The 57,671-nt window shown below is 54.5% G+C and carries 46 protein-coding genes and 1 riboswitch (1 of these 47 running past the window's edge); of the genes, 38 read left to right on the top strand and 8 right to left on the bottom strand.

Annotated features, from left to right (window positions below; all coding sequences use genetic code 11):
- The 7 genes from RSX24_RS25035 to RSX24_RS25005 all read left to right on the top strand — a co-directional run.
- Window positions 1-17: the 3' end of a glycoside hydrolase family 3 N-terminal domain-containing protein gene (locus tag RSX24_RS25035; protein ID WP_343262085.1), read on the top strand. It extends 2,305 nt beyond the left edge of the window; the window shows 17 of its 2,322 coding nt (coding positions 2,306-2,322); the start codon falls outside the window, past its left edge; the stop codon is at window positions 15-17.
- Window positions 14-3,214, top strand: coding sequence for an alpha-mannosidase (locus RSX24_RS25030; protein ID WP_343262084.1), 3,201 nt, complete (start codon window positions 14-16; stop codon window positions 3,212-3,214). The genes RSX24_RS25035 and RSX24_RS25030 overlap by 4 nt, the downstream gene beginning before the upstream one ends.
- 222 nt (window positions 3,215-3,436) lie before the next feature.
- Complete coding sequence (locus tag RSX24_RS25025; RefSeq protein ID WP_339275598.1) at window positions 3,437-4,321, top strand: sugar phosphate isomerase/epimerase family protein; 885 nt, start codon at window positions 3,437-3,439, stop codon at window positions 4,319-4,321.
- Between the two features lie 4 nt (window positions 4,322-4,325).
- Window positions 4,326-5,198, top strand: a complete 873-nt coding sequence (locus RSX24_RS25020; RefSeq protein ID WP_343262083.1) for a sugar phosphate isomerase/epimerase family protein — start codon at window positions 4,326-4,328, stop codon at window positions 5,196-5,198.
- A gap of 257 nt (window positions 5,199-5,455) precedes the next feature.
- Window positions 5,456-6,229, top strand: a complete 774-nt coding sequence (locus RSX24_RS25015; RefSeq protein ID WP_343262082.1) for a HipA domain-containing protein — start codon at window positions 5,456-5,458, stop codon at window positions 6,227-6,229.
- 11 nt (window positions 6,230-6,240) lie between these two features.
- On the top strand, window positions 6,241-6,717 hold the full coding sequence (locus RSX24_RS25010; RefSeq protein WP_343262081.1) for a hypothetical protein: 477 nt from the start codon (window positions 6,241-6,243) through the stop codon (window positions 6,715-6,717).
- A gap of 335 nt (window positions 6,718-7,052) precedes the next feature.
- Window positions 7,053-7,481 carry a VOC family protein gene (locus RSX24_RS25005; protein ID WP_236420321.1) on the top strand — a complete coding sequence of 143 codons (429 nt, stop codon included), beginning with the start codon at window positions 7,053-7,055 and terminating at the stop codon, window positions 7,479-7,481.
- A gap of 163 nt (window positions 7,482-7,644) precedes the next feature.
- Here RSX24_RS25005 and RSX24_RS25000 read toward each other — a convergent pair whose 3' ends face one another.
- Window positions 7,645-8,517, bottom strand: a complete 873-nt coding sequence (locus tag RSX24_RS25000) for a hypothetical protein (RefSeq protein ID WP_343262080.1) — start codon at window positions 8,515-8,517, stop codon at window positions 7,645-7,647.
- A 208-nt stretch (window positions 8,518-8,725) separates the two neighbouring features.
- Between RSX24_RS25000 and ytxJ the strand changes: the two genes are divergently transcribed.
- The 9 genes from ytxJ (at window position 8,726) to RSX24_RS24960 (ending at window position 18,981) form a co-directional block, all read left to right on the top strand.
- On the top strand, window positions 8,726-9,262 hold the full coding sequence (gene ytxJ / locus RSX24_RS24995; RefSeq protein WP_343262079.1) for a bacillithiol system redox-active protein YtxJ: 537 nt from the start codon (window positions 8,726-8,728) through the stop codon (window positions 9,260-9,262).
- A complete protein-coding gene (locus tag RSX24_RS24990; protein WP_343262078.1) occupies window positions 9,259-9,534 on the top strand; it encodes a hypothetical protein in 276 nt (91 codons plus the stop codon). The genes ytxJ and RSX24_RS24990 overlap by 4 nt, the downstream gene beginning before the upstream one ends.
- A gap of 23 nt (window positions 9,535-9,557) precedes the next feature.
- Window positions 9,558-9,635: a potassium-transporting ATPase subunit F gene (locus tag RSX24_RS32365; RefSeq protein WP_356724286.1), complete on the top strand. Its 78-nt coding sequence runs from the start codon at window positions 9,558-9,560 to the stop codon at window positions 9,633-9,635.
- 40 nt (window positions 9,636-9,675) lie between these two features.
- Entirely contained in the window at window positions 9,676-11,358 is a 1,683-nt protein-coding gene (kdpA, locus tag RSX24_RS24985; RefSeq protein ID WP_343262077.1) for a potassium-transporting ATPase subunit KdpA, read from the top strand.
- 193 nt (window positions 11,359-11,551) lie between these two features.
- Entirely contained in the window at window positions 11,552-13,573 is a 2,022-nt protein-coding gene (gene kdpB / locus RSX24_RS24980; RefSeq protein WP_343262124.1) for a potassium-transporting ATPase subunit KdpB, read from the top strand.
- Window positions 13,574-13,615: 42 nt separating this feature from the next.
- Window positions 13,616-14,176, top strand: coding sequence for a potassium-transporting ATPase subunit KdpC (gene kdpC, locus RSX24_RS24975; RefSeq protein WP_343262076.1), 561 nt, complete (start codon window positions 13,616-13,618; stop codon window positions 14,174-14,176).
- A 191-nt stretch (window positions 14,177-14,367) separates the two neighbouring features.
- Window positions 14,368-16,680 carry a histidine kinase gene (locus tag RSX24_RS24970; RefSeq protein WP_343262075.1) on the top strand — a complete coding sequence of 771 codons (2,313 nt, stop codon included), beginning with the start codon at window positions 14,368-14,370 and terminating at the stop codon, window positions 16,678-16,680.
- Window positions 16,667-18,286, top strand: coding sequence for an ATP-binding protein (locus RSX24_RS24965; RefSeq protein ID WP_343262074.1), 1,620 nt, complete (start codon window positions 16,667-16,669; stop codon window positions 18,284-18,286). The genes RSX24_RS24970 and RSX24_RS24965 overlap by 14 nt, the downstream gene beginning before the upstream one ends.
- On the top strand, window positions 18,283-18,981 hold the full coding sequence (locus tag RSX24_RS24960) for a response regulator (protein WP_339275608.1): 699 nt from the start codon (window positions 18,283-18,285) through the stop codon (window positions 18,979-18,981). Before RSX24_RS24965 ends, RSX24_RS24960 begins: the two co-directional genes overlap by 4 nt.
- Before the next feature lie 81 nt (window positions 18,982-19,062).
- On the opposite strand, the gene RSX24_RS24955 is transcribed toward RSX24_RS24960, so the two are convergent.
- Window positions 19,063-20,364 carry an alpha-glucosidase/alpha-galactosidase gene (locus RSX24_RS24955; RefSeq protein WP_236420312.1) on the bottom strand — a complete coding sequence of 434 codons (1,302 nt, stop codon included), beginning with the start codon at window positions 20,362-20,364 and terminating at the stop codon, window positions 19,063-19,065.
- Window positions 20,365-20,586: 222 nt separating this feature from the next.
- Here RSX24_RS24955 and RSX24_RS24950 point away from each other — a divergent pair, with 222 nt between their 5' ends.
- The 6 genes from RSX24_RS24950 to RSX24_RS24925 all read left to right on the top strand — a co-directional run bounded on the left by RSX24_RS24950 (window position 20,587) and on the right by RSX24_RS24925 (window position 26,848).
- Window positions 20,587-21,435: an AraC family ligand binding domain-containing protein gene (locus tag RSX24_RS24950; RefSeq protein WP_339275611.1), complete on the top strand. Its 849-nt coding sequence runs from the start codon at window positions 20,587-20,589 to the stop codon at window positions 21,433-21,435.
- Window positions 21,436-21,506: 71 nt separating this feature from the next.
- Window positions 21,507-21,697, top strand: a riboswitch (cobalamin riboswitch).
- 114 nt (window positions 21,698-21,811) lie between these two features.
- Complete coding sequence (nikB, locus tag RSX24_RS24945) at window positions 21,812-22,801, top strand: nickel ABC transporter permease (RefSeq protein WP_343262073.1); 990 nt, start codon at window positions 21,812-21,814, stop codon at window positions 22,799-22,801.
- Entirely contained in the window at window positions 22,798-23,634 is an 837-nt protein-coding gene (gene nikC / locus RSX24_RS24940; protein ID WP_236420309.1) for a nickel transporter permease, read from the top strand. The genes nikB and nikC overlap by 4 nt, the downstream gene beginning before the upstream one ends.
- Before the next feature lie 15 nt (window positions 23,635-23,649).
- A complete protein-coding gene (locus RSX24_RS24935; RefSeq protein ID WP_343262072.1) occupies window positions 23,650-25,242 on the top strand; it encodes an ABC transporter substrate-binding protein in 1,593 nt (530 codons plus the stop codon).
- Window positions 25,239-26,030, top strand: coding sequence for an ABC transporter ATP-binding protein (locus tag RSX24_RS24930; RefSeq protein ID WP_343262071.1), 792 nt, complete (start codon window positions 25,239-25,241; stop codon window positions 26,028-26,030). The genes RSX24_RS24935 and RSX24_RS24930 overlap by 4 nt, the downstream gene beginning before the upstream one ends.
- A complete protein-coding gene (locus RSX24_RS24925; protein ID WP_343262070.1) occupies window positions 26,027-26,848 on the top strand; it encodes an ABC transporter ATP-binding protein in 822 nt (273 codons plus the stop codon). Before RSX24_RS24930 ends, RSX24_RS24925 begins: the two co-directional genes overlap by 4 nt.
- Before the next feature lie 122 nt (window positions 26,849-26,970).
- Here the strand turns inward: RSX24_RS24925 and RSX24_RS24920 are convergent, their stop codons facing one another.
- The 3 genes from RSX24_RS24920 to udk all read right to left on the bottom strand — a co-directional run bounded on the left by RSX24_RS24920 (window position 26,971) and on the right by udk (window position 29,788).
- Window positions 26,971-28,119: a DUF4179 domain-containing protein gene (locus RSX24_RS24920; protein ID WP_343262069.1), complete on the bottom strand. Its 1,149-nt coding sequence runs from the start codon at window positions 28,117-28,119 to the stop codon at window positions 26,971-26,973.
- On the bottom strand, window positions 28,103-28,636 hold the full coding sequence (locus tag RSX24_RS24915) for a sigma-70 family RNA polymerase sigma factor (protein WP_236420304.1): 534 nt from the start codon (window positions 28,634-28,636) through the stop codon (window positions 28,103-28,105). Before RSX24_RS24915 ends, RSX24_RS24920 begins: the two co-directional genes overlap by 17 nt.
- A gap of 519 nt (window positions 28,637-29,155) precedes the next feature.
- Entirely contained in the window at window positions 29,156-29,788 is a 633-nt protein-coding gene (gene udk, locus RSX24_RS24910; protein WP_236420303.1) for a uridine kinase, read from the bottom strand.
- A 361-nt stretch (window positions 29,789-30,149) separates the two neighbouring features.
- Between udk and RSX24_RS24905 the strand changes: the two genes are divergently transcribed.
- The 5 genes from RSX24_RS24905 to RSX24_RS24885 all read left to right on the top strand — a co-directional run bounded on the left by RSX24_RS24905 (window position 30,150) and on the right by RSX24_RS24885 (window position 36,262).
- Window positions 30,150-30,998, top strand: coding sequence for a PRD domain-containing protein (locus RSX24_RS24905; protein WP_343262068.1), 849 nt, complete (start codon window positions 30,150-30,152; stop codon window positions 30,996-30,998).
- Window positions 30,999-31,118: 120 nt separating this feature from the next.
- The gene (locus RSX24_RS24900) at window positions 31,119-33,041 is read left to right on the top strand and encodes a beta-glucoside-specific PTS transporter subunit IIABC (protein ID WP_343262067.1); all 1,923 of its coding nucleotides are present in this window, start codon (window positions 31,119-31,121) and stop codon (window positions 33,039-33,041) included.
- A gap of 93 nt (window positions 33,042-33,134) precedes the next feature.
- A complete protein-coding gene (locus RSX24_RS24895; RefSeq protein ID WP_343262066.1) occupies window positions 33,135-34,592 on the top strand; it encodes a glycoside hydrolase family 1 protein in 1,458 nt (485 codons plus the stop codon).
- 5 nt (window positions 34,593-34,597) lie between these two features.
- Window positions 34,598-35,548 (top strand): 2-keto-3-deoxygluconate permease, encoded by a 951-nt coding sequence (locus tag RSX24_RS24890; RefSeq protein WP_343262065.1) that lies wholly within the window; start codon window positions 34,598-34,600, stop codon window positions 35,546-35,548.
- Window positions 35,549-35,791: 243 nt separating this feature from the next.
- A complete protein-coding gene (locus tag RSX24_RS24885) occupies window positions 35,792-36,262 on the top strand; it encodes a hypothetical protein (protein ID WP_343262064.1) in 471 nt (156 codons plus the stop codon).
- A 68-nt stretch (window positions 36,263-36,330) separates the two neighbouring features.
- Here RSX24_RS24885 and RSX24_RS24880 read toward each other — a convergent pair whose 3' ends face one another.
- Window positions 36,331-39,342, bottom strand: a complete 3,012-nt coding sequence (locus tag RSX24_RS24880; protein ID WP_343262123.1) for a DEAD/DEAH box helicase — start codon at window positions 39,340-39,342, stop codon at window positions 36,331-36,333.
- 5 nt (window positions 39,343-39,347) lie between these two features.
- Complete coding sequence (locus RSX24_RS24875) at window positions 39,348-41,111, bottom strand: SWIM zinc finger family protein (RefSeq protein ID WP_343262063.1); 1,764 nt, start codon at window positions 41,109-41,111, stop codon at window positions 39,348-39,350.
- Between the two features lie 140 nt (window positions 41,112-41,251).
- Here RSX24_RS24875 and RSX24_RS24870 point away from each other — a divergent pair, with 140 nt between their 5' ends.
- Window positions 41,252-42,070, top strand: coding sequence for an endonuclease/exonuclease/phosphatase family protein (locus tag RSX24_RS24870; RefSeq protein WP_343262062.1), 819 nt, complete (start codon window positions 41,252-41,254; stop codon window positions 42,068-42,070).
- A 137-nt stretch (window positions 42,071-42,207) separates the two neighbouring features.
- Here the strand turns inward: RSX24_RS24870 and RSX24_RS24865 are convergent, their stop codons facing one another.
- Window positions 42,208-43,035: a methyl-accepting chemotaxis protein gene (locus RSX24_RS24865; protein WP_339275631.1), complete on the bottom strand. Its 828-nt coding sequence runs from the start codon at window positions 43,033-43,035 to the stop codon at window positions 42,208-42,210.
- Between the two features lie 478 nt (window positions 43,036-43,513).
- On the opposite strand from RSX24_RS24865, the gene RSX24_RS24860 reads away from it, so the two are divergent.
- The 10 genes from RSX24_RS24860 to iolC all read left to right on the top strand — a co-directional run bounded on the left by RSX24_RS24860 (window position 43,514) and on the right by iolC (window position 57,306).
- On the top strand, window positions 43,514-45,808 hold the full coding sequence (locus RSX24_RS24860; protein WP_343262061.1) for a glycoside hydrolase family 88/105 protein: 2,295 nt from the start codon (window positions 43,514-43,516) through the stop codon (window positions 45,806-45,808).
- A 218-nt stretch (window positions 45,809-46,026) separates the two neighbouring features.
- Window positions 46,027-47,361 (top strand): ABC transporter substrate-binding protein, encoded by a 1,335-nt coding sequence (locus tag RSX24_RS24855; protein WP_343262060.1) that lies wholly within the window; start codon window positions 46,027-46,029, stop codon window positions 47,359-47,361.
- Window positions 47,362-47,404: 43 nt separating this feature from the next.
- A complete protein-coding gene (locus RSX24_RS24850) occupies window positions 47,405-48,355 on the top strand; it encodes a carbohydrate ABC transporter permease (protein ID WP_343262059.1) in 951 nt (316 codons plus the stop codon).
- Entirely contained in the window at window positions 48,352-49,200 is an 849-nt protein-coding gene (locus tag RSX24_RS24845; RefSeq protein ID WP_236420291.1) for a carbohydrate ABC transporter permease, read from the top strand. Before RSX24_RS24850 ends, RSX24_RS24845 begins: the two co-directional genes overlap by 4 nt.
- A 27-nt stretch (window positions 49,201-49,227) precedes the next feature.
- Entirely contained in the window at window positions 49,228-51,084 is a 1,857-nt protein-coding gene (locus RSX24_RS24840; RefSeq protein ID WP_343262058.1) for a sensor histidine kinase, read from the top strand.
- Window positions 51,081-52,688 (top strand): response regulator, encoded by a 1,608-nt coding sequence (locus RSX24_RS24835; RefSeq protein ID WP_236420289.1) that lies wholly within the window; start codon window positions 51,081-51,083, stop codon window positions 52,686-52,688. Before RSX24_RS24840 ends, RSX24_RS24835 begins: the two co-directional genes overlap by 4 nt.
- Before the next feature lie 57 nt (window positions 52,689-52,745).
- A complete protein-coding gene (locus tag RSX24_RS24830) occupies window positions 52,746-53,294 on the top strand; it encodes a GNAT family N-acetyltransferase (protein ID WP_343262057.1) in 549 nt (182 codons plus the stop codon).
- 188 nt (window positions 53,295-53,482) lie between these two features.
- Window positions 53,483-55,348 (top strand): 3D-(3,5/4)-trihydroxycyclohexane-1,2-dione acylhydrolase (decyclizing), encoded by a 1,866-nt coding sequence (gene iolD / locus RSX24_RS24825; protein WP_343262056.1) that lies wholly within the window; start codon window positions 53,483-53,485, stop codon window positions 55,346-55,348.
- Window positions 55,349-55,369: 21 nt separating this feature from the next.
- Complete coding sequence (gene iolE / locus RSX24_RS24820; RefSeq protein WP_343262055.1) at window positions 55,370-56,299, top strand: myo-inosose-2 dehydratase; 930 nt, start codon at window positions 55,370-55,372, stop codon at window positions 56,297-56,299.
- Complete coding sequence (iolC, locus tag RSX24_RS24815) at window positions 56,296-57,306, top strand: 5-dehydro-2-deoxygluconokinase (RefSeq protein WP_343262054.1); 1,011 nt, start codon at window positions 56,296-56,298, stop codon at window positions 57,304-57,306. Before iolE ends, iolC begins: the two co-directional genes overlap by 4 nt.
- Window positions 57,307-57,671: the final 365 nt, after the last annotated feature.

Genomic DNA, 57,671 nt, shown 5'->3' with positions numbered 1-57,671 from the left:
AGGGGGGAGAAGCATGATCCGCATTCATCGTTTCATTCAGGATATGGAGCAGAGCCGCTGGCTTGATTGCATTGAGCTGCCACAGTGGCAGGTGCAGAGGACCAAATACGTTGTTCCAGCCGAATATGAAGACGAGCAAGAGGCGGCTGCCTTGGAGGACATTACGGCGCTGCAAGGCGTTCATGGCACGACGTATCGACTGGGCACTACATTGGATATTCCGCCGGAGTGGGAGGATGGCGCGATTGGCTTAGTTTTTGAAACCCGAGGCGAAGGATTGCTGCGAGTGAACGGCCAGCCGTATCACGGCTTGGACCGGAACCATGGCTTTGTGCCATTGCCAAGAAGCCGGACCGGCATGAATCCGCTGCTTGAGGTGGAGCTTTACGATCCGATTCCGGAGCCCTACGATCCCTTAAACCGGCAAGCCACGATCAACCCGCCGATCCGCGGCATCCGCGCAGCGCTCGTACACGTCAATCGCCCGCTGCAGAGCTTGATGTACAGCGTAAGAGTGCTCGCCGAATCGCTGCGCGAATTGCCGGAAGCCGACCTGAAGAGGGGCCGCTTGATCCAGGCCGTGCATCGGATTATGGATGAGATGTACGACAATCCGGAACGCTGGAGCGACGCAGGCTGGGTCGGCGAGTTCGAGCATACGCTCGCTCTTGCCGTACAGGAGGTGGACCCGGAGCAAGCCCGTTCCGGATTCATGCACCTGATCGGGCAATCGCATATCGACGTCGCTTGGCTGTGGCCGGTACGCGAAACGGTGCGCAAAACCAGCCGCACCTTCTCGACGATGTGCGCCCTGATGGACGAGTATCCGGACTTTGTCTACTCCCAGAGCCAGCCGCAGCTCTATGCCTTTGCGAAAGAGCATTATCCTGAGCTGTACGAACGCGTCAAGGCCCGGATTGCCGAGGGGCGATGGGAGCTTGTCGGCGGCATGTGGGTCGAGCCGGACCTGAACATTCCGAGCGGCGAATCGCTGGTGCGCCAGATGTTGTACGGACAGCGATTCTACGAGGCCGAGTTCGGCAAGCGGTCGAAGATCGAGTGGCTGCCCGATACGTTCGGATATTGTGCGTCCCTGCCGCAGCTGCTGAAGCAGGCAGGCATTTCCTACTTCATGACGACCAAGCTGAATTGGAATGACACGAATGTTTTTCCGCATGACTTGTTCGAGTGGGTAGGAATTGACGGTACGTCCGTGCTCTCCTACTTGAACCACGGCGTGAATGAGCATACGCGCCCGAAAGATGTGGCGGAGCATTGGCAGTCCTACAGGCAGAAGGGCGTCCATCCCGAGCAGATGCTCCTATACGGGCATGGCGACGGCGGCGGCGGGGTCACGAGCGAAATGGTGGAGATGGCTGAAAAAGCCGCCTTTATGGTGGGTCAACCTGTCAGCAGGTTCAGCACGGCCGCTTCATTCTTCGAAGGCATAACAGAGCGGCAGCCGGAATTGCCGCAGTGGCATGGCGATCTTTATTTGGAGCTGCACCGCGGAACGTACACGACGCATGCACGGAACAAACGCAGCAACCGCAAAGCGGAGGTGTTGTACCGGGAAGCGGAAGTGTGGGGCCAACTCGCGGGTCTCTCGAGCGCTGCCACATCAATGGCCATCCCAAAAGAGCGCGTCTCGAGCGCTGCCGTTCACGGAGCAGACCCGGCACAGTTGAAAAGCAAGCTGGATGAAGGATGGAAGCTGATCATGCTGAACCAGTTCCATGACATTATTCCGGGAACATCGATTCCCGAGGTTTATGTGACATCGGCGCAAGAATACGCTCAGGTCTTTGAACTGGGAACGTCGGCCTTGACGGGCGCACTGGATATTATTGCAGGGCAAATCGCCACCGATGGTGCAGAGGGACAGCCGTATATTATTTTCAACAGCATGGGCTGGGAACGAAATGAAGTGATTGAAATCACGCTGGATTCATCGATTCCGGAAATGGCTGCCTATGATCAGGAGGGGCATCGTCTTGAAGGCGAGCTTGTTCGGAGCGAAGGCGTGCATAAGCTGATGATTCACGTGACTGGCATCCCGGCATTTGGATATACAACGTTGTGGCTGCGCCAAGCCGACCGATCTGTAGCATCCGGTGAATCGGACCGTGTGGTCGGCTTGGATCATGCCGGCGATACCGGCAATTCCGTCCCTTCGCGTTGGGAAACGGACGAATATGTGCTCGAATTCAACGAGGCGGGCGAGATTACCCGCTGGTATGACAAATCGCAGCGGCGCGAGTGGCTGAAACCGGGCGAAATGGCGAACGAGCTGCAGCTGTTTCATGACAGGCCCACGTATTGGGATGCATGGGACATCGATCCCCGGTTCGAGTCGCAGCGCGCCGATCGGGCACGTTTGATCTCCAGCGAGGTCGTTCGGCACGGCGGCGTGCAGGATGTGCTGCGCTTCCGATGGGAGCTCGGCGCATCCAAGATCGAGCAGGATATCGTGCTGTGCCGCCATCAGCGCCGCGTCGATTTCAGGACGCGTGTGCAGTGGGCGGAGAGTCATAAGCTGCTGAAGGTAGCTTTTCCCGTAGATTTGGTAGCGACCCGGGCGACCTACGAAATTCCGTTTGGCGCGTTGGAGCGGTCAAGTCATGCCAATACAAGCTGGGAACAGGCGCAATTCGAGGTATGCGGCCATCGCTGGGCAGACCTTTCCGAAGGCAATGGCGGGGTCAGCCTGCTGAATGATTGCAAATACGGCTATGACATTAAAAAGCAGACGCTCCGGTTGTCGCTGCTGAGGGCTCCGAAATGGCCTGACGAACATGCCGATCAAGGGGAGCATGAGTTCACCTACTCCTTGCTGCCACATGTGGGAGATTGGCGTGAGGCGGGCGTGGTGCGCCGCGCCATGGAACTGAACCATCCGGTGCACGTGGTCGCTGCGGAGCAGCATGCAGGTATAATGCCCGGCGTATACGCGTATTTCCGCTTTGACAGCAAACACGTCATTCTGGATACGGTCAAAGCGGCCGAGGACGGCTTGGGAACGATTTTGCGTTTCTATGAATCTTCCGGTGGCAGGGAAACCGTGGAGCTGCGCTTGCCCCAAACATCGATAAGAGCGTGTACAGTCAATCTGCTGGAGGATGAGGGCGAAGAACTCTTTTGTCAGGACGGAGTGCTTCGACTGGCATTCAAGCCGTATGAGGTGAGGTCAGTGAAACTGATGCCAATGCACTAAGCGAAGGGAGCGTTTTTTGGCCGAACATGACATATTCTTTTCGTGAAGGCAGCAGGTAAGCAGCCGGAAAACGACGGGAAAAGTTTATGATGGAAAGCGGGCGTATCGGCAGGAAAAACAGGCAGCTATGGCAAAAGGTAAGCTTGTAAGCCGCACAGCAGCAACACGTCATGAAGAGGGCAGTACCAATCTGGGAAGCGAACATAACAGGGAGGGTAACGCATGAAATTAACCAACAACATCGGCGTCATCGTGGATAGCTTTGGCGTAGGCGTACGCGAGGGACTGGTCAAAGCCAAGTCGGCCGGAGCGGAGGGCGTGCAGATTTATGCGGTCAAAGGCGAGATGGACCCGGCGAACCTCACGCCGGCAGCCCGCAAGGAACTGAAGGATTACATCGCATCCCTCGGGCTGGAGATTTCGGCATTGGTCGGCGATTTGGGCGGGCACGGTTTTCAGGTGAAGGAAGACAATGCATGGAAAGTCGAAAAATCGAAGCGCATCGTCGATCTGGCCCTGGATCTGGGGACCAACATCGTGACCACGCACATCGGCATCGTTCCCCATGATCCGGCATCGGAAGTCTATCATACGCTTCACGCCGCTTGCGAAGAATTGGGGCAATATGCCAAAAGCGTAGGGGCCTATTTCGCCATCGAGACCGGGCCGGAGACGGCAGCCGATTTGAAGGGATTTCTGGACACCCTCTCGACCAACGGCGTATCCGTCAATTTCGACCCGGCCAACATGGTCATGGTCACAGGAGATGATCCGGTCCAAGGAGTGCATCTGTTGAAGGATTACATTGTGCATACGCATGTAAAGGATGGCGTTCGCCTGAAGGAAGTTGATCCGAGGGATGTTTACGGAGCCGTTGGTTATGCGCCGATGGATCATGACAAAATCGCGGAAATGGTATCATCGGGCGTCTTTTTCCGCGAGGTGCCGCTGGGGGAAGGAAGCGTTGACTTCACAGCTTATTTTGCTGCTCTTCAGGACATCGGGTACACCGGTTACCTGACCATCGAGCGCGAGGTCGGCGACCAGCCGGAGCAGGATATTCGCAAAGCGGTGGAGTTTATCCGAAAATACAGAGGAGAGGCGTAAGCATATGAAAATCGGCCTGAGTACCTACAGCCTGCTGAACGAGTTGAACGCAGGGAGCATGACGGTGCTGGACGTGATCGACTGGATTGCCGCAAATGGCGGCGAACACATGGAGATGGTTCCATACGGTTATACCGTGGAGGACAATCCGGAACTGGCTGACGCTATTCGGGAGCGTGCGGCTGCCGCAGGCATTGAGCTGTCCAATTATTCGATGCCCGCCAATTTCGTGCAGGAGACGGAGGAAGCCTTCGAGCAAGAGGTTGCCCGGGTGAAGCGTCACGTCGACGTGGTTCATCGGATGGGCGTGAAGCATATGCGGCACGACGTCACAGCGTTCAAGCTGCCGAAAGAGCACATGACGATTGCCTGGTTCGACCAGCATTTGCCGCTCATGGTGAAGGGCAGCCAGTTGATTGCCGATTATGCTGCAGGCTTCGGCATTACAACGACGATCGAAAACCATGGTTTCAGCGTGCAGGCGAGCGACCGGGTGCAGCGGGTGCTGCATGCCGTGGATCGGCCCAATTTCAAAACGACGCTGGACGTCGGCAACTTCCTGTGTGTGGACGAGGACCCGATTGTTGGAGTCATGAATAATCTTCCGTATGCTTCCCTCGTTCATTTCAAAGATTTCTATGTGCGTCCGTTCGACGAAAATCCGGGCGAAGGCGAATGGTTCACCACATCCCATGGCAATTACATGCGCGGGGCGATCGTGGGACAAGGCGATCTTCCGATCCGCAAAATCGTCAAACTGATCAAGGACTCGGGCTATGACGGAGCCGTTACCGTGGAATTCGAAGGCATGGAGGAGTGCAAAGCCGCGTCCAAAATCGCCATGGACAATTTGCGCCGGTTCTGGAACGAGGCGTGATATACAAATAATATGTATTAAATTGCAATATCGGTGAATTATACAAAAGGACTGCGGTTGCGCAGTTCCTTTTTGTTATTCTGATTGTATAATCAAAATTTCAAATAATGTTTGGTTATCGTCCGAATTAATCAATAATGTAATATAATAAAATGTAGCAAAGGTAGCATTAGTTTGTTCATAAATTCACACTAATTAACAATGAATTTTTCGCACCCGATTTCATATTTGCCTGTAACAGGAGGCGGTGTACCATTTTGGATTTTTCCAATTGGCAAGAAACAGGGGAAGCCGTAACAGGCGTAACCAAAAAGCTCTGGCTTACGGATGGTTCTCAAAAAGGTTTATTTAAATTTGGTGAAGAGTGGACTGAAGTAATCGCCAAGGATATCGCGCAATTGCTTGGCATACCTTGTATGGATTGTGAATATGGGACCTACCATGGCGCTAAGGGAGTTATGTGCTATGATTTGGGCGGTATCGTCGAGTTTGGAGACACGATGACTGTTATGACCAATGCTCTATTTGATACAACGTATTCCATAGATAGCATAGAACAACGTATTAATAGTGGTTTTATATTAGGCAATGCTCGGTTTGATATCATAAAAATGTTTATATTTGATTATGTCATCGGTAATCGTGACAGACATTTCGGTAATTTCGCAATTCACACTTCAACGGGAGAACTCTCTCCTCTCTATGATAATGCTGCATCATTGTGTTACGGAATAAGCGCTGCTCGAGCAAAGGCTTTTTTGACTGATTTGAACAGTCTGCATAATTACGCTTTCGATTTAATGTCTCAAGCCCGAATACCAGTAGAACGCGCTAAATTATTGGAATTGGTATATTATCTAAAGGATCGTTATCCATTGGTATGGGAAAATGTGATACCTGTATTCCTCTCATTACAGATGAGTGATGTGGAAAAAGTGGTAAATCGTTTTAAAGGCATCGTTGATGATGATATATTAAGATGTATTATTTACTGTGTTGGTTGGAGACTTGAAATGCTGAAAATGGTTTAGGAGGTTGTGAAATGACTCAAAAGTTCTACGTAGTCAAGATGGAACAAAATCCTGTTCTATTATCAACGATCTCTTATGATGGAGAGACCTACCACTATAAGCCATACAACTTATCTACTTGTAAGTATCCACGCCTTACAAAAGAGGTTAAATCTAAGACCCCACCTCATTTGTTAGAACGAAGAACATATTCAAGTGGTAGACCGGATATCAAAGAATTATTGAATAAAATGGGTTTGGATAAGTATGATTTATGGAAAATGGTAGAGATTAGTGAAGGCAGAGTGGCTACAGATAATGTGCTGTTTCTCACAGAAAAAGGTCTTGGAAAGTATAAGATCAACCGTAACTCACGTGGTTTTCCTTTTTCTGAAACTAAAATAAAGAAGCCGAAAATAGTGAGAGCAAGTCTCGATAAAAACGATAAGTGTTATCGATCTCAAAATACCCAAATTGTAAAACGAGCTACCTTGTCAAAGGAAGGATAACAAGCTGAAACTAGAGAAGTGCCGCGTCCAAAATCGCCATGGACAATTTGCGCCGGTTCTGGAACGAGGCGTAGACTACCGCCGTAACAGATCATAATCCTTATGCAATGCATGTACTTAGCCAGCCGTACACCCTTTATCAGAACTGCTTCGCTTAACCGGGCGGGCAGTTCTTTTCGTTTTTGACGCGGAGCATAAACGTTAGGAACTTGGAACATCCTACCTTGTGGCCGACTCGAATTTCACTGCTTGTCAGGTGGACAAGCCTTGGTATATACTCTTGACGCAAGTGAATTGAGCCATATAATCCGTGAGTTTAAAGGAGCTGGAAACGAATGTCGATCAGTCTGAATGTGTACCTTGTAACCAATGGAACCGGACGCGAAGCAGTGGAACTGTATAAAGAAGCATTTGGTGCCGAAGTGCTGGATTTGAAAACATTTGGCGATATGCCGCCAAATCCCGAGCATCCGATTCCCGATGAGGCGAAGGACTGGGTCATGCATGCATCCTTGCAGATCGGCAGCTCCCTGCTCATGATTTCTGATACCCTTCCTGGCATGGAGCATACCGTGGGCAACCACATCACGGTCACCGTAAATACGGATACGGCCGAGGAAGCCCGCCGCATTTTCGACAAACTGAAAGAAGGCGGAACGGTCACCATGCCGGTACAGGAAACGTTCTGGAGCCCGGCCTACGGCCAGGTTACGGACAAGTTCGGCGTGGGATTCCAGATCAGCGCAAAGCCTGTCCAAGCTTAATTCGGTCTTTAATGTCCCCCGCTGCTGCTGGGCAGGGAAACAGTGAGGAAACAAATAAGCCTCCAAAGCAGCGCCCTGATAGGCGCTGTTTTCGGAGGCTTATTTGTCTTGTATGAATGTACGTCGATAGACGTTTTATTTCCCATGTTGGCTGCTTTCGACCCTACTGTTTCTGAATTTTGGACGGATTGTTGATCTTGTAGGGCACGGGGTGTTTAGCCAGTTTCTTTTTGATGATTTTGGCGTCAAACGTCAGCGTATCACCGACTTCAAGGTCCAGCTTTTTGATCGTGGCGCTGTGGCTGGACCAAGCCTCGCCCACTTCGAGCATATCCGGTTCCAGAATCGCGACGGCTTCATAGATGATGACTTCGTCGTCATTGTCGGCAAAATGGTTTGGCACCGTCGTAAATTCCTTCACGACCGCGGTCATTTTGACCTTGCCTTCCGGCAAATCGAGTTTGGCTGCCTTGGCTTTGCTCGCGGTTTTGGCCTTCGGTTTGTCCTCCGATGCGGATGCCGATTGGGGAGACACGTATTCTTCGACCAGCCCGTCCGGATCGCCTGGCAGGCTGGCAGTGGATGCGATGGCTCTGTCAGTGGCGGAGGGCTGTTCTTCCGTGGCGGAAGAATTGTTGCCTGCCAAATCAGACGATTCTGCGTCCGAAACAAGTCCGTCATCGGATGAGGATTCGACGGAGCTTGTCTCGCTGCCGTCCACCACGCCTGGCGTGCCCGCTTTTTTGTCCGGCGCTGCAGCGAGCGTGCCTTTAAAGCCCGAGGCCTGCATTTCCTTGAGATAAGCGGGATGAATGCAGTGTTTCTGGTCGTTGTCCAGCTGAATGACTGCGGCCATGTGATCCACGAAACCAACGATGGTGCAAGGCACGTTCAGACCATTCCCTTTATAATAAAATGTTTTGAGCTTGGTCGCCTTGTCCGACAGCAGCCCCCACTCTTGGCACTTTTCGATGCGTTCTTCATCCGTGTGCAGCGGGGTATAAAAATCCGGCTCAATCATGAATGCATATGTCATCAAAAAATCTCCTTTTCCCGTTCAATTCTATCCCTTTTCAGCGTATCCAAATTACAAATAGTGTAACACAAAAACAGGGGGTGAGATGAGTAATTACCTCCGTTATCCATAGGCCTATGATATAATTTCTGGAAAGAGGACGAATGAATGCGGAGGATGCCTTCTAAGAGATCGGCGCTCCGATAACGTTGGGGGAAGGATGATCTTTGTGGATAAACAGGTGAACCATCAGGCGTTATGGCTCAGCATAGGTGTTGCCATCGGGGCCTGTATTGGCGTCGTCACAGATCAGATCGCGCTCGGCGTCGCCTTTGGGGCAGCGCTTGGTATTTTCGTTGGTTCAATCGTAAGCAAACGAGCGCTTGCCGATTCGGAGCGTCTGCTCAGCGGGCAGATTGCGGAGATATATAAAACAGACGATTGGGAGGAGGCACTCCGCCGTTCAGATGACCACCCTGTGCTCATCCTTAAGCATAGTACAACTTGTCCCGTCAGCGCGCGTGCGTATCGGGAATTTGCCGCTTTTGTCAGCGCGAATGGCGCCAATCCGGTACAGAATATGGAGTATCGGATGGTGGATGTGATCGAAAGTCGTCCGTTGTCCCGCCGGATCGCTGAAGAAACGGAGATTCGCCATGAATCGCCGCAGGTATTGCTGCTCAGCGAGGGCAAGGTTCTCCATCACGCTTCCCATTCGAAGATCACCAAGAAGAAGCTGTTGCAATGGGCGCAAGAACCGTTTTGAGCAACGAAAAATCGACCTTAAACATGAACCTGTTCGTTATTCAGCTGGGTTGCAGCTGGAGTGAAGGGTTCTTTTTTTGCATTTTTACGCTTTTTTTACGCGCTGCCGGTCCAATCTTTACCCCATTTTTACACGGTTCCGTATTAAAATTTCAATGCGAGCAGGAGAAAAAGGAGGAAATCCGGATGGTGAACGACGTCACGATGATTGCGTTGACGGTGCTGATGTTTGCACTGTTTTGGGGATTTATGAATTTTTGTGAGAAGGCATAGGGGAAGAAAGGGAGGGACCGGATATGGTCGTTGTAGGTTCGATCGCGCTGGCACTGATGGTGTATCTGGGCTATGTGCTGGCGAAGCCGGAGAAGTTCTGATGGCAGGTGTTGCAAGTGCGAATTGGGGAGGACACATGGAATGAGTACAGGTTGGTTGCAAGTGGCAGTCACGCTGCTGATCATCATCCTGCTGGTGAAACCGATGGGGAGTTATCTGGTAAAGGTGTTTGGCGGGCAAAGGACATGGCTTGACCGGATCTTTGGCGGTCCGGAGCGTTTGTTATACAAGGCGATGGGGGTACGGGAAGATGAAACGATGGGGTGGAAAAAATACCTGTCGGCCGTTCTCCTTTCCAATATGGTTATGCTGATCCTGATGTTTCTGGTGTTGCGGCTGCAAAAGTGGCTGCCGCTCAATCCGGACGGGATCGACAACATGCCTGCGGCACAGGCGTTTAACACGGCAGTTTCTTTTATGACCAACACCAACTGGCAGTCGTATACGGGCGAAAATGCTCTATCGTATCTGTCGCAAATGTTGGCCGTGACGTTTCCGATGTTCACGTCAGCTGCAACCGGCTTTGCCGTGGCGATTGCGTTCATACGCGGCTTGGTAGGCCGCAAGAATGAACTGGGAAACTTTTATGTGGACATGGTGCGTGCCATTACGAGAGTGTTTTTGCCGCTGAGCGTGCTCGTTGCGCTGTTTCTCGTATTTCAGGGTGTCCCGCAGACGTTGGCCGGAGCTGTCCGTGCAGCGACGCTGGACGGGGGCGAACAGACGATTACGCGGGGATTGGTGGCTTCACTGGAATCCATCAAACACCTGGGTACGAACGGGGGAGGATGGTTCGGAACCAATGCGGCTCACCCGTTCGAGACGCCGACAGCTTTGGCCAATCTGGTGCACATCGTCTGTATGATGCTGCTGCCAACGGCACTGGTGTACGCTTTCGGCATCATGGCGAACAACAAGAAGCAAGGATGGGCTTTATTCGCCGCGATGAGCGCACTGTTTCTTGTTATGTTGACGACGGTATTCGTATCCGAATATCGCGGCGTGCCTGCACTTGAGGCAGCGGGCATCCAAGGAAACATGGAGGGCAAGGAAGTGCGGCTCGGCATTTCCGAATCGGCGCTGTTCACCGCAGTTACGACGGCGGCGACGACGGGCTCAGTCAACAATATGCACGAATCGTTGACACCGCTTGGAGGCATGGTCCCCATGGCCCAGATGATGCTGAACAACGTGTTCGGCGGCAAAGGCGTAGGGCTTCTAAACGGTCTGCTGTATGTGATCTTGGCCGTGTTCATCTGCGGTTTGATGGTTGGCCGGACGCCTGAATTTCTCGGCAAAAAGATTGAAGCGAAGGAAATCAAGCTGGCATCCATTGCATTGCTGATTCATCCGCTGATCATTCTGGCTCCTACGGCGCTGGCTTTCCTGAGTCCTGACGCCATGGCGTCCATTTCCAATGGAGGAATGCATGGAATCAGCGAGGTGTTGTACGCATTTGCTTCGGGAGCGGCCAATAACGGTTCCGCGTTTGCCGGGCTGAATGCGAATACGGACTTTTATAATATCGGCATCGGCGTAGTGATGCTGCTGGGAAGATACGTTTCCATGATTGCGCTGCTTGCCATTGCCGGATCGCTTGCCACCAAACGAATTGTTCCGGTAACAACGGGTACACTGCGCACAAATACACCGATGTTTGCCGGCGTTCTGGTGGTCGTCATTGTGGTCATTGGAGCCTTGACGTTTTTCCCGGCATTGGCGCTTGGGCCGATTGCAGAGCATTTGGCTATGTCGGTCGGATAGCGTTCGCCTGCATTAATCAGATGACGCTACGATGGGACAACAAAATAGGAAGTTACGACCTGCGAAGATAGTGAATCCATGAAAGAGGGAGCGCACAATGGAAGGAATGAACAACGAGCTGCTTGCGGCAGGTGCCGTGAGAGGAGAGAACGGCCATCTTCAGCCCGGGAACACCGGGAAGCCGGGGCGGTTAATGAACAAGGAAATTATGCTACGGGCAATGATTGATGCATTCCGGAAACTGAATCCGGTGGCGATGATCAAAAACCCGGTCATGTTCATCGTCGAAGTAGGCACCTTGATTACGCTGCTGTTATGTATCAAGCCCGATTTGTTTGCTGCAGCGGCCGAGGGAGGGCGGGCGTACAACATGGCGGTATTTCTGATCCTGCTGTTTACGCTGTTGTTTGCCAACTTCGCCGAAGCCCTCGCCGAGGGCAGAGGCAAGGCGCAGGCAGATACGCTGCGCAAAACGAAGTCCGATACAACGGCCAGACTGGTGCAGAAAGACGGCACGACGCTTCAGGTTTCCTCGACCCAGTTGAAAAAAGGCGATATCGTCCGCGTAGAAACAGGCGAAATGATACCGACCGACGGCGAGATTATTGAAGGGCTCGCGTCGATCGACGAATCGGCGATCACGGGGGAATCCGCACCTGTTATTAAGGAAGCAGGCGGTGATTTCTCTTCGGTCACGGGCGGCACGAGAGTAGCCTCGGACTACATCGTTATGCGGGTGCAGACCGATCCAGGCGAGTCTTTCCTCGACCGCATGATCTCGCTGGTGGAAGGTGCGCAGCGCCAGAAGACGCCGAATGAGATCGCGTTGACTACCCTGCTTGCGGTGCTGACGATGATTTTCCTGATCGTCATTATGACGATGTTTCCGATGGCCGATTATCTGGGCATCCATCTTGACGTAGCGACGCTGATCGCACTGCTGGTCTGCCTGATTCCAACGACGATTGGCGGGCTGCTCTCGGCTATCGGCATTGCGGGCATGGACCGCGTCACCCAGTACAACGTGCTTGCCATGTCAGGGAAAGCGGTGGAAGCCGCAGGAGACATCGATACGCTGATTCTGGACAAAACGGGAACGATCACCTATGGCAACCGGATGGCATCCGAATTCGTGCCCGTACAGGGCGTAACCGTGCAAGAGATGACCCGAGCGGCGCTGCGGGCTTCCGTGCGGGACGAGACACCGGAGGGGCGCTCTGTGGTCGAGTTGGCGGGCCGCCAGGGCGAACAGTGGAACGAGGCCGAGTATGCTGCGGCCGAAAGCGTAGAGTTCACCGCAGAGACGCGTATGTCGGGGCTCAACATGGCTGATGGACAGCAAATTCGCAAAGGAGCAGTCGATGCTATTAAACGCCATGTCGCGGCTCACGGCGGACGGGTGCCTGGCGATCTGGACGATATCGCAAGCCGGATTGCCAAAGCAGGCGGCACGCCGCTTGCCGTGGCCATCGATGACCGGATTTACGGTGTCATCTATTTGAAAGATACAGTGAAGCCGGGACTTAAGGAGAAGTTCGAGGAAATGCGCTCCATGGGCATCAAAACGATCATGTGCACGGGGGATAACCCGCTGACGGCTGCTACGATTGCGCTGGAAGCCGGTGTTGACGATTTTATCGCCGAAGCGAAACCGGAGGACAAAATCCGTGCCATTCAAAAGGAACAGCAAGAAGGCAAGCTCGTCGCCATGACAGGAGACGGAACCAACGACGCCCCTGCTCTCGCTCAAGCGGATGTGGGCCTGGCGATGAATTCGGGGACGATGGCGGCGAAGGAAGCTGCCAACATGATCGACCTCGACTCCGATCCGACAAAGCTGTTGTCCGTCGTATCCATCGGGAAGCAGCTGCTGATCACCCGGGGGGCGCTGACCACGTTCTCGATTTCGAATGATATTGCCAAGTATTTCGCGATCATTCCGGCGATGTTCATTGCCGCTATGCCTCAGTTGCAGGCGCTGAACATTATGAACCTGGCTTCGCCGCAGTCGGCAATCCTGTCGGCGCTCATATTTAACGCCGTCATTATTCCGCTGCTCATTCCAATCGCCATGCGCGGCGTGAAATATCGCGCCATGTCGGCCGACCGGCTGCTTGGCCGCAACCTTTTGCTCTATGGCATCGGTGGCGTCATCGTACCGTTCATCGGCATCAAGCTGATCGACCTGGTGTTGTCGGGACTGAATTTTGTATAAGAGTAGAGCTGGAACCATTACACGTTTGGGATGTGAAACACGATGAAAATGACAGTGATCGCCCTTCGACTGTCTTTAGTTTTAATGTTGTTATGCGGTGTCATTTACCCACTTGCAACGACAGCCGTTGCACAGCTGCTATTTCCGGCTCAGGCGAACGGCAGCCTGATTACGCAGCAGGGTAAGGTGATCGGTTCCTCGTTGCTGGCACAGAAAGTGGCCTCGCCGGGTTTGTTCCAACCAAGGGCATCCGGTGCCGGATACGACGCTGCCGCTTCAGCTGGCTCCAACCGGGCTGTTGCATCAGAGGAGTATACGGACGAGATGATGACCAAGATTGCGGAGATCAAGCAAGAAAATCCGGCACTCCAAACGGTTCCCGCCGATCTGGTGACCGGTTCAGGTTCAGGACTTGACCCCGATCTTTCTCCGGAAGCGGCCAAAGCCCAAATCCCCCGGATCAGCCAAGCTACCGGACTGGACGAACAGCGGCTGAATCAACTGGTGAACGCGCAAATTCGAGGACGGCAGTGGGGTATGTTCGGGGAGCCGAGGGTCAACGTGACCGAATTGAACCTGGCCCTCTTGGCGGAGATGGAATAATCCGGAATTGAAACGGATTGGAATAGAGCCGCCACAGTCTCTGAACGGGCTGGATATACATGCCTTCCCCTGGCGCGAGCCGGTGGGAGGCTTCTCCGTTTTTTGGCCAAATTGCGTCACAAACTTGAAGGATGGGGGTGAGCCTATTGGACGAAAGCTTCAAGCGTCGATCTCCGGAGGATATTCTAAGGATGATCCACAAGTTACAGCAGGGCACGTTGAAAATTTACATCGGTCCGGTGAGCGGCTCGGGGAAGACGTATCATATGCTCAGGGAAGGCAACATGCTTCGCGAGCAGGGAGTGGATGTCGTCATTTGTGCCGTTTCGACGATGCAGCGCCCAGAGACGGAGGAGCAGCTGGGGGCGCTGGAACGCATCCCGAGCATTCACTGGCTGCGTGAACGGGACGGTGCAGTGATGAAAGATCTCCATTTGGAAGCTTTGCTGGAGCGCAATCCTGAAGTGGTGCTCGTGGACGGACTCGCTCATCGCAATCGGCGCGGTGCTCGACACGCCACGCGGCTGGAGGACATTCGCTGGCTGCTGCAGCATAACATCAGCGTGATTACGACAGTCAATGTATATGAGCTGGAGGGATATACCAAGCTCGCCCGCCAATTGACGGGGGTGTCCGTGGAACATACGGTGCCAGACGACACGCTGGAACTGGCCGATGAGGTGAAGCTGATCGACGTGACGCCAGAGGCGATATTAAACAGGCTTGCCGAAGGGCATCTGAGGGGCCATGAGAACCATGCTGTATTTCACCACGGCAACTTGGGCATTTTGCGTGAATTAGCGCTGCGTCTTATGGCTGAAGAGGTGAACGAATCGCTGCGCGAACATCAGGAGGAGACGGGTACCCCTGTCATGACAGGCAGCATGGAGCGCATTTTGGTATCCAGCCAGTATCACTGGAACGGTTCCATCTATATCCGACGGGGGCAGCAGATTGCCAAGCGGTTGAACGGAGAGTTGTACGCCGTCACATTTCGCATGGGGAAGCAGCCGCTCACCAAGGAGGCCGCGGCCTTTCGGCGGAACATGGTCAAGCTGGTGGAAAAGTTCGGAGGCCGGTTCGAGGAACTGCGCGCTCTGCATCGGAGGCATATTCCGTCCGTGCTGGCGCGTTATGCGACAAGGCATCGCATCACCCGGATCGTGATGGGTCACTCGCGCCAGAGCCGCATGCAGGAGCTCTGGCAGGGATCGTTCGTGAACTCATTGCTGCGCAAGGTGCAAGGCGTCGATCTGTTCCTTCTGGCCGATACTGCCCGAAGGGATGGCGAGCGCGTGCTTCCTGCCCGGCTGGCTGATGCGGATGCCCGAACGTATCGCAGGTTGACCGATACGGAAATGAAGGCACAGATCGGGCAAATCCGTCGCGGCAAGTTTAAGGTGTATATCGGGGCCGCTCCCGGCGTAGGCAAAACCTACATGATGCTGCGGGAAGGCAATGACCTGCTGCGCAAAGGCATCGACGTACGCATCGGTCTGCTGGAGACGCATGGCCGGGCGGAGACGTTGGGGCAGATCGGCCAGCTTCCGCTCATACCACGTTTAAAGCTCAAATATCAAGGTGCCGAGCTGGAAGAAATGGACACGGCCGCAATCCTCCGCCTGTGCCCGGAAGTGGTGCTCGTGGATGAACTGGCGCATACCAACGTGCCTGGCAGCCGAAACAAAAAGCGGTACGAGGACGTGATCCGGCTATTAAACGCAGGTATCTCTGTCATTACGACCGTCAACGTGCAGCATCTGGAAAGCCTGAACGATGCGGTGGAGCATATCACAGGCATCCGGGTGCGGGAGACGGTGCCTGATCGGATCATGCAAATGGCCGATGAGGTACAGCTGATCGACGTTGCGCCCGAGGCCTTGCGGCAGCGCATGCGGGAAGGTAAAATCTATGCAGCAGCCAAGGTGGGACAGGCGCTGAATCATTTTTTTCGCGTGGGCAACCTGATTGCCCTGCGGGAATTGGCTTTGCGCGAGCTGGCCGACGACGTAGACGAACGGCTGGAGTCGGCAGGACGGGGAAATGCCCTGCGGGGCCCTTGGCGGCGGCAGGAAGTCGTTTTTGTATGCGTTAGCGTCGGCGCGCATGCCGAATTGCTGATTCGGCGCGGATTTCGTACGGCATATCGGTTAAAGGCCGCCTGGCACGTACATCATGTACAGGTAGGCCGTACGGCGAAAGAACAGGCGGGCCGGCTTGAAGCGTTGGAGCAGCTGACAGTCAGGCTGGGAGGCCGGTTTCATGTGCATTCGGCAGACCGTCTGCGGGATGTGCCGATGATATTGGCGAACAAGGCTGCCGAGGCCAAGGCAACGCAGCTGGTCGTCGGGCAGGCCCGGCTCGGTTGGCATTTCAACCGGTATCAGGGAACCGGATCGCTGGTTAGCCGGCTTATCCGGTTGTCCAGACACATGGATGTGCTCATTGTGGCCGATTACGATCATGAAGCGGGTGAGGTGTCGGCGAATCGTGCAGGAACATAATAGGGATCACCAGCATGAAGCACGGCTGGAAAAACAAAAGCTGCCCCATACATGGGGCAGCGTGTCGGCATATGCGTGGGTAACGATCGCCATCGCGTTGCTGACCGCGCTGATCGACTGGATCGGGTTAAGCCGGGATATGGTCAACGCCGCGCTAGTCTACCTGTTTCCCGTATTGGTCAGCGCGGTCTATTGGGGACTTGGACCGGCAATATATGCGGCCAGCCTGGGCGCGGCTGCATTCGACCTGTTTTTTATCCCGCCTTATTTCAGCTTCAAGGTGCAAGATTTAAGATACATTCTTTCCTTTGCCGTATATTTGGCGGTTGCCATCCTTACGGCTACCCTGTCGGGCAAGCTCCGGCAGCAGTTGGAGACCGTAAGGCAGCGTGAAGCGACCACCAGTCTTCTCTATGGCTTGAGCCGTCAGATTACTGCCATAACGGATATGAAAACATTGCTATCCAGCATCGCTCGGCAGGTGTCGCAGATGCTGAACGCCCCGGCGGCACTCTATCTTCCCGATGCGGAAGGGGAATTGCAGGCGTCGTCTTCGCCTGCAAGACCTGGAGAACCTGAATGGGGAACCAGTGAATCGGAGCTGGCCATCGCCAGATGGGTGCTTGTTCACGGGCAGATGGCTGGCAGGGGATCTTCGAGCTTGCGGGAAGCCTCCGGAACCTATGTGCCGCTGCGCACGGAAGAACAGGTACATGGCGTGCTTGCGGTGAACATGGAACTGCCCGATCCCGGCAGTTTGCCGGAAAGACGCCGTTTGCTGGAAGCCTGTGCTGATCTGGCAGCAAGCGCGATTGCCCGAGTGAAGCTGGCGGAGGAAGCGCGTTTGGCCCAGATGACGGCCGAGTCGGAGCGCATTCGCACCGCCCTGCTCGATTCGGTGTCGCATGAGCTGCGTACGCCGCTCGCGGCCATTATGGGATCATCCACTGGCCTGCTGGAAAATGAGGAGCTTTTTACTGCCGAAGATCGGCGCGAACTGACGGCCAACATTCGGGATGCGGCGATGCGCATGAACCGGCTGGTGACGAACCTGCTCGAGATGGTCAAGCTGGAAAGCGGCATGCTTCAGCTCAGGCGTAACATGTGCGACGTGGGCGATATGTTAAGCGTAGTGTTGGCGCAAGTGCAGCAGTATAAGCAGCAGCGGATAATCCGATTGGAGCTGCCCGATCAGCCGCCATTCGTTTCCGGCGATGAAGTTTTGCTGGAACAGATGCTGGTCAACGTACTCAGCAATGCGATCAAATACTCGCCGAATCCCAGCGAGATCGTCATCTCGGTCGCGATGGATGCCGGGGAGGGTTGGCTGGTCATTACCGTGGCCGATCAAGGTCCAGGCATTCCGAAAGCGGAACGCGAGCGGGTGTTCGAGAAATTTTACCGTTCGGATTCCACGAAGCACGTCACCGGAAGCGGGCTAGGGCTGGCTATTTGCAGAGGCATCGTCGAGGTGCATGGCGGCACGATTGCGGCGGAAGCCAATCCGGACGGCGGCACGCGCATGGTCATCCGTTTGCCGCTGGATGAGGCAGACACGGGATTTCTCGGGACGGGAAAAGAAGAGGGACAGGAGGAATGCACATGACGGCATCGCAAGGTGCACGCATCTTGGTCGTGGATGACGAACCGCAAATTCGTAAACTGTTAAAGGTGACGCTTCAAGCGCATCAATTCGAAATCCATGAATGCATGGACGGGGAAGAAGCCGTCGCTCAAGCCGGAATCATGCATCCCGACTTGGTTGTGCTTGATCTAGGCTTGCCTGGCATGTCTGGAATGGATGTGCTGAAGCGGATTCGTGAGTGGTCGCAGGTTCCGATCATCGTGCTGACGGCCAAGGACCGGGAGGAAGATAAAATCGCCGCATTGGATGGCGGTGCCGACGATTACGTGACAAAACCCTTCGGCATGGGCGAACTGGTCGCCCGCATCCGGGTTGCGCTTCGCCATGCAGCCAAATCGGCCGACGAACCCGTATTGCGCTGCGGCGCTTTGACCATTGACCTTGCCCAAAGGCAGGTGGAGTTGGAGGGCATGCCCATCAAGCTGACCCCGACCGAGTACGACATGCTGAAGGTGCTTGCCTCCAATGCAGGCAAAATCGTGACCCAGCGCCAATTGCTGCAGCAGGTGTGGGGCAGTCATCACAACGAATCGGACAGCCATTATTTACGGGTATATATAGGACATTTGCGCAAAAAATTAAACGAAGATCCTGCTCAGCCGCGATTCATCCAGACTGAACCAGGCATCGGATATCGATTTTTAATGCAAGACTAATGCCACTGGCAATAAAAAAGAACAAACGCCATTCCCGTACGATCCGAGAATGGCGTTTATCGCGTTACCACTATTGTAATGTTAAGACGTAAATTTCGGCAGCCAGTCGCCGTGAGCTTCGATCAGCTCGTCGCACAGGGAAACGATGTCGTCGATGGAAAGCTCGGCCGACGTATGCGGATCAAGCATCGCTGCATGGTAGATGTGATCCTTTTTGCCTGTGATGGCAGCTTCGATGGTGAGCAGTTGGGTGTTGATGTTGGTGCGGTTCAGCGCAGCCAGCTGCGGTGGCAGGTCGCCGATGTACGTCGGAGTGATGCCCGATCCGTCGACTAGACACGGTACCTCGACACAGGCTTCGCGCGGCAGGTTGGTGATGAGTCCGGTGTTCATGACATTGCCGCCGATTTTATAAGGACGGTTCGTCTCCATGGCCTCCATGATATGGGAGGCGTACTCCCGGCTGCGGGTATGCTCGATGTTTTCGCTGGCGAACAGCTTCTCGCGCATTTCTTTCCAGCCTTCGATCTGATTGACGCAGCGGCGCGGATATTCGTCCAGCGGAATGTTGAAGCGCTCGATCAGTTCGGGGTAATTCTTTTTGATGAAATACGGATGATACTCGGCATTGTGTTCGGAAGATTCAGTCACATAATAGCCGAAGCGATGCATCAACTCGAAGCGCACCATGTCGTCGTGCTTCTCCTGTTGTTTGATGCGGGCAAGGCGTTTGATTTCCGGATACAGATCCTGTCCGTCCCGCGTGACTTCAAGCAGCCAGGCCATATGGTTGATGCCCGCAATTTTGGCGACAACACCGGTCTGATCGATCCCGAGGGCGTCGAAGAGATGCGGTACGCACACTTGCACGCTGTGGCAGAGGCCGACCGTTTTCACGCCGCCATGCACGCTCATGACATTGGTCAGCACCGCCATCGGATTCGTGTAGTTCAGGAACCAGGCATCCGGGCAGACTTCCTGGATATCCCGGGCGAAATCCAGCATGACCGGAATGGTCCGCAAGTTGCGGAAAATGCCGCCGATGCCGAGCGTATCCGCAATCGTCTGGCGCAGGCCGTATTTTTTCGGAATTTCGAAGTCGGTGATCGTGCACGGATCGTATCCGCCCACCTGGATGGCATTAATGACGTATTTGGCTCCGCGCAGCGCTTCCTTGCGATCGGAATAGGTTTGCACCTTGCAGCCGCTGCCAAGCGAACGTGCCATGCTGACCAGCAGCCGTTCGGAATCGCGCAGCCGCTCGGCATCGATATCGAACAGTGCCAGTTCAAAATCTTGCAGCGCTTCGGTCATCATGACGTCGCCGAGGACGTTTTTTACAAACACGGTGCTTCCCGCACCGAGAAACGTAATTTTGTTCATTTCAGGCTCAGCCTCCCTGGTGGATTGGTGTACCTCCACTATAGGGCGATTTGGCACGTTTCACTATGGCGCAACCTCACGTAAACATGGCATAATCCCATTTTTGCATTCGTTTACATTGCGATATGGCCCGGTTTGCCTGTTATAATTTTGATAAAACTCGAAGAAGTGAGTCGTGGGTGCAAACGTTGGCGGCTCTCCAAACAGAAGGAAGGGACAGACGTGAGCAGAATCGAAATGAATGTGGTGCCGATGGATTGGACGCAGATGGAATTGGTCATGCTTTTTTTCGGGTGGGAGGCCTGTGAGCCTTTGCATTACTGGGGGCCGGGCGTCCGTGACAGCTACATTATCCATTACGTTCACAAGGGACGCGGCAAGGTGCTGATGAACGATCGGCAGCATATGTTAACCAAGGGACAAGGTTTTCTCATTCTCCCCGACACGATCGTGCATTATGAAGCCGACGAGGCGGACCCATGGACGTATTCGTGGTTTGGCTTCAAAGGCGTGCAGGCCAAAGCGTTCATGCAGCGCGCGCAGTTGAATTCCGATCATCCGGTGTTTCGGGCAAGGAACGAGGCGGCGCTGGACGGATTGTATCAGGAAATGGTTCAGGTGTCCGGCCGCTCGGGCGCGGACGTGTTTACTCAAAGCTTGTTGTATCGCCTCATAGCCGAGCTGATTGCTTCTTCACCGGAAGAGGAGGGCAAGCGGCAGCCTTCTTCTACCAAAGAAGAGTACATACGGCAGGCGGTGAGATACATGGAGAACCGATACAGCCAAAAAACGAGCGTTCTCGACATCGCGCAAGCCGTAGGACTGGATCGCACGTACCTGTCGGGGCTGTTTAAGGAAAAGTACGGCAAGCCGCTGCAATCTTTTTTTCTGGAATACCGGATGAATCGCGCCGCCGAGCTGCTGCAGAGTCCGATGCTGTCCATTAGCGAGGTGGCACATTCGGTGGGATATACGGACCCGCTATTGTTCTCCAAAATGTTCAAAAAGGTCACCGGCATGTCTCCGAAGGGAGCCAGAACCAAGTCCACTGAAACGAGTGATGCACGATAGAATAAGTCCCTTAAATTTGAAGAAAAAGCTATGATCTTGCCTATCTGCCAGTTATACTGGAACACATACCAATCGAATAGACGGAACTGGGTGCTGTACCCGATCGGGTACAAGCTTAATAGGGAAGCCGGTGAAATGCCGGCGCGGTCCCGCCACTGTAACAGGGGAATCAGGCAGCGATAAGCCACTGGCCATAGCCGGGAAGGCGCTGCAACGATGTTGATCCTGAAGCCAGGAGACCTGCCCGGTTTGACAACACAGCAACAGCCTACGGGAGATAGGAAGGTGTTTTGAATTAGCGCGATTTTTGTATGGGAATCGGTTTATTTGAGGCGTCCTTATCCGGGAATATACGGGAGAGGGATGCCTTTTTTGCATGGCAGAGATCGGGTTTGCTGTGAATCGAAGCAGAGAGGACGGCTGGCTTTTGGGCAAATACATCGGTAAAAGAATACTTCAGCTGGCAGCCGTTCTGTTCGGCATCACCTTCCTGACCTTTCTCCTGACCTACCTGTCGCCGGGAGACCCGGCCAGGCTGATGCTCATGGCTACGGGCGTGACGCCATCCGAGGAGCTGGTTGAGCAGGTGCGGGCAGAATTGGGACTGGACAAGCCCTTTTGGGTGAGGTACGGCCTATGGCTTGGACAAGTCGGGACAGGAGATTTCGGTACGTCGTACAAATACGGACGGCCCGTGTTCGACGTGCTGATGTCACGTTTGCCGGCCACGCTGCGTTTGACAGGCGGTGCCATGCTTCTTGTGGTCGTTGTTTCGTTTCCGCTCGGCATCCTGTCGGCCATCCATAGAAATAAAGTGCTGGATCTCATCATTCGCCTGTTCTCCTTCGCAGGGTTGTCCATGCCAAGCTTCTGGCTGGGCATGCTGCTTATGCTCTGGTTCGGCGTGCATCTGAGGCTGTTTCCCGTCACGGGCAGCTCGGGTCTGCATAGTCTCGTATTGCCTGCATTAACGCTGGCACTGCCTTTGATCGCTCAGTACAGCAGGCAAATCCGCGCCGTCATTCTGGAGGAACATTCCCAGAACTACGTAGACGGAGCCAGAGCCAGAGGCATGAAGGAAGGAACAATCATGATCCGGCATATTCTTCCGAACGCGATGCTTCCAGTCATCACGCTAATGGGCATGTCTACCGGGGCGCTGCTCGGCGGGGCCGCAATCATAGAGAGCTTGTTCGTGTGGCCGGGCGTGGGCCAGATGGCGGTGGAAGCGATCTTTTCACGGGATTATCCGCTCATTCAGGGTTATGTGATCTGGATGGCTACGATGTATGTCGTGTTGAATCTGTTGGTCGATGTATGGACCCATCTGCGAGACCCGCGGATCCGATTGGATGTGGATGTATGATGAGGACATTCCGGCTTACGTTGTCGCAGCATCGTTGGTTCGCCGTGGTGCTCGCGTTGACGGCGTGTTGGATCGTGCTCGCCATGATCGCCCCCCTGTTTGCGCCGCATGATCCGCTGGCCACCAACTTTGGCATGGTGCTGCAACCCGCCAGCCCCGAGTATCCGCTCGGGACCGACCAATTGGGACGATGCATCCTGTCCCGTATCCTGTATGGGGCACGCACGTCGCTGCTGCTGACCTTCATGATGATCGGCATCGTGTTCGGGATCGGCGTAGGCATCGGCATCATTGCCGGTTATGCGCGCGGCATCGTGGATTCGCTGTTGATGCGGCTGGCCGATACGATGATGGCTTTTCCCGGAATCATTTTCGCCATCGCCGTCGTCGGCATGTTGGGTCCGGGTCTGCTTCATACGGTCATCGCGCTGTCGGTGGTCTGGTGGGCCAAATATGCGCGCATGGCGAGAAGTTTGGTCATATCGCTGCGACAAAAGGAATATGTCGCCGCCGCCGCTTTCAGCGGGGCGCGTCGTACCCGAATCGTTTGGGGCACCGTTCTGCCGAACATGCTGTCACCGTTAATCGTGATGGCCATGATGGATGTGGGCGGCATGATGCTCTCCATATCCGGCTTGTCCTTTCTGGGGCTTGGAGCGCAGCCGCCGGAACCGGAGTGGGGAGCCATGCTGAACGAAGGCCGGAGATACCTGCAGACGGCCCCATGGCTATTGCTGTATCCGGGCCTGGCGATATTTTGTACGGTCATGATTTTTAATTTGTTGGGCGACAGCCTCAGGGATGTGCTGGACCCTCGAAAAAACGCAGCTTGACTGGAGGATATAGAAGTGAAAACAACCCGTTTAAAAGCAGTACTGCTTACGTTCGCGTCATTTTTTATTGTATTTGCCCTAACGGCATGCGGAAGTACCAATTCATCCAGCAGGACTGGTACCGGTGGGAAAGAAACAAGCCCGGCAACGAGTGCATCCGCTGCGCCGACGCATTTGAACGTGGCTCTGTTCTGGCTCGGCACCAATCTGGACCCGGCGGTGGAATGGAACGGCTGGACGCTGACACGCGCGGCAATCGGCGAGACGTTGGTCCAGTTTGACGAGAACATGCAGCTTGTGCCCAAAATTGCCGAATCGTGGGAACAAGTCGATGACACCACATGGAAGTTCCAGATTCGCGATGGCGTTACGTTCCATAATGGCAACAAAGTCACGGCAGATGCTGTGAAAAAATCGATTGAGCGTGCCTTGGAGCTGAACGAAAGAGGGCTGTCCACACTGCCGATCGAATCCATGAAGGCGGAAGGGCAAGATTTGACGATCCAAACGACGGAACCTTACGCTTCCCTGCTCGGAAACATTGCGGAACCGCTGTTCGTCATCGTGGACACCAGTGCAGATACATCAAGATTCGAGAGCCAGCCGGTTGCAACGGGTCCGTTCATGGTAACCTCGTATACCCCGGATCAAGAAATTCAGGTGAAAAAGTATGACGGGTATTGGGACGGTGCTCCCGAAACGGATACGATCACGTTCAAATACATTAAGGATGACAGCACGCGAGCACTGGCCTTGCAGTCGGGCGAAATCGACGTGGCGAGCAACGTTGGGCGCAGCAGCCTCTCTTTGTTCGAGGACAAGGGCCAGTATGCCATCGACGAAATTCCAAGCTTGCGCACGCAGTTTGTCTGGTTCAATACAACGCATAAGCTGCTTGAGAATGCCAACGTTCGCCGTGCCATCTCGTATGGCATCGACCGCGAGATGTATGCCGGTACGCTGATCGGCGGCCAGGCGGCAAAAGGACCGTTTACTTCCGCGCTCCCGTTCGGATATGACAAACTCAAAGGGTACGACTATGAACCGGAACAGGCCAAGCAGCTGCTGGACGAAGCGGGATTCAAGGACACGGATGGCGACGGCATTCGGGAGAAAGACGGCCAGAAGCTGACGCTTCAGATGATCCTCAACTCTGCGTACGAGTCGGATGCGACCGTTGCGGCTGCGATGCAGTCCCAGCTCAAGGAGATCGGAGTAAACCTGGAGCTGGCCTCTTACGAGGATTTGACCGACCATCAGAGGAGCGGTAACTATGATCTGGCGCTGACCAGCATTAATACGGGCATTACGGGCGACCCTCAGTACATCCTCGATTTCTATTTCAAAACGGGGGCGGAATGGAACGTTGGCGGATACAGCAATCCGAAGCTGGACGAAATCATCGACCGCCTGCATTCCGAGTTCGACGTTGAAAAAAGATATGAACTGGCCGCAGAGGCGCAGCAAATTATTCTGGACGATGCCGCTTATATGTTCATTACGTATACGCCGATCAACATTGTCAGCAAAAATACCGTTCAGGGTGCAACCATGTATCCGATCGACTTTTATTTGCTGGATCGCAACATCAAGGTTGATCAGCAATGACTCCTTTGCTGCGGGTAAGTGATTTGTCTGTGGCTTACGGGAAGGAACAAGCTGCGTTGAAGCACCTTTCATTCGAAATGCATGCCGGCGAAGTGCTGGGCATCGTCGGCGAGAGCGGCAGTGGGAAATCGACGCTGCTGCGGGCTCTGCTCGGCATGCTGCCCAGCAGAGGGACATATGCGGGAGGCGACATCTTGTTTCAGGGCCAATCCGTGATGGGCCTTGCCCCAAAAGACTGGAGCAGGATTCGCGGCAAAAGGATCGCCATGGTATTTCAGGACAGCGGGTCCCACCTGAATCCGATCCGCAAAATTGGCAGCCAATACGAGGAAGCGATCCGCACGCATATAAAAGTAACGCGCAAATCGGCCCAGCGTATGGCCGTGGATACGTTGTCCGGCATGGGACTGGCTGACCCTGAGCGCGTCATGAAGTCTTATCCAAACCAACTTAGCGGGGGCATGAAGCAACGGGTGGCCATTGCCATGGCCGTGACGATGGAGCCGGAGCTGCTGCTTGCGGACGAACCGACCAGCGCGCTCGACGTATCGACCCAAGCCGAGGTGATGAAGCGGCTGCGCGAACTCAGCGACCATAGAGGAACCGGTGTCATCCTGGTTACCCATAACATTGCCGTTGCAGCGCACATGGCCGACCGAATCGGTGTCATGCAGAGCGGAGAGATGGTTGAATACGGGCGGACCGCCGACATCATCACGTCGCCGCAGGCTCCGTACACCCGCAAACTGCTGAACGCCGTGCCCGAATTGGAGGAACATAGAGGATGAGTGGTCATGAAGCACCTATTTTGGAACTTACGGAACTGAACAAATGCTACGCAGCGCCTGGACATGGTTCCGTGCAGGCACTATGCAACGTTAATCTGCAATTATATCCGGGCGAATGTCTGGGGATCGTAGGCGAAAGCGGCAGCGGAAAAAGCACGTTGGCCAGGTGTATCACACATTTGGAGAAAGTGACGTCCGGACAAATGTTTTATCGGGGGAAGGATATAACGCAGCTCAAAGGAGAACCATTGCGACAGCTGTATAAACAGGTTCAGATGGTCTTTCAGGAACCTTCGTCCATCTTCAATCCGCGGACGAGCATCGGCAAATTCGTGCGGGAGCCTCTCCTGAATTACAAAATGATGCGCCGTTCCGAAGCGGAAACGGCCGTGCTGCGCCTGCTTGAGCGCGTCGGTTTGCCCGCTGAAGCAGCGGATAAGTATCCGCATGAGCTAAGCGGGGGCGAGCAGCAGCGGGCGGTCATAGCCCGGGCGATCGGCGTGCAGCCGGACATCATTCTGTTCGATGAAGCTACTTCCGCTTTGGACGCCCCGATCCAGCAGCAAATGTTGGACCTGCTCGTCCAGCTCCGCCGGGAAACCGGCGTATCCTGCATGTTCATTTCGCATGACCTTGCCGTAGTGCAGAAAGTAAGCGACAGGGTTGCGGTAATGAACAAGGGCGAGATCGTGGAAGTGTTGGAGAGCGCTAAGTTAACCACGGCTGCACGGCATCCGTATACCCGTAGTCTGATGGCATCCGTTTTGTCCGTCAGGAAAATCAGGAATGAAATAAGGGGAAACAAAGAAGTCATATAAAAAACCAAGACTTCCCGAGTGATGTTCTGCCCGGGGAGTCTTGGTTTTTGTTTTGCCGGTTATAACCCGTTTCATCTGTTTCAGGAGGTTAATCTGCAGGCGATGGCTGCTTTGAGGCCAAATTAGTGCTGGCTCGCAGGTGTGGGGAGCTGGATGGTCATCTCCATGCCCTCGATGAATTGGCGTTCTTTCACTTTTTCGTTGAAGTCATCTTCAATGATGAACGGCCGTACGACGAGGTAACGGGTATCCCCGGGAGTTGTGCCATACAAGCGATCGCTGTCCAGCCGGTTATCGGTATACAACCCTTCGCCGCTCAAGGCGGGAAGCTGTCGCCCCTGATCGTCAAATAGGGCAATGCCTACCTTCCTGAGTTTTTCCTCTTCCTTAAGAGTCAAGCTCTTCTTGCCATTCACCAGAATGGACGTGGAGATACGGGTCGTAATCGGCGTGATGTGGATGTTCGATACGGAAGCGGTAAACTGATCGTTGGAGGCGTGGGCCGCATCCGGCTTGAAATCGACAATGTCTTCCGTTGACTTGGTGAAAGGAACGTCCAGTTTGAATTCATGGTCGATACCCTCCAAGGAAATCGAGACTTCTGCGTTAAAGTGGTCGGGCAGAGAGGCACCCTGGCCTGCTTTTTCGAACACATTTTCGAAGACGAGTACGTCAGGCTCAGTCTCTCCTGCAGAGGAGTAGAACAAACCGCCTGTTTGTTGGTAGCCATCGACTTCAAAAAAGACATTGCTGATCCCGCTGCTTAAAGGAATGATATCTTCGCCGGTATCGTACTTCCCATCCTTGAGATTGGGAGCGTTGACCCGTACCAAAAAGGCTGCGCGCGTTCCGTCATACACCGTTTCGAAGACATCCAGCTTGACATCCTGATAAGAAACGGTGCTGTTTGTTTGGGATACCAGCCCGTCTTTTCCAGCTTGTTGCAGTCCGATATCTGCCTGAATGGTGCTGAACAGGCTGCCGACCAAAGGGATTTTTTTGATCGAGTCGGCCATGGCCGGCGATACAAAACCTGAAGCAAATACGGTAACGGCAGCTAAACTGCTGGCCATGGCAATGAACCCTGCGCGGCGCAGCCGGGAGCGTTTCCGGGCACGCGGCTGCGTCTCAATCTCCGGTTGAGTATGTGCATGCGCTGCCGGCAATGAAGCAAGGGTCTCATCGATGCGGCTGCGGACGAGCTCCGATATTTCCGGTTTATTCTCGCCTGTCTCACGTAGTAATTGTTCAATATTAGATGGTTTCAACATTTAATTTTCCCTCCCGAAACAATTTGAATTTACGGTACAACTCATTTCTGGCACGCTGCAGGCGCATTTTAACCGCGCTTTCGGAAATGTTCAGCGTATCCGCGATCTGCTTGGTGGTAAGGTCTTCAAAGTAATGAAGCACAACAACGATCCGCTTTTGTTCATCGAGCCGGTCAACGGCTTCTCTCAAATCCACATGATCGTAATCATGACCGTGATCGGGATTCTCGGGAACTTCTGCATACGATATGGATCGTGATCGACGGGACAATAGGGTGTTGCATTCGTTGATGAGGATGCGGAAGATCCATGTTTTGAAATATTTCGGCTCCCGAAGCGTATGCATGGCCTTGTAAGCCTTCAGTATCGTTTCCTGGACCGCGTCGGCGACATCCTCTTCTTGGCGAAGCATGCTTTTGGCGGTGTTGTACAATGAATGTTCCATATGTCTGATAAGGCTGACGAACGCCTCTCGATTTCCTTGGATGGCTTGTGGAACAAGTTGGGCCCAATCCACAGCGATCACTCCTTTCTTGATGAGCGTGCTATATAAACCGCACGAATCCATCACACAAGGCCACTACGAGTGCAGTACCATCTTCCGATCGCTGTTATCCCCGGATTTTTTGACTCCCCTTTTTCAAGGGAAAATCCGGTGAACAGCCTATGCTTTCGAAGCAGCTTTCTTTCAGAAAGCTCTTAGACCGCTCCGCTTCTTCAGATTGGTTCTGCCTCTCCGTTAACGTGTGTATGTTTTTTTGCGATTTATATATATTTTTTTATTTTTGATACATTAGTTAGACCTGCGTGAGGCATGACATGGTCACAATTATTTTGTGTACATGAAATATGGACGCTAATTCAGGGACGAAGCCCTGATGGAAACACAGATTGGAGAGTGGCATGGAGGTAAGGAAAGACATCGCTAGAGCAGCGTGAAGGAGAGGTATACACAAAAAAACGGATACGCAAAGTGCGTACCCGGTAAATCTTTGAACAAGTATAGTTGGATGGATCCATTCGATCCGGCCAGTCCTTATGCCATATTCCAATTTTCGCCGTTCAGGTATTTCTCGGTGAGAATGGACAGCATCTGAATGCCGACTTCGTTGTGCCCGCCTTCGGGAATAATGATGTCCGCATACTTTTTGGATGGCTCGATAAATGCGTCATGCATCGGTTTGACCGTTTCGAGGTACTGTTTGTACACCGATTGGATCGTGCGCCCGCGTTCCTCGATGTCTCGGAGCACTCTGCGCAAAATCCGCACATCGGAATCGGTATCGACGAATACTTTGATATCCATCAGGCTGCGAAGCTGCTCGTCGATCAACACATGCAGACCTTCCACGATGACGATGTGGTTGGGCTCCAGCTCTACCGTTTCATCGGCGGAGCGATTGTCCAAGGTGAAGTCGTACACCGGCGCGTAAGCCGTCTGTCCGTTTTTCAAAAGGGTAAGATGTTCGATCAACAGATCATTGTCAAAAGCGAAGGGATGATCGTAATTGGTCAATCTGCGCTGCTCGGGCGTGAGGTGGGACTGGTCTTTGTAATAATTGTCCTGGGAGATAAACGTAACTTTGCCTGACCCCAGACGTTGAATGACGGAGCGGGCCACCGTCGTTTTGCCGGAACCGGTCCCTCCGGCGATACCTATAATAAGCATGGTCGTTCCATTAACCTCCTAAAAGTGGCTGCTTTGTCGTTTTGTATATGGAATTGAAGGCCGACTGATTCATAGCCTCTCAGTGAATGCACAATTCCTTTATTGTATCACAGTGCAGCGCATTTTTCATCTGAACGGAGGGCGCCAGATTTGGGGAATTGCTCGCCCTAGAGTAAACCGACTAGTGCTGGGGCACCATATTCCTGATAATGGATGGTTGACAATTTGGCGCTTCAGACTATAATAAGGGTATATTCCTAACACGGACTGTTACTGGGCGAACCAGGCATGACCGAATTCGATTGCATAATCTGTAATCGCTTTCGGTCATTTTTTATTTTTTGCAGGGGGGTGAGCGTGCATGAAGGTGATCAAGAAAGTGAACAACAACGTGGCGATTGCCATTAATGACAAAAACGAAGAAGTGTTTGTGGTTGGCAAGGGAGTAGGTTTTCTGAAGACGCCATACGAGTTGACCGAAACAGATATGGTAGAGAAAATTCTCGTAGCTCCCAAAAACATCCGCATGTACGACTTGTTGAACAGCATTCCGATCGAGGATATTTACCTCGCGGAGGAAGTCATTAAGCTGGGCAGCGACATTTTGGGCAAAACGTTCAATCCCAATCTGCTGCTCACCCTGTCTGACCATATCAGTTTCGCCCTGGTTCGTACCCGTGAAGGCGTCTCCATCAACAATCCGCTGGAATGGGAAGTGCGCACCCTGTACCCGGATGAGACCCGTGTAGGAGAAGCAGCAGTCCGATTGATTGAAGAAAAATCGGGGGTCAAGCTCCCGGCAGCCGAAACTACCTTGATCGCTTTGCATTTCGTGAATGCCCAGGTAGGTTCGGGCGAAATGAGCGATACGACCAAAATCATGACCGTGACCGGCGAGATTTTGTCCATCATCAAATACGCACTGAAAATCGACTTTCAGGAGGAGTCCATTCATTTCATGCGTTTTGCCACCCATATTCGCTACTTCATCATGCGGCAGATGAGCGGCAAGTCGCTGAAAGATGAGAATGAATCCTTGTACGAGATGGTGAAGGAGAAATTTCCGCGTGAACTGCAGTGCGTGGAGAAGATTGCGGCGTTTCTGCACAACAATTACGGCTGGACCTGTACCAATGACGAGAAATTGTATCTCATTCTTCATATCCAAAGGCTGATCTCCAATGACCAGCCCAATCCATTCGACAACTGAATGTAACCATATGGACTGTTACTGATTCGATCAGGCATGACCAAGCATAGGGGAATGACGATTCCCTGGCTTGGTCATTTTTTTTTGAAATCTTCTACTACTTTGTTAAGGAGAATGGTCATGAACAACAAGGAATTGGCCCAAAACGTGCTGGAGCTCGTCGGCGGCGAGCGTAACATTTCCTCTTTGACGCATTGCGCCACGCGGCTCAGATTTGTATTGAAAGAAGACGGAAAGGCAGACCTGAAGGCGCTGGACAGCCTGGAAGGCGTACTGAAAGCGCAAAATGCCGGAGGGCAGGTTCAGGTGGTCGTGGGGAACAAGGTTGACGCCGTTTACGGCGAGATTCGCAATCTTACCTCCGGCAACCTGCAAACGGAAGAAGGAGAAGCGGCACCGAAAAAGAAACAAAATCCGATCAATGCGGTGCTCGAAACGATCGCGGGCATTTTTACGCCCGTGCTTCCGGCCTTGGTCGGCTGCGGTATGATCAAGTGCGTGGCCACCGTTATGGCGGCCCTTGGATGGTTGGAGGGCTCCGGCTTCCTGTCGATCATCAACATGATCGGCGATTTGATCTTCTATTTCCTGCCTTTCTTCCTGGCCGTAAGTGCGGCCCACAAATTCAAAACCAATCCGTATCTGGCCGTGGCGCTTGCCGCAGGCCTGATGCACCCGGTCATTCTTGATGCGGCGGCCAAAATTGCCGATACCGGTGTGAAAACCATTGATTTTCTCGGTATGCCGATCCTGCTCATGAAATACTCTTCGTCTGTCATTCCCATTATTCTAGGCGTATGGATTATGAGTTACGTGTACCCGGTCGTCGACAAAGTCATTCCCAAGTTTTTGCGCGTCCTGCTGACGCCGATGATTGTGTTGTTCATCATGATCCCGCTCGAATTGATCGTGCTTGGGCCGATCGGTTCTTATATCGGTACCTGGTTGACGGATGGCATCAACTATTTGTACGCAACGGCTGGCGTGCTGGCAGGTGCGATTCTCGGGTTCTTTAAACCAATCATGGTCATGTTCGGCATGCACTATGCGATCATGCCGATTCAAATTCAACAGGTGGCAAGTCTGGGTTCTACCGTTTTGCTGCCGGCAGCGCTCGCAGGGAATCTTGCCCAAGCGGGTGCCGCATTCGCCGTGTTTGTGCTTACGAAAAACAAAACGATGAAATCAGCATCGGGCTCTGCCGGGTTTACCGCCTTGTTCGGCATTACCGAACCGGCGATCTACGGGGTCAATCTCCGTTATAAACGACCGTTCTTTGCAGGTTGCGCTGCAGCGGGAATCGTGAGCGGTTTCTACAGTATTGTGCATGCCAGTGCTAACGCGATTGCCCTGCCAGGTGTGCTGGCATTGGGGACGTACACGGCCGACAGTTACGTTTATGTCGTCATCGGCTCTATTGCGGCCGTTGTTCTTGGTTTCGTGTTTACGCTGCTGGCAGGCATCAAGGAAGATGCAGACGGGAAGACCGCTGCACGCAAAGAAAAAAATGCAGCTTCCGCGACAACGAGCGCGGTGGCGAACGAATCGCTTGCGGATTCTTCCGTCTCCGCAGCTTCGGCTGCATCCGACATGCTCATCGTGAGCCCGATGACGGGCGAGGTCAAGCCGTTGTCCGAGGTCGAGGACCAAGCATTTGCACAGGAGTTAATGGGCAAAGGCATCGCCATCGTGCCGACCGAAGGCAAAGTATATGCTCCGTTTGACGGGGTTGTCGAAGCGTTGTACAGAACCAAACATGCCATCGGGCTCAAAGCATCGAACGGCGTAGAAATTTTGATTCATATCGGCGTGGATACGGTGAGCCTGAAAGGCAAACATTTCACATCCCATGTGGAGCAAGGGCAATCCATGCAGGCGGGCGACCTGCTGGTGGAATTCGACCCGGAAGGCATCAAAGCCGATGGATACAATACGATTACGTCCATCGTCGTGACCAACATGCAGCAATTCGGCGACGTGCTCACGGCGTCGGACAGCGGTTCGATCAAGGAAAGCGAAGCGCTGCTCAAATTGATTCCGTAATCGTAATCCAACCACAATCGTGGCGGATGCGTTGGGCCAATGGGAGCGCGGCTCCTTTTTGCCCCTTTTATCACACTCAAGGAGGAAAACAACATGACACAATCTTTATTCCCGGAAGGATTTTTATGGGGAGGCGCACTTTCGGCATGTCAGGCAGAGGGAGCTTACAACGTGGATGGCAAAAGCCTGACCATTCCCGAAGTGATGAAGTTCAATGCCAACAATGACCGCAAAGTTACCAAACAGATGAAAATTAACCGCGAGATGATCGAAGAGGCCAAAAACGACCCGGATACCGTTAAATATCCGAAACGCCGCGGCATCGACTTTTACCATACATTCCGCGAGGATATTGCCCTTTTTGCCGAAATGGGCTTCAAAGTGTTCCGTTATTCCATTGCATGGGCGCGTGTATTCCCTGGCGGAGATGATGCAGCACCAAACGAAAAGGCTTTGCAATTCTATGATCAAGTCATCGACGAGTGCCTGAAACATGGCATGGAACCGCTGATTACGATCAGTCATTTCGACATGCCGATCGTGCTGATCGACAAATTCGGCGGCTGGTATAACCGCAAGCTGGTGGACTTGTACCTCAACTACTGCGAAGTGTTGTTCAATCGTTACAAGGGGAAAGTGAAGTACTGGGTAACGTTCAACGAAATCAACATGAGCGTGAAGGCCGGCGCCAAAACGCTCGGCATTATCGAATACGACAAACCGAATTACGAGGAAATGCTGTTCCAAGGGCTGCACCATCAGTTCGTGGCGGCGTCCAGAGCAACCAAACGGGCACACGAGATCGACCCGAATAACAAAATCGGCAGTATGGTGGCATATTTCACGACCTACCCTTACACGTGCAAACCGGAGGACGCGCTCCAGATGCAAAAGGATGACCAAATGAAAAACCAGTTCTTCCTTGACGTGCTGAACCTGGGCGAATACCCGTATTTCGCCAAGACGTACTTCAAGGAAAAAGGAATCGAGCTGCAGATGGAGGATGGCGATCTGGATAGCATCCGCGCGTATACGGCCGATTTCGTGGGTATGTCCTACTACAACTCCATGATTTCCAGCAGCGACATGGAACAGTTGGAATTGACGGCAGGCAACGTACACAGCGTGTACAAAAACCCGCATTTGCCCGAAAACGAGTGGGGCTGGCAGATCGACCCTGTGGGTCTCCGTTACACGTTGAACCTGGTATATGACCGCTACCACAAACCGGTATTCATTTTGGAGAACAGCTCCGGTTTCTACGACAAAGTGAATGAAGACGGCACGGTAAACGACCCTTACCGCATTGATTTCTTAAGCAAACATATCGAACAGATGGGCCTGGCCATTCAGGACGGCGTGGAAGTGATCGGGTATACGATGTGGGGACCGATCGACATGATCAGTTCTTCGACGTCGGAGATGAGCAAACGTTACGGTTTCATCTATGTCGATCAGGATGACTACGGCAACGGTACGATGAAGAGAACCCGCAAAGACTCCTTCTATTGGTATCAGAACGTGATCCGGACGAACGGAGCCGAGCTATAGACGCAATGAACATTCTGGGATCGGTTAAAAAAATTCCCGGCGGCCTGCTCATCGTGCCCATGATGCTGGCAGCCGTCGTCAACACGGTGTTTCCGCAGTTCTTTCAGATGGGTGACCCGACAACGGCGCTATTCACCTCGAAAGGAACGATGGTGCTCATCGGCATGATTCTGCTCGTATCGGGCACGCAATTGAACTTGCGGAAGCTCCCTGTCACGCTGAAGCGGGCAGGGGTGCACTGTCTGGCCAGAGTGCTGATCGCCTGGCTGTTCGGCTGGACATTCGTGCAATGGTTCGGCGTGGAGGGCTTTGCCGGCATTTCCGCCGTTGCGTTCATCGCCGTGTTGACCAGCTGCAATCCGGGCCTTTACCTGGCCTTGATGAATTCCTATGGAGACGATGTGGACCAGGCAGCATTCGGCATTTTGAACCTGATCGCCGTTCCGGTCATTCCGGTCATGATCCTGAATTCGGCCAGCGGCGTGGGGATCGATTACCTGAGCGTGCTGGCCACGCTGGTTCCTTTCCTGATCGGCATCCTGCTGGGCAATCTTGATGGCAATATCCAGAAGATGTTTGCTCCGGGAACGGTCATTTTGCTGCCGTTCTTGGGGACAAGCTTCGGGTCGAACATCGACCTGGGCGTTGCTTTCCGTTCGAGTCTGTCCGGGCTGTTGGTAACGCTGCTGTTTTTCATCCTTTGTTTACTGCCGCTGATCATGATTGACCGTGCTTTGTTAAAGCGCCCGGGGTATGCGGCAGCAGCCACCTGCTCGGTCGCCGGATTGTCCATGGTGGTGCCCGCCATGGCCGCCGGATTTAATCCGGCTTATGCTCCGTATGTTGAATCGGCTATTGCGCAGATCGCTTTTGCGGTTATCCTGACATCCATCACCGTACCTTATATCGTGAAACGGCTGGCCGGAAAGGGAGCATCGACGGAAACGGCACATTAACCCAATAAACATGAGCATCCATTGCGGTCCATTGCCTTGCCCAGATGTGGGAGAGGAACGGACCGCTTTTGGTTTGGTTGGACAGGGTGAGTGAGGGTAAACTGCCGCATTTAGAGCCTGGAGTATCAAATGTGTCTCATTTTTGCGATTATGGGTTGAAGGTTGTAGGACCTTTGATATAATGGCGTCGAAAGATGTCTCTTTTTGTATAGTCGTCTTTCGAAATTGGGGGAGGTGTTTTCGGTGAAAAAAACGGGCAAGTTCATTACGTCCACCGTGATCGCCACGGTAGCAGCCGTATCCATCGGTTCTGCCGTGTCGGCGCAAAGCAGTACATATGTGGGATCGTCCATCCCATCCGTGACTAGCATCGATTTGCAAAGCATGGATTTGGAGACGGCGCTGATGATGGTCCAAACCCAGCGCGCCGCATTGCTGGAACAACAGCTTAAATCGCAATTGGACGCGGTGCAGCAGCGCAACCAGCAGATTGCGCAATTGAATGAACAATTGCAGCAAGCTCAACTGCGCGGGGACCAAGCGGCGGTCCAAGCGATCAAGAGCCAGATCGATGCACTGGGCAGCTCGCAGCAAATGGACATGCTTCGCCTGCAGTCGTTGAGCAACAAGCGCAACGAGGCATTTGACGTCATGACCAATTTCATCAAAAAAATGCAGGATTCCAGATCGTCCATTATCGGCAACATGCGATAAGACAGGGAAGAGCGGGTAAGCAAAGAGCGAAGGCGGAGTTTTGACTCCAACCTTCGCTCTTTTTTAGGTCAAGACCAATCCCGCCGACGGGTGAACAAGTCCTGCAATTCATCGGTCGACAGCTCGGTAATCCAGTTTTCGGAGCTTGTAATGATGTTGTCGCTAAGCTGCTGTTTGCTTTCCAGCATTTCGTCGATGCGCTCCTCGAGCGTGCCAAGCGAGATGAACTTGTGTACCTGAACGTCCTTGGTCTGGCCCATGCGATAGGCGCGGTCGGTGGCCTGGTTCTCGACGGCCGGGTTCCACCAGCGGTCGAAATGGAACACATGGTTGGCCGCCGTCAGGTTAAGGCCGACTCCGCCTGCCTTGATCGACAGGATGAAAACGGAAGGCTGCTGGTCCGCCAGCAGCGTCCGGGATTGGAATTGTTCGATCATGCGATCGCGCGCTTTTTTGGACGTGCCGCCGTGCAGGTAGAGCACGGGTTCCTGCAGTTCTTGCCGCAACACCCTCTGGAGCATTTCGCCCATGCCGATATATTGCGTGAAAATCAGGCAGCGCTCGCCTTCCTCCCGCAGCTCCCGCACAAGCTCCATCAGCCGTTCCAGCTTGGCTGACCGGCTGATCAGCATAGCCATGTCCTGCGGGCTGTACGTGTCGTACTCCGAGTCGGCTTCGCCTGCGGACAGCGCCTCGGGAGGCGGTTCTTTCGTAACCAGCAGCGGATGGTCGCAGAGCTGCTTGAGCTGGGTCAGGGCGGACAGGATCGCGCCTTTGCGCTTGATGCCCTCCAGCTCTTTCATTTTGTCCATCAATTCCTTGACGGATTGGTCATAGAGGGCGCTTTGTTCGCCGGTAAGATGGATATAGGTTTTCATTTCGTTTTTGTCAGGCAGATCGAGCTGGATGTTCGGGTCCTTTTTTTTGCGGCGAAGCATGAACGGTTTCACCAGCTGCTGCAGGTCCTGCATGCGGTCCTCGTCTTTATCCTTCTCGATCGCGCTGATAAAGCGGTTCTGGAACGCTCTGGCGCTGCCCAAATACCCAGGGTTGATGAAATCGTAGATCGACCACAGCTCGGCGAGCCTGTTCTCGATCGGCGTACCTGTCAGCGCAATGCGATGTTTGGCGGGAAAGCTGCGTACGGCGAGAGACTGTTTCGTCTGCGCGTTTTTGATATTCTGCGCTTCGTCCAGGCAAATGGAAGCCCAGGTATAGGACTGCAGCATTTCCTGATCCAGCGTTGCGGTAGCATAGGACGTGATGACGATATCCACTTGCTCCATCTGGGCCCGGAATTCGTCTCCGCTGCTTCTGCGCGCCCCATAATGAAGCAGGACGTTCACGGACGGGGCAAAACGGCTGATCTCCTTCTGCCAGTTGCCCAGCACGGAGGTGGGACAGACGAGCAGGGCAGGCGCCTGTCCTGCGGAACGTGGTTCGTTTTCCTTCAGATGCAGAAGGTACGTAATGAACTGAATCGTCTTCCCAAGCCCCATGTCGTCGGCGAGACAGGCCCCAAGCCCGAATCGGCGCAGGAAGCCCAGCCAAGAGAAGCCTTCCTTCTGGTAGGAACGAAGCTCGGCGTGCAATCCGGCCGGCACCGGCAGCGAAGGAGCGCCGCCCTGACCGCCGCCAAGCTGGGCAATGATGCGGTTCAAATGTTCGTTCAGTTCCACTTCCAGATGGACGCGGTCCGGCGATTCTTCAGGTTCTTCTTCCTGCTGTCCTTCACGCTGCTTGAGCTTGCGATATTCGCGCTGCTCGTTATGCAGCAGATGCAGATGCAGGATGTCCTGGAACGACAATCCCTGCTTCCGGTCCACGCCTTCCATCGCCCGCCGGATCTGTTCCAGGAGGGCGGGATCGAGCGGTACCCATTCGCCGCGGAAGCGGACAAGCCGCTCGTTGCGCGCGACCAGGTCGGCGAATTCCTCTTCGCTCAGGTCCGTATCGCCGATCGCAATGCGCCAGTCGAAATGAATGATGGAGTCCAGTCCAAAAAAAGACTGACCGCGTTCTTTGCCTTCTTCTTCCTTGACTTTGGCGCGAAGACGCGGCTTTTTCTTGCGGGCGGCTTCCCACCACCCCGGCAGCAGCACCTGCCAGCCCGCTTCGAGCAATCGGCCGCTCTCCACCGTCAGGAACTGCCAAGCCTCCTGGTCGCTCAGCGGGTCGCTCAACACGTCGCGGCTGCCACGTTCCGAGCGGTGGACGCGCGTTAATTGGCCGCGCAGCTGATCCAGCCAACCGGCGGAACGATCCAGGATGAAGGCCTCCCATAGCTGCGGCCATTCTCCTTCGGCGCGGCCTTGTGAGTCCAGCCTGATCGGCAGCAGCACGGAGGCGTCCAGCTTGTCCTGCAATACGAGCCGCAGCCGCCAGGCGGGGGAGTCGTCATCCGGCTCCAGCAATTGCAGCAGCGGACGGAACGGTGCCGCGTCCGCTTTCCAGCCGATGGAGACAAGCCATGCCTGTGCATCCAGGCCGGGCGCAACCTTCGGCAAGGCGCCGCCTTGAGGGAAGAGCTGCGGAAATTCGCGCCGCAGGTCGGTCGCGGTTTCTTCCGTGCCGTAGCAGTGCTGGAAAACGGAGGCCGAATATGCGGCGGCAAGGCCTTCGCCGAAGCTTTCGTCCGTTTCCTCCAGCGCTTTGGCGAGAGCGGAGCGATCCTGCGCTTTGAGGCCGGCACCATCCCAAGACCATTGCAGCCGCCCCGAGCGAAAAGCGTCGAAGCTGGGCACGAATTTGCGGTCTTCGATGGTTGCTGCCAGAACCGGGGCCAGCCTGATGAGGTGAGCGGCCTGTTCGTCCCACTGCCATTCGATGTGCAGCAGGGTGTGCATGTCGGCAAAGAACGGAATGACTTCTTCGGCGGGAAGCACGACCAGCTCAATCTCTTCGATCTGCCGGGTTTCGAGTTCGGTACCGTAGAACGAAGGAACGTGCCAGGCAAATAAACGCTGTTTGAGCGTTTGTCCGGGCACGAATTGATAGGTGTTCGACGCCCCGTAGAACAGGGCGTCCCCGTAACCTGTCAGAGCAACATGGACAACGATGGTTTCGGTATATGGATGAATGGCGCTCATGAGATCAATTTCCCTTTCCGAAGCTCTTCCTGCAAGGCCCGCAGCCGGCTGTTGCGAACGGCGAGTGAAGTAATGAACGCTTCCCAGCGTTCTTCCTGCTTCAATTTTTTATACAATTTGGCCAGCCGCTTGAGCAGTTTGACCGCTGCTTTGTATCCGTCCCGGTTGCGCTGCTCGATATGGCGCTCGGCAGCCTGGTGGTAGAAGGGCAGCAGCAGCTCCGGCGCCTCCTTCTCGATCGGTTCCAGCATAGCGACCCGGAAATCGAGCGGCTCAGCGCCTGTGCTTAATTGAAAGTCGATCCATCTGCGCCATTGCCCGCGAAGGCGCATGGCTTCTTCATAGGCCGGACGGGAATGGGGAAGCATACCGACCAAGGTATCCCACATCCGGTTTTCCTCTTCCGGCAGATGGCGAAGCGTGTCGTCCCATAGCTGCATGTATGCCTGCAGCGAATCGTTGCGGCGGCCGACCAGAAGCGGCCCGAGCTCGCCGAGCCATGCGGCTAGACGTTCCCAGCGGGAATCATCGGCGAGTACATGCAGAAAATGCATCAAATGCTCCGGCGGCATACCGAATGCGGAGTGTCCGCGACCCAGCAGCTGCCAAGCCCGTTCATCCCGTTCCAGGTGAAACAGGATCCATCCCTGCGCCAGAGCAAGGGGGAGGGAGCCTGCAGCGCCTGGCTTAACACGTTGTTCGGACCCAGAGCCATTTGCAGCTCCATCCCGGCTTCCGCCTGTCGGCATTGAAGCACGTTGAATTTCCTGCTCTACCGCCACAAGGGTACGCAATTCGGATTCAAGCATGGGTACCCGCTTGTCCGACATGGGAACGATCCAGTTCAACCAGAGCTGCCGATAGATCGGCGTGAAAAACAATAGGGTTTGCGTTTCGGACAACATCTGGCTGCGCAGGTATTGAACCGTCTCTTGCACCCGGCTCCAGATTCGTTCCCGCTCCGCTTCGCTTTGATTGGATAGCTCAAGCGGTCGATTCAACTCGTTTTCCGCGTTCTGCAGCAGGGCATCGGCAGCCATTTGTGCGGCAACATTCAAATAGATGGGCATACTTGGAATTGAACCGCGTTCCGGCACGCAAAAACGCAGCAGATGCAAGTGTGCGTGCAGTGCGAACAACTGGTCCATTCCGGGGGATAACTTGGGCTTGATCGCGTAGAGCTCGTCTTGGGCTTCCTGCACGTAGGATACGCTGGGCGTTCCCGTGCCAAGCCGGACCAAACATTTGGCGAACAGGTCATGCCATGTATCGATGTGCAGCTCCGCCAGCGATGCGGCTTCTTCCTTCAGTTTCATATAGCCGTAATCGGGAGGCGTCTCCGTCCGGGGAATCACCGCGTGTCCGGCTCTTCCGCTGCTTGCCTTGTCAACCGGTTTGGAGGGACTGCGTTTCAAAACCGTGCTTGTATGCGCATTGGCTATGGCCTGAACGGGGCGGCCAAGCTGTTCGGCCCAACTCATCATGATTGCAGCGATATGCCTGCAGCCCGAAGCTGCCGGACAGGTACATTGACTTTCCGATAACGCGTAGGGGTTCAGCGTGGCTTCTTCGTGTTCGTCCGAACCTTGAACGGTGGCCGAGACGTTGCCTTGTTCGCTATAATGCAACGCAGCGACGCGTTTTTGTTTATAATATTGGAAGCCGCGCATGAGGGTCAGGCTGTCATACTGGTCGGCCACCTGGGCGATCAGCTGCTGCCACTGCGCGTCAGTCATGTTCATGTCATTCGATATGTTCATCATTCCATCTCCTGGCTACGTCATGCTCTATAACCATCATATCAGTTATGGACTGCCTCGTGCATGAATTCTGCGAATAGTTTCCGTTTCGATGCAGCGCCGACGACATGCAGCCAGAATATAACTACGGGAGCGAGCTTATGAAACTGTTAACGTTAAACGCCCACGCATGGGTAGAAGAAGACCAGATGAACAAAATCGGCGGACTGGCCCGGTTCATTAACGAAAACCGGTTCGATATCGTCGCCTTGCAGGAGGTTAACCAAACCGCGCAGGAGCAGCCGCTATCAGCAGAGGAGCTGGACCGCTATGTTGTTGCCGAACCCGGTACGGTCATTAAAAAGGATAATTACGCCCACGTCCTGCTTGGGCAGCTGGATACGCCCTACTATTGGACATGGATTCCGACCCATGCCAGCTTCGGCAAATTTGATGAAGGACTGGCCATTTTGAGCCGGACGCCGATCAAGGCGGCGTTTGGAGAGTATGCTTCGCATCTTCAGGATTACTACAATTACCGGACTCGCAAAATCGTTGGGGTGCAAACGGTCGTTGAAGGACAGGCAACCTGGTTTGTGAACGGTCACTTCAATTGGTGGAACGACGAGCTGGAGCCGTTTAAAGAGCAGTGGGATCTCACCGAGGAAAAGCTGGCCCCTTACAAAGAACAGCCGTTATACATTATGGGCGATTTCAACAATGTGGCGGAGGTTCGTGGCCAGGGTTACGATTACATGGTGGAAAAGGGCTGGAATGACCTGTACGCGACAGCCCTCAGCAAAGATGAGGGAGCAACAGTAGTCAAAGCCATTGCCGGGTGGTCAGACAACAGCCATCCTCTGCGCATTGATTACATTTGGTCCGCGCATCCGGTTCAGGCCCAATCTTCAACGGTTGTGCTGAACGGAACGAACGGTCCGGTTGTATCGGATCATTATGGCGTGGCGGTGGAGATTTAGAATCGCTCAAAGGTTCGTGTGGATAGGCCCAACAAAGGCCGCCCGTCGTAGTTTTTTTCGAAATCTACGGCAGGGCGGCCTTTTGCATCATTTTGTCCTGTCTATGTATCGATCTTAAGGGTGACTTAGCGTTCTTTCTATTCCAAGGCCAGCATCTGGTGCACGAATTTTTTCAGATCGGCGCTCGTCTGGCTGAGCTGTTCGATGCTTACCATGAACTCCGCGACCAATTGGGCTTGATCCACCGTGGCAGTCGTAATCTGGCTGATTTCCTGCTCCATATGTTTCATGGACTCGCGAACGTTGCCCAAAGAGGATTCAATGTCTGCAGCAGCTTGCTTCGTGTGATCCGACAGCTTGCGAACTTCGCTGGCCACCACGCCGAATCCGCTTCCCAAATCGCCTACCCGTGCCGCTTCAATCATGGCGTTAAGTCCCAGCAGGTTCGTTTGTTCCGATACTTCGCGAATCACCGAAGTGACTTTGGTCACGCTTACCGAGTTTTCCACCGCCTGTTTCGAGTTGCGCAAAATCTCCTCCGATGTGGCAGACAGCTCCTCGGAATGCGCAGCAACCTGCTGAATGCCGCCGAGCAGCGCGTTGATCGTGGATTCGTTCTCGTTGATCAGGTTTTCCAAGGTAAGATGATTGTCCAGAGAATAGTTCACGCCCAGAATGCCGACAACCTCGTCGTTTTCCTTGATCGGAATCAGAATGGAGTCGAAGGGTCTTCCCTGCAGGTCGCCAGGCATGCGAACAATGGTACGAGAGTCTTTGTTGGCAAGCATCTTGAAGTTTTTGTAATCGTCATGAAGCTCGTCCCCGACTTTTACACCGATCTCCAGGCTTTTGGCTTCGGAGAAATAGAGCACTTTCTCATGGTCATTAATGGATATCGATACGTCGTCGCGAAACATTTGCTGCACAAAAGGCATGGCATTCACCAAAGATTCTAGCGTATTCATGGTTCATCGTTCCTTTCCAATGCAAATGGCTTGAATTAAAATGGGGGGATTCCCCAGTTAAATCGTGGAAATTTCCACCTACTATCTATATCGGCAGTTGTTGTCGGAAACTAAACCGTTGTTTGAAGGTTTTGCGGACATCCCCTTCTGCGGTTGAACTAGACGAAACGTTGAATCGGGAAGCAGGGAACGGATGGCTTTACGGCAGGTGGTTTCATCAACCAACCATGCCTCGATGGACGATCTTTCCTGTCCGACCGGGAATGTAAACGTAACCAAAAAACTTGTGGCGTCCCATGAGGCCGTCGGGTATACTGTGGCTATGATCTGTCGTTCATCAGAAAAAGGGAAAGGTGGGTCCTGCATTGAGAAATGGTATTTCTTATGGAGGTTAAGCGCTAAACCTAGCTTTATATGAAGTTCATTATGGCTTTTGCTGCATGTTGGCATGATTTCAGCGAGAGAGGGATGTATATCTATGACGATCTATTTCAATGAACCGCAGAGCATGTACCACCGATTCGGGGATGACCCTGAACACGTACTGAAGGTGCTGGCCGAGCGATACATCGGGGCTAATCCGCAAGCGGATTTCGTGTATCGAAAGTTTCAGAAATCCGGTATTTTGCAGAATGATCAAGGGCTCTATGATCTGAATCTGGGGGAACGCTTCCCCGATGCGAAGCAAGGACAGGTTTCTTATGCCGCTGCGCTGGTCTGGGGGGATGAGGATCGGAATTTGGACGTGCTCGTGAGCTGTTACGGTCCGGTTCGTTTCTGGTTCAATGGTCTATTAACCTATCGTTCCACGGTCATTGATGAAATCAAGCCTGATGCAACCGTGAAGCTATCCTTGGATATCAAGCCAGGCTGGAACACGCTGCTGCTGGAACTGAAAAATACGGCTGCCGGATTCGGCTGCCGATTCGGCTCCGACGAAGGCAAGGTCCGCATCCTGAACGTGCTGGCTCCGTTTCGGGGGAGAAAAGGTAGCGCGGGCTGGGTATATTCCGAACCGATCTGCCCGGATCACGTTCCCGCAGGCATTGGCGACCTCCTCGGCGAGGAGGGTCCGGACTTGCTTGGCGACGAGGCGGCCTGCGGTCTGAATTGGCTGCCAGAAACGCGGTGGTCCCCCGAGCGGCAGAACCTGCCTGTGCCGGAGCGTTTATTCGGGCGGCTCCCGGGCCGGCGGGTGTACGGCTGGACCCGAATTCAGGCGGGCAGCCCCGCGGGGATTCCCGTTCGCCTGTCAGGCCATGCGTCGGGACCGCTCCGTATTTGGCTGGAGGGCAAACTAGCGGCAGCACTGCCTGAGGCGGGTTCGTTCGACGTGGAGATCGAAGCGGGACCCGGAACGGGCGATTTGCTGGTTTGCAGCGAATGCCCCGCGGCCGGAGAGCCATGGCAGTTTCATGTGGGCGCAGCCATCGGCGCGGAGCCGGCTGCCCACGTGCTCCCGTGGCGGGTTCATGGCGCGGAAGGTGAAACATGGCTGTATGCAGGACCTTTTGAAGCCGATGCGGAACCTGATGCGACAGAAATGTGCCGTATGGATCGGATTTTTGCGGTGCAGGGCAATGGCGCAGATCACGAACCGGAGCATACGTATTGGCGGCTGGATGGACCCGAGGCATGGGTGCGTCCTTATTACGAGAATGCGATGCTGAGCAACAAGTGGACCGTCGGTTCCGTTACCAATTACGGACGCTGGGATTATCCGCTCGGCGTAACCGTATATGGTTTGCTGCAGACGGGACGTTACCTGGACAGGCCGGATATGATCCGTTACGCAGCAGAGCATGTGCAGGCTTGTACGACCATGTACGAGTACTCGCTGTGGGACCGGAAGCAGTATGGCTTTCCGGCCATCAACCAACAGCTCGTCATGATGAAAATGCTGGATAATTGCGGTTCGTTCGGTTCTGCCATGCTGGAAGCGTACGGCGAGTGCCGGGAGCAGACCTTTTTGCCCATCGCGGACACGATCGCAGACTTTATGCTCAACAAACTGGAACGGCGCGAAGATGGAGCCTTTTACCGGAAATGCCCGGGCGAATATTCGGAAAATACGATGTGGGCGGATGACCTGTACATGAGCACGCCGTTCCTTGTCCGTTATGCACGCCTGAAAGGCGACCCGGCTGCGCTCGACGAAGCGGCGAAACAATTTTTGCTTTTCCGCAAATATCTGTTTATGGCCGATCAGAAGATCATGTCGCACGTTTATGACTTCAAGTATGGACAGGCCACGCGCATTCCGTGGGGACGCGGCAACGGCTGGACGCTGTTCTCGCTGTCCGAGGTGCTTGCCGCGCTGCCGGAGCAGCATGCGGACAGACCGGCATTGATCGCGTTTTTCAACGAATTATGCGAAGGATATGCTGCCCTTCAGGGGGAGAGCGGATTATGGCACCAGGTGCTGAATGAGCCGGATACTTACGAAGAGGCCTCGTGCACAGCGATGTTTGCATACGGGTTCGCCCGGGGAGTGCGCTTTGGCTGGCTTAAGAAGCCGGAAGTGTATGCCGAAGCTTCGCGAAAGGCATGGCAGGGATTGACCCGTGTGGCCATCGACCGTCAAGGAAACGTGCATGGCGTATGCAGCGGATCGAGATATGCGTTTACCTCGGAATACTATGACAAGGACTTGTTGACGGTGACCAATGATAACCATGGCATCGGCATCATGATGCTGGCAGGCACCGAGGTAGCGCGTATGCAGCAGCATTTGGAACAACGCCAATCGCCAGCAGCTGTCCGGTCATCCTGAATACCGCAAAAGGCAAAGGCCGAGAAGGCGACATGTGCGTAAAACGCCGCCGGGAGTGCATGCTCCCGGCGGATTTTTAGATCAGGAAGATCGATCCTCCCCCAACCCCTTACTTTTTTGACAGGATGGCTTACTTTTGTTTATGTTCCGCCTGAAGAACTCCCGGTACAATATATTTGTAAGCGATTACATGTTAAAAAAGGGGAGGAAATTCATCAATGCTGCATATGAAAAAGTGGGTAACCCTGTGCTGCCTGACCCTGTTATTGTTCGCTACAGCCTGTTCGGGGGGAACCTCCAGCCCTGCGGCGTCATCCGACGGCGGGGATAAAGGAGAAACTTCCGGCAATATCGAGCTCCGCATGACGTGGTGGGGGTCGCAGACGCGGCATGATCTGACCACCAAAGTCATCAAGCTGTTTGAAGAAAAGCATCCCGGCATCACGATCAAGCCGGAGTACTCCGGCTGGGACGGATATATGGATAAGCTGACCACTCAGGTCGCCGGCTCCAACGCGCCGGACATCGTGCAGATGGACTACGCGTTCCTGACCGATTTTGCCCGGCGAGGGGCCTTGCTGGACTTGACTCCGTATGCAGACAGCAAGGAGCTTCGCACGGAAGACCATGACGAGAGCATGATCAAGGCCGGAACGATTGACGATAAATTGTACGCCATCACGCTCGGCGTGAATGCGCCTGGCGTCATCTATGATGCAACGCTGTTCAAGGAGCTGGGCATCGAGGAACCGCAGGAAAGCTGGACATGGTCCGACTTCAGCAAAATTGCCGCCAGCATCGCCGCGGCCAAGGGCGAAGGCTTCTACGGTTCGGCGGATATTTCGGGCGCGACGAACATGTTTGAAGTGTTCATTCGCCAGACGGGCAAAGGGCTGTTCGACGGGGGCACGCTGACGGCAACCAGCGAAGAGCTGCAGCAGTGGTTCGACATGTGGGGAGCGCTCCGTGCCAATGGCGGCGCAACGCCGGCCGAGGTGACGGCATCCACGACCAACGCCACGGAGACGCGTCCGATCTCGCTCGGAACGGCCGCCATGGACTTTGCCTGGTCCAATCAATTGTTGACATTCCAGCAGGTGAACAAAAACCAGGATCATACGCTGGGAATCCAGGTCATTCCGCATTCCGAAGGCGAGAAACAGATCGGCGAATACCTGAAACCGGGTCAGTTCATATCCGGGTATGCCAAAACGAAGCATCCCAAAGAGGTGGCGATGTTCATCGACTTCATGGTGAACGATCCGGAGGCGACCGCCATCCTGGGATCGGAGCGCGGCGTGCCGGTGAACTCCAGCATTCGCGAGCAGTTGAAGCCCAATCTTTCCGAAGGGGAGCAGACCATTTTCCAATTCATCGACGTTGTATCTCAGCATTCCAGCGAGATTGACCCGCCGTATCCGCAAGGGTTCTCCGAAGTGGATGCCAGCTTCAAAACGGCGAGCGAACAGATCGCATTCGACCAGGGAAGCATGCCGGACGTCATTGCGCAATTCATCGAAGGCGCCAAGGCTGCGCTGGGTTCAAGCCAATAACCGCCTGCACGTATCCGGAATCCAATGAGCGGGAGGAAATGACATGAGTACAACGCAGGTCAGCCATGCGACAACCGAACGCGTGGCTGCCCGGGCCGCGAAACGGAGATATGCCCATAACCGGGCAGCTCTCCTGTTCCTCGCCCCGTGGCTGTTAGGTTTGCTGCTGCTGACGCTTGGACCGATGATTGCTTCGTTATATATTTCGTTTACCGACTACAGCATCCTGACCTCGCCTGTATGGGTCGGCCTGGAGAACTACGTTACGATGTTTACGTCGGATAAGTTGTTTGGTCAATCGCTGAAAGTCACCTTTACCTATGTGGCCGTCTCTGTGCCGATCAAACTGATTTTTGCGCTGATGGTGGCGCTCCTGCTGAACAAGGGCATTCGTGGGCTGGGCCTCTATCGAACCGTTTATTACATTCCGACCTTGCTTGGCGGCAGCGTGGCGATTGCCATGCTGTGGCGCAAAATGCTGGGCGGCGACGGCCTGCTGAACGGGCTGCTCGCCATGATCGGCATCAAGGCCCCCGATTGGGTGGCGAACCCGAAGTATGCCCTGTATTCCATCGTGCTGCTGTCCGTGTGGCAGTTCGGCTCGTCGATGATCATTTTTCTGGCTGGACTGAAACAAATCCCGCCCGAGTACGAGGAAGCATCGGCGGTGGACGGCGCAGGCCCTGTACGCCGGTTTTTCAACATCACCTTGCCGATTTTGTCCCCTGTCATTTTTTTCAATCTGGTCATGCAGCTGATCACCTCCTTTCAGTCGTTCACGCAGGCTTTTGTCATCAGTAACGGAAGCGGAGGACCGGTCAATTCCACGCTGATGTATTCCCTGTATTTGTACAAGAAGGGTTTTTCGTTCTTCCAAATGGGTTACGCCTCTGCCATGGCGTGGATTCTCGTTATTCTGATCGGCGTGTTTACTTTGCTCGTGTTCCGCAGCAGCCGCCTGTGGGTGCACTATGAGGATGGTGGAAAATCATGATTGGACAACGCAGCTCTACCGCATGGGTCGTTGCAAAGCACGTAATGATCTCGGCGATCGCCTTTGTCATGCTGTACCCGGTGCTCTGGATGTTAGGCAGTTCGTTTAAACCAGGGCACATGATATTCACGGAAACGTGGTTCTGGCCGAAGGAATGGAACTTTAGCAATTACGTGAGCGGCTGGACGGGAATTCAGGGCAATCCGTTTTCCCGCTTCCTGACCAACTCCGTCGTACTGTCGCTGGGCGCCGTGCTGGGCAACGTAATCTCCTGCTCGATGGCTGCTTATGCCTTTGCCAGACTGGATTTCCGCTTCAAGGCGGTGTGCTTCGGGCTGATGCTGATGACGATCATGCTGCCGCATCACGTGACGCTGATCCCGCAGTATATCTTGTTCAACCATCTGGAATGGATCAATACGTACCTGCCGCTCGTCGTACCGAAATGGCTTGCCACGGACGCGTTCTTTATTTTCCTGATGGTGCAGTTTTTCCGCGGGCTGCCCAAGGAGCTTGACGAAGCGGCCACGATCGACGGCTGCGGTCCGGTTCGCATTTATACCAAGGTGATTCTGCCGCTTGCGTTCCCGGCGCTCGTCACCACGATGATCTTTACCTTTTTGTGGACATGGGACGATTTCTTCAGCCAGCTGATCTATTTAAGCGACGTCAGCAAATACACGGTGCCGCTCGGTCTGCGCCTGTTTCTGGATTCCAGCTCCCAATCGGATTGGGGACCGATGTTTGCGATGTCCGTGCTGTCTCTGCTGCCATGCTTTATCGTCTTCATCGTCTGCCAGAAATACTTCGTGGAAGGCATCGCGACCTCCGGGCTCAAAGGGTAATTCCAAGACGAAGGTAGGGACTTTAGCATGAGGAAACGAAGCGTATCCTTGTTTATCCGCCATAGGCTGCAGCAAAGCAAGCTCACCACTTTGATGGTGACTTGCTTTATTGCATTTAATCTGCTGCTTGTATCGGTGATCGTATGGCTGTCCTATCAGTCGTTCTCCAAAGTGACGTTCACCGAGATCAGCAATGCGCGCCTGGCGCTCCTCAACGAAAGCACGCGCCGAGGCTTCGATTTCATCACGAACGTAACGGGCACCGCGTATTCCCTGGCAAGCAACCGGGAGCTGTCCAGCCTGCTTGAGACGGCAGGCACGGGCAGGCTGACGCAGATTCATCAAAGGCGCGAGGTCGCCAAAATACTGGAGCACACCGTAGTCGTGAGCGAGGGGATCACCTCGGTGGAGCTGTACACCGATGCGTTCAACGGCGTAGCCGTGACGATGGCCGATCGCATTTACCCCGTCGATACGGTAGCGGCCGATTCGTGGTACGGCGCGCTGGAAAACGCGGATGCCGCCTGGGTCCCGCTCAGGGAGAACGGATCGGGGCATTCGCTCGTCGGATACGCCCAGCGCATATTCGACAGTCATGGCGGCACGGTAGCTTATGTACTGATCCGGTTAAGCCGGGAGGACATCGTTCGGCGTTTTGCCGATCTGCCGCTCGTATTGGACGGACAGGTCCTGCTCGTGGATACGTCGGGGAGCGTCATCATGCAAATGGGCGAAAACGGAGCGGATGGCACGGCCTTCGGCAATGGCGACTCGTCAAGCGCGGAAACAGCGACGGTGGGGGATGCTGCGCCTTGGGTTGATCAAGCCTGGCTTGAGGAACATGCAGCGCATGCAGGGGACGGCTTTGAGGTGGCGTCTGCCCCGGGCGGCTCGCAGCTCGTGCTCTATTCCCGGCCTGCCATGCTGCAGTGGCGCTTGGTGCAGATCATTCCCGTGCACATGTTATTAACCCCTGTCCGTGCGGCGGGTTGGCAGGTGCTGGGGGTAGCCGTCATAGGGTTACTGTGTTCGGCCGTGTTGGCCTGGTTGTTCGTTCGCGGCATCGTGCGGCCTCTGCGGCAGTTGATTAAACGCATGCGGCAGCTGGAGCGCGGGAACTTCGACACGCGCGTCGAACTTTCCTTTACCGAGGAGTACGCCCATCTGGCCTACGGCTTCAACCACATGGCCTCCCGGTTGACGGATCTGATGGACCAGGTCCGCGAAGAGAGTCGGGCGAAGCGGGAGGCCCAAACGAGCCTGCTGGAGGCGCAGATCAAACCGCATTTTCTCTACAACACGCTCGACATGATCCACTGGCGCGCCATGGACTATCAGGCACGCGACATCAGTCGCATGATCGTGCAATTAAGCAAACTGCTGCGCATCGGACTGAGCGGAGGCAAACTGTTTATTCGCGTGCGGGACGAGTTGGAGCACGCCCGCTGTTACGTGAGCATTCAAGCGGAACGACTGCCGTTTGCCATCGACTACGAAGAGCGGGTCGACCCGCTCGTGCGCGGGTGTTACATTCCGAAGATCATCCTGCAGCCTTTTATCGAAAATGCGGTCATGCATGGCCATCCTGCGGACGGGGCGCTTCAAATTCGGGTGGACATCCAGGCGGAAACAAGTAATTCAAAGGACCAGCTTGTTATTCGCATTACGGATAACGGGCAGGGACTGCCGGACGGTTGGGCGCTGGGTGAAACCACCGGCATCGGCGTGCGCAACGTGCATCAGCGCATCCAATTGTACTGCGGAACAGGGTATGGCGTGCAGCTTGGCACGGCCGAGTCGGGCGGCGTACGGGTGACGCTTACGCTGCCGCGGATCGAGAGCGAGGAACAATTGAATCTGTGGGTAGGCGGTGAGAGCGCATGAAAACGATCCTGCTGGTGGATGACGATCCGCATATGATCCGGGCGCTGACCCATCATGTCGATTGGCCATCCCTTGGCCTGACCATTGCAGGGACTGCCGCGAACGGCGCGGATGCATTGGAGCTGTTTCGCGGCGTGAAGCCGGACCTGGTTATGACGGATATCTACATGCCGGGAATGACGGGACTCGAGATGACGCAGGCGCTGAGGAGCGAGCATCCCGACGTTCCTATCATTATTCTGAGCGGGTACGACGAATTCGAAAATGCACGGGCGGCGATGCGGTGGGGCGTGAACCACTTTTTGCTGAAACCGGCGGAGGTGGAGGAAATCGAGGCCGTGCTGCGCGAGGTCATGCTGGAACAGGATGTGAGAGAGCGGCGAGAGCGGCTGGAGCGCGTTTATAAACAGGAGATCGGACGTGTGCTTCCCTATCTGAGAAAACAGTTCCTGCATGAGCTTCTCACCACGCGGTACCGTCCGGAAGAAATGTCGCGGGACCGAATGGAATATGTCGGATTGAGCGATGCCGGACGCGTTCGGGCCATCAGTCTGCAGCTGGGTCGCCCCGAATTCCTGACGCGCATGAAAGAACGCGACTGGCAATTGCTCAGGTATGGCGCGGCGGACATCATCAGGGAAACCGTGCAAACCCATGCTTCAATGATGGCAGAGAGGCAGCATATCGAAGTGATCGACTACTCGGATCGAGTGTTCGTGCTCGTTATGCTGGAAGGCGATTCTTCGGCAGAGTCGATTCAGCGGCTGCTGCAGCGCATGATCGACCAGGTGTTCACGTATCTCAAAATGGAGATGAACGCAGGCGTCGGCGGGTGCAAGGGCCATTTATGCGAGTTGATGGACTCCTATCTGGAGAGCCGGGAGGCGCTGGAAACGGCAGAATTCCAGGGGGGCAGCCGGGTGTATTGTTATGAAACGGACGGGTGGCAGGAAGCTCCTGCTCCCGACTACTCCATACAGCTTCGGCAATGGAGCGAAGCGTGGACCGACATGCGGCCGGACTTGGCGGAAGAGGTATGGCGCCACATTCGCTGTTTGTTGGAGAAAGGGAGCGGAACGAGCATGCAAGAGGTACAAGTGGTGGCCGTGAGCCTGTTCGATACGCTGACGCAAAGCTGGAGCAGCCGATATCCCAGGCTTGACCCTCCGCTGGCAATGAGCGACTTTTTGCGCGAAATTCAGCTTAAATATACGCTGCAGGATCTGATATGCTGGATGGACGGCGTGATTCGGAATTGGCTTGAGCAGGCAAGGAAAGAAACGGCCGAGAAGAAAACCAACAAGCTGGTGATCCAGGTCAAGCGATACGTGGAGGAGCACTATGCGGAAGAGATCAGCTTTGAGGCCATTGCGCGGGGGTTGTACGTTCATCCCAAATATTTGAGCCAACTGTTCAAGCGGGTGACGGGGGAAAACTTCGTCAGCTACCTTAACGGATATCGGGTTCGGAAGGCCATGGAGCTGCTCAAGACGGGAAGATACATGGTGTACGAGGTGAGCGAGATGACGGGATTCCGCAATGCGACCTATTTCAGCCAGGTGTTCAAAATGCTGACGGGAAAAAGCCCGTCCGAAGTAGACTAACCGCGGATCATGAACGGATGACATGCTGAATAGAATACGAAATGGAGTTATGAGGAAATGGTAATTGAAGAACAGCGGTTCCAGTCAAAGGGCAAGACATTTGCGATCAGGTCGGCGCAGGAAGGAGACGGAGAAGCGTTGTCGGCACTGCGCTTGCGGATTGACGGGGAGACCGAACATATGGATCGCGAGCCGGGTGAAGCGTTTATCGATGCCATCGGTTTTGAAGATCTGATTGCCCGGGATACGATCAAGCCGCGAAATCTGTTTTTGGTGGCTGTGGCGGATGGGAAGATCGTGGGATATTCGAGATGCGAAGGGAGCGAATTGAAGCGGTTTGCGCATAAGGTGGAATTCGGCGTAGGCGTTGCGCAGCATTATTGGGGGTACGGGATTGGTACGCGGCTGCTGGAATGTTCACTTGGTTGGGCGGATGCACAAGAGGCGATTAAGAAAGTGACGCTGACCGTGCTGGCTGCCAATGCGAAGGCGCGAGCCCTGTACGAGAAGGCGGGGTTTGAGGTGGAAGGCGTGCTGCATAACGACAGGCGGCATGCGGACGGAACGTACCATGATACGATCGTGATGGGAAGATTCAGACCGTAATTTGGCGAGTCTGCGAAAGAGGAGAAGCGTTTTATGGGTTCTGTAATAAAACGCTTACAAAAAATACTTGCCTAAATGATACGGCTGTAATATCATGTGAATTAAGCGCTTAACCTTCAGGGGTAAGGCGCTTAACTTTAACGTAGATTAAGCGCTTAACCCATGAAGGGAAAGGAGACGATTCATCCATGACAACGATTCGGCTGACGATGGCTCAGGCATTGCTCCGCTATCTCGACCAGCAATACATTTCCGTGGACGGCGAGGAAACGAAGTTCGTAAAAGGCGTCATCGGCATTTTCGGGCACGGCAACGTGACCGGCATCGGGGAAGCGTTGGAACGCAGCCCCGGCCGCCTGACGTATTTGCAGGGCAAAAACGAGCAGGGCATGGTGCATACCGCAGCAGCCTACGCCAAACAGAAGAACCGCAGGCAAATCTATGCCTGCACCACGTCCATTGGACCGGGTGCCTTGAACATGATCACCGCTGCAGCGACGGCTACGGTCAACCGGATCCCTGTGCTGCTGCTCCCGGGAGACAATTTCGCTACGCGGGAGCCTGACCCGGTGCTGCAGCAGCTTGAAGTTGGAAGCGATTACACCATTTCCGCTACCGATCCGTTCAAAGCCGTAAGCAAGTACTGGGACCGCATCGTACGGCCGGAGCAATTGATGACGGCGTTGTCGAACGCGATGCGGGTACTGACCGACCCGGCCGAGACGGGCGCGGTGACGCTGGCGCTGCCGCAGGACGTGCAGGCCGAGGCATATGATTATCCCGCGGCATTTTTCGAGCGGCGGGTGCACTACCTGGACCGGCGTCCCCCGGTCCGGGCCGCCCTCGAGCGGGCGGCTGAGCAGATCGCCCGCGCACGCAGGCCGCTGCTGATCGCAGGCGGCGGCGTACTGTACGCCGAGGCGTCCGCGCAGCTTGCGGCCTTCGCCGAAGCCTTCGGCATCCCGGTCGCCGAGACGCAAGCCGGCAAAAGCGCCCTGGCATGGGACCATCCGCTCAATGTGGGGGCGGTTGGCGTAACCGGTTCGCTGGCGGCCAACCGGCTGGCGCGGGAAGCGGACGTTGTCATCGGCGTCGGCACGAGGTTTTCGGACTTCACGACGGCGTCGAGGTCTGCTTTCCAGCATCCCGACGTATCCTTCGTCAATATCAACCTGAACGGCATGGATGCCGCGAAGCTCGGCGGCGAAGCGGTGCTGGCCGATGCGCGGGAGGGTCTTCAGGCTTTGCAGGAGGCGCTTCAACTGCGGAAATATCGCAGCGGATACGAGTCATCCGAGGTGGCGGATCTCCGTCGACAGTGGGATGCCGAGGTCGATCGGCTGTATGCGCTCAAGCATGAGGCGGGATTGGCGCAGACGCACGCGCTCGGCATCATCAACGACGCCATTCCATCCTCATCCGTAATCGTCTGCGCCGCGGGGAGCCTGCCCGGTGACCTGCACCGTTTGTGGCGGTCGGCCGAGCCGAAGACGTACCACATGGAGTATGGCTTTTCTTGCATGGGCTACGAAGTGAGCGGCGCGTTTGGGGTAGCCTTGGCCGAGCCGGATCGTGAGGTGTATGCGTTGGTTGGCGACGGCAGTTATCTGATGCTGCACTCCGAATTGGTGACCAGCCTTCAGGAAGGACGCAAAATGACGATTTTGCTGTTCAACAACAACGGCTTCCAATGCATTCACAATTTGCAGCGGGAGCAAGGCAGCGACGGGTTCGGCAACGAATTCCGCTATCGCGAGGCCGGATCCGGACGTTTGACCGGGGAGTACATGCCGATGGATTTCGCCGCCCATGCCCGCAGCTTGGGTGCAAAGGGTTATCGGGCGGAGAATGCGGAGCAGCTGGAACAGGCACTTCGGGCGGCGCAGGCCGAGACGGTGACGACATTGATCGAAATTCCGGTGGTGCCTGGCACCAACTCGGGCGGTTATGAATCGTGGTGGAACGTGGGCGTTCCCGAAGTATCCGCAGAGGGCAAGGTGGTAGAAGCACATGGCGCCATGCGGCGGAATCGCGCCAAAGCAAGGCTCATCTAATCGCAAAGGAGACGGGAATATATGAGCAAGCTTCCATTTCGGATCGGCATTCATCCGATCAATTGGGTCGGCGAGGATGTGAAGGAACACGGCAACGATACGACGTGCGAACAAATTTTGGACGACATTCAGCGTCTCGGGCTGACGGGCACGGAGATGGGGCGCAAGTATCCGACGGATCGGATTGAGCTAAAAAAAGAACTGGATCAGCGGGGCATACGCCTCGTATCCCAGTGGAAATCGGTGCTGTTTTCCGATCCGTCCTATCGGCAGTCCGAGCTGGACGGTTACCGCCGCCACGCCGAATTTTTGCAGTCCATGGGCAGCACGGTGATCAGCACATGCGAGGTGGGCGGTTCCCTGCATTTCGACCCACGGCGCACGCCCCATGAAAAAGAGGTGCTGAGGCTGGGAGAGCCCGAGTGGCAATCCTTGGCGGAAGGGCTAAACGCCGCCGGGGAGATTGCCCGCGAGCATGGTTTGAAGCTGACGTACCATCATCACGGCGGCACGGCGGTAGAACAGCCGGAAGAGATCGATAAGCTGATGGAGCTGACCGATCCTGCCCTGGTTCACCTGCTCTATGATACGGGGCACGCTTATTACGGGGGAGCCGATCCGTTGGAAGTGCTGCGCAAGCATTATGACCGGATCGCTTACATTCACCTCAAAGATGTCCGTCCACAAGTGCTGGCAGAGGCACGGGCGGAGCAGAGCGACTTTGTCGGCTGCATTCGCAAAGGAGTATTCACGGTCCCGGGTGACGGCTGCATCGACTTTGCCCCCATTGTGGAGGAGCTCGTTTCCCGAGGGTACAACGGATGGGCGATGCTTGAAGGGGAGCAGGACCCGGCAGTGCATAACCCTTACGAATATGCAAAGCGTTCCCTGGCGTATATCGATTCTCTTGTCCGGGAGCCAAACGATACGGAAAGGAGCCCGCTCACATGAACTACGTTGATTTCCCCGCTTCGCGGAAAATGGATTTCACGGCGATCGGCCGCCTGTGCATCGACTTGAACGCCAATGAAATCAACCGTCCGATGGAAGACACGATGACGTTTACGAAGTATGTCGGCGGTTCGCCCGCCAATATTGCGATCGGGATGTCCCGTCTTGGCTTGAAAACGGCTTTTGTCGGCAAAATCGCGGACGACCAGATGGGGCGGTTCATTCACCGCTACCTGGAGAACAACGGCATCGATACGTCCAATGTAGTTACTGATGATACCGGTGCGGTTACCGGGCTGGCTTTCACGGAGATCAAAAGCCCGACCGATTGCAGCATTCTCATGTACCGCGACAACGTAGCAGATCTGAAGCTGCGCGCCGGAGAGGTGCAGGAGCAGTTGATCGCCGACTCGCGCGTATTGCTGATTTCGGGCACGGCACTGGCGCAAAGTCCTTCCCGCGAAGCGGTGTTTCAGGCTTTGGCGTATGCGAAGCGGCATGGGGTGGTGATCGTGTTTGATCTCGATTACCGTCCTTACACGTGGACGTCGCCGGAAGAGACGGCGGTGTACTACAACCTTGCGGCCGAGAAATGCGATATTCTGTTGGGCACCCGCGAGGAGTTCGACATGATGGAGGCGTTCGACCACAACCCGGACCGCAGCGATCAGGTGACGGCCCGGAAGTGGTTTGATTTTTCGGCCAAGATCGTCGTCATCAAACATGGCAAGCAAGGCTCCATCGCTTATACGAGGGAGGGCCAATCCCACCGTGCGGACAGCTATCCGGCGCGGGTGGTGAAGACGTTCGGCGCGGGCGACTCCTATGCGGCCGGTTTCCTGTACGGCTTGATCCAGGGCTGGACGATCGAGCAAAGCATGGGTTACGGCAGTGCGGCTGCATGCATTGTGATTTCCAGCCATAGCTGTTCGGATGCGATGCCGACAGTAGAACAGGTCAACGACTATATTGAGCGCTGCAACCGGGGCGAGATTACGGTGCCCTGAATGGTGACGCAGGCAAGAAGTAGCGCAAGCCCATTTAGGATGATATTGCTGGAATGTGTGAGGCTGGGTCAGGAAAATTTGGTTTCCGGTTCAGGCAGGAACTCCAGCAACTTTATAGAGGAAGGCCGAAGTTTCAAAGGCTGTGACAATGTGGTTGGAAAATGTAACGAACATGAGGCACCTTATTCCCTCGAAAATGGAGGCTGTCTAATCCTAACGAACTTCAGCGGCGTTATTTACCGGAATTAGCTGCGACAAGAGCATAAATGGGGCAAATAACGCTTCTCATGCTCTTCTGTCAATAAAGTGGACACTCTCGTTTATGAGGTTTTTTGGTAATACTGTTGCTCGAATTCCAAAGGAGA

The organism is Paenibacillus hubeiensis (genome assembly GCF_032334105.1).
Lineage (GTDB): Bacteria > Bacillota > Bacilli > Paenibacillales > Paenibacillaceae > Paenibacillus > Paenibacillus hubeiensis.
The sequence above is the reverse complement of the archived record's forward strand: the minus strand, read 5'-3'. Positions and strand labels throughout refer to the sequence as shown.

What these genes read in the sequence shown, in the direction of transcription:
- RSX24_RS25030 (WP_343262084.1), top strand. Translation starts at nt 14, where the DNA reads ATGATCCGCATTCATCGTTTCATTCAGGATATGGAGCAGAGCCGCTGG.
- RSX24_RS25025 (WP_339275598.1), top strand. Translation starts at nt 3,437, where the DNA reads ATGAAATTAACCAACAACATCGGCGTCATCGTGGATAGCTTTGGCGTA.
- RSX24_RS25020 (WP_343262083.1), top strand. Translation starts at nt 4,326, where the DNA reads ATGAAAATCGGCCTGAGTACCTACAGCCTGCTGAACGAGTTGAACGCA.
- RSX24_RS25010 (WP_343262081.1), top strand. Translation starts at nt 6,241, where the DNA reads ATGACTCAAAAGTTCTACGTAGTCAAGATGGAACAAAATCCTGTTCTA.
- RSX24_RS25005 (WP_236420321.1), top strand. Translation starts at nt 7,053, where the DNA reads ATGTCGATCAGTCTGAATGTGTACCTTGTAACCAATGGAACCGGACGC.
- RSX24_RS25000 (WP_343262080.1), bottom strand. Translation starts at nt 8,517, where the DNA reads ATGACATATGCATTCATGATTGAGCCGGATTTTTATACCCCGCTGCAC.
- RSX24_RS32365 (WP_356724286.1), top strand. Translation starts at nt 9,558, where the DNA reads ATGGTCGTTGTAGGTTCGATCGCGCTGGCACTGATGGTGTATCTGGGC.
- kdpA (WP_343262077.1), top strand. Translation starts at nt 9,676, where the DNA reads ATGAGTACAGGTTGGTTGCAAGTGGCAGTCACGCTGCTGATCATCATC.
- kdpB (WP_343262124.1), top strand. Translation starts at nt 11,552, where the DNA reads ATGAACAAGGAAATTATGCTACGGGCAATGATTGATGCATTCCGGAAA.
- kdpC (WP_343262076.1), top strand. Translation starts at nt 13,616, where the DNA reads ATGAAAATGACAGTGATCGCCCTTCGACTGTCTTTAGTTTTAATGTTG.
- RSX24_RS24970 (WP_343262075.1), top strand. Translation starts at nt 14,368, where the DNA reads ATGATCCACAAGTTACAGCAGGGCACGTTGAAAATTTACATCGGTCCG.
- RSX24_RS24960 (WP_339275608.1), top strand. Translation starts at nt 18,283, where the DNA reads ATGACGGCATCGCAAGGTGCACGCATCTTGGTCGTGGATGACGAACCG.
- RSX24_RS24955 (WP_236420312.1), bottom strand. Translation starts at nt 20,364, where the DNA reads ATGAACAAAATTACGTTTCTCGGTGCGGGAAGCACCGTGTTTGTAAAA.
- nikB (WP_343262073.1), top strand. Translation starts at nt 21,812, where the DNA reads ATGGCAGAGATCGGGTTTGCTGTGAATCGAAGCAGAGAGGACGGCTGG.
- nikC (WP_236420309.1), top strand. Translation starts at nt 22,798, where the DNA reads ATGATGAGGACATTCCGGCTTACGTTGTCGCAGCATCGTTGGTTCGCC.
- RSX24_RS24930 (WP_343262071.1), top strand. Translation starts at nt 25,239, where the DNA reads ATGACTCCTTTGCTGCGGGTAAGTGATTTGTCTGTGGCTTACGGGAAG.
- RSX24_RS24925 (WP_343262070.1), top strand. Translation starts at nt 26,027, where the DNA reads ATGAGTGGTCATGAAGCACCTATTTTGGAACTTACGGAACTGAACAAA.
- RSX24_RS24920 (WP_343262069.1), bottom strand. Translation starts at nt 28,119, where the DNA reads ATGTTGAAACCATCTAATATTGAACAATTACTACGTGAGACAGGCGAG.
- udk (WP_236420303.1), bottom strand. Translation starts at nt 29,788, where the DNA reads ATGCTTATTATAGGTATCGCCGGAGGGACCGGTTCCGGCAAAACGACG.
- RSX24_RS24905 (WP_343262068.1), top strand. Translation starts at nt 30,150, where the DNA reads ATGAAGGTGATCAAGAAAGTGAACAACAACGTGGCGATTGCCATTAAT.
- RSX24_RS24900 (WP_343262067.1), top strand. Translation starts at nt 31,119, where the DNA reads ATGAACAACAAGGAATTGGCCCAAAACGTGCTGGAGCTCGTCGGCGGC.
- RSX24_RS24895 (WP_343262066.1), top strand. Translation starts at nt 33,135, where the DNA reads ATGACACAATCTTTATTCCCGGAAGGATTTTTATGGGGAGGCGCACTT.
- RSX24_RS24890 (WP_343262065.1), top strand. Translation starts at nt 34,598, where the DNA reads ATGAACATTCTGGGATCGGTTAAAAAAATTCCCGGCGGCCTGCTCATC.
- RSX24_RS24875 (WP_343262063.1), bottom strand. Translation starts at nt 41,111, where the DNA reads ATGAACATATCGAATGACATGAACATGACTGACGCGCAGTGGCAGCAG.
- RSX24_RS24870 (WP_343262062.1), top strand. Translation starts at nt 41,252, where the DNA reads ATGAAACTGTTAACGTTAAACGCCCACGCATGGGTAGAAGAAGACCAG.
- RSX24_RS24865 (WP_339275631.1), bottom strand. Translation starts at nt 43,035, where the DNA reads ATGAATACGCTAGAATCTTTGGTGAATGCCATGCCTTTTGTGCAGCAA.
- RSX24_RS24860 (WP_343262061.1), top strand. Translation starts at nt 43,514, where the DNA reads ATGACGATCTATTTCAATGAACCGCAGAGCATGTACCACCGATTCGGG.
- RSX24_RS24855 (WP_343262060.1), top strand. Translation starts at nt 46,027, where the DNA reads ATGCTGCATATGAAAAAGTGGGTAACCCTGTGCTGCCTGACCCTGTTA.
- RSX24_RS24850 (WP_343262059.1), top strand. Translation starts at nt 47,405, where the DNA reads ATGAGTACAACGCAGGTCAGCCATGCGACAACCGAACGCGTGGCTGCC.
- RSX24_RS24845 (WP_236420291.1), top strand. Translation starts at nt 48,352, where the DNA reads ATGATTGGACAACGCAGCTCTACCGCATGGGTCGTTGCAAAGCACGTA.
- RSX24_RS24840 (WP_343262058.1), top strand. Translation starts at nt 49,228, where the DNA reads ATGAGGAAACGAAGCGTATCCTTGTTTATCCGCCATAGGCTGCAGCAA.
- RSX24_RS24835 (WP_236420289.1), top strand. Translation starts at nt 51,081, where the DNA reads ATGAAAACGATCCTGCTGGTGGATGACGATCCGCATATGATCCGGGCG.
- RSX24_RS24830 (WP_343262057.1), top strand. Translation starts at nt 52,746, where the DNA reads ATGGTAATTGAAGAACAGCGGTTCCAGTCAAAGGGCAAGACATTTGCG.
- iolD (WP_343262056.1), top strand. Translation starts at nt 53,483, where the DNA reads ATGACAACGATTCGGCTGACGATGGCTCAGGCATTGCTCCGCTATCTC.
- iolE (WP_343262055.1), top strand. Translation starts at nt 55,370, where the DNA reads ATGAGCAAGCTTCCATTTCGGATCGGCATTCATCCGATCAATTGGGTC.
- iolC (WP_343262054.1), top strand. Translation starts at nt 56,296, where the DNA reads ATGAACTACGTTGATTTCCCCGCTTCGCGGAAAATGGATTTCACGGCG.